Genomic DNA, 57,391 nt, shown 5'->3' with positions numbered 1-57,391 from the left:
CACGCGCCTATATCCAGAAAAGCAGTTCCAACAACTATGTCGAAGGCTTCCTCATGAATGAGGAAATGAAGGGCATCGACGGCGTATATCTTCCCGAAATGGCCTTTGATGCGCAAAAGGAAGCGGCTCGTTTGAGGGAAGTCATGGACAAGCGCGGCTTTGCGACGGTCTTTGTTTCCGAGGGCGCCTGTTTGGACGCAATCGTTGCCGAACGCGAGGCTGCCGGCGAAAATGTTGCCCGTGATGCGTTCGGTCACGTCAAACTGGATACGATCAATGTCGGAGGCTGGTTCCAGAAGCAGTTTGCGGCCCGGATCGATGCGGAACGATCATTGGTGCAGAAGTCCGGCTATTTCGCCAGGTCTGCAGCTGCAAACGGCGATGATCTTCGACTGATCCAGGGAATGGTCGATCTCGCTGTTGAAAGTGCATTAAACCGGGTCTCCGGCGTGACCGGACATGACGAAGACCAGAATGGGAAGCTTAGAACGATCGAATTTCCGCGCATCAAGGGTGGTAAACCTTTTGATATGACGGCAAGATGGTTCGGCGATGTAATGGAGTCCATTGGGCAGTCTTTCGAGCCCGCCTGATGGAAAAATGACGGATGCTGTGGCATCCGGGAGGGTGATGATGACCATAGAAACATGGCTCGCTTTTGCGGCAACGACGGTTGCTATCCTTCTTATGCCGCATCCCATTGCATCGCTCACTGCAGCGTTCTCCGCTTCATGGGGAAGAACAAGCGCATTCGTGACGATCCCGGCCTTCGTTCTATCCTTTGTTCTTGGAGGCGTTCTGGTCGTCGCCGGCGTTTTTCTGATCACTTTCCTTTGGCCAGCAGCAATCGGCGCTCTTTCATGGATAGGGCTGTCCTACCTGATGCTGCATGTCCTCTACGCCTACCAGGATCCTCGGCTCCGCTATGGGACCGCCGACAACGACAACCTTCCCGAAACGCGTCCCATGCGCATATTCGGTTATTTCGTTCTGACAACGTTCAGGAGCACGCGTTACTTTGCGCTCACGGCAGCAATTGCCGTCCAGTTTTTTGATCCCGCGCGCGCGCCACAGGAACAGTGTATAAACATGATTTCTGCACTGGCTGTTTCGGCGATGATAGGGGCGCTTGCCCATGCCACACTTCCCGCCAGTTTCACTCGGAAACGCCGCGTTTCCAAGGCCCGCAGCAAGGTTCCCTACAAGCCCGGAACACGTTTCATAGCCCGTCGTGCGGTCACTGCCGGATATCGGCGCATCGCCGCATGATCATCTGCGACCGGCTGGTGGCTTGTCGATCTCTTTCGAATGAGTTAATTGAGGTCGAGTTTCACTGGTCTTGTTAACGTTCTGGGCAACGATTTTTAATGAAAGCGACCCGATGGCAATGATGCGATTTGTGGGCCGTAAGGCAGCCGTGGTTATTGCCATGTCTTCCGCATTGGCTGCATGTTCCAGCGTTGACCACAGCAACAACGTGGCGTCGAACGAGACGCAGGACCAATCCGTTCAGCAGACTGCCGATGCATCTTCGGCGATCGCAGAAGGAGGTCCTGACAGCACAGTTACGCTCGTCAAGACAAGCCGCCTCCCGGTTCCCGTACCGACTGTGTCGGACGCAGCCAACGTTCAGACCGCAGCCATGTCATCTCCGACCATGGCGCCGTTCGTTGCCATGCAAACGAGCTCGACTGCCGCATCGATGCCTGTCGTCGTCGCCTCTGCTCAGCCAGTAGCGCACAGCACCGCCAAGGGTGCCCGCCTTGTTTCCCCTCCGCTCGCTCCGGCAGTCCAGTCGGGACAGATCCAACCGGCAGCAGCTCAGGCCATCGCGCTTGACGAACCAGAACTGACGCCGGACATGGTCGCGCTGCAATCGGTCATTCCGATCCCGCGCCCGCAGGTGCCGACGACTACGCTTGCTTACGCATCGCAGCCGAAAGCAGTCGCCGCAGTTTCGGCGATCGACAACCGGATGGAGTTCCCCCCGGCTCCCGGCGAGCCGATGCCGGAAACCGCGACGGACGCCCCTTCGAACTTGAAAAAGCTTATCCACCGTTATGCCGGCCTGTATGGTGTGCCGGAATCGCTGGTGCACCGCGTCGTGCACCGCGAAAGCAAATATGACCCCAAGGCTTATCACAAGAACGGTTATTGGGGCCTCATGCAGATCAAGTATTCGACGGCCAAATCGATGGGTTACGAGGGACCACCAGAAGGCCTTCTCGACGCCGAAACCAACTTGAAATACGCGATCAAATATCTCCGCGGCGCTTGGCTTGTCGCCGATAACCAGAACGACAACGCAATCCGGCTTTATGCGCGCGGCTATTATTACGATGCCAAGCGCAAGGACATGCTCCACGTCCTGCAGAAATAACGGCTAATCGGCGTTTATCCGTTTCACCACTTCCGATGCCAGCACACTCGCATCGTAGCCCTGCGATCTCGGCGTCAGGCCCAACTTCACGATCACCAGATCCAGTGACGGAATGACAAAGACATTTTGCCCGTCATGCCCGCTGATGACGAATGCATCCGATGGCAGACCGGCCCCGGGCTTCGGCAGCCACGTTTGCATTTTCGAATAGCGGCCGCCCGAACTTCTATTGGCCTCATGCATCTGCGCCACGAAGCCTTCCGGCAACAGGCGCGCCCCCTCCCACACACCGTCGCGCGCCAGAAACAGCCCGAACCGTGCCCAATCGCGGGCAGTCGCATACATGTACGAACTGCCGACAAACGTGCCCGCCGCATCGGTTTCCATGATTGCCGACGTCATGCCCAACGGCTCGAAGATCGCCCGCGAGGGATAGGCGAGCGCCTCATCACGATTACCGATGCGATTCATCCAGATCCTGGAAAGCAGCACGGACGTCCCGGACGAATAGGTGAAGCGCGAGCCGATCTCGTCCTCGAGCGTTATACTTTCGACGAAACGCGCCATATCCGGCTCAAGAAACAGCATGCGCGTTACATCGGCCACCGTCCCGTAATTCTCGTTGAAAGCCAGTCCGCTCTCCATGCCCATGAGATCGGAAATACGGATCAATGCGCGCCGATCATCCCTCCACTCCGTAAACAGGTTCTTCTCGTCGAGCGACAAGCGCCCTTCCTTCATCAGTCGCCCGATGATCGCGGCATTTACGGTCTTAGTCATCGACCAACCGAGAAGCGGCATATCTTTCGAAAAACCTTCACCATAGGCTTCGGCAACGATTTTGCCATGACTGACGATCACCACCGCCCGCATGCCTGGTCCGGTTAAAGCAGCGTCTGAAAATATTGAGACAAGCGTTTCTTCCGAATCGGCTTTATCCCCTTCAGGCCACAGCGCCTCGGGATCACTCTCTGGAACTGGCCTAGTGGCATTGGCCGCCGACTGAACACTTCCAACCGGCCCGACGGTGCATCCCGTTCCCTCGCGGTAAACTGCCTCGCTCGGCGCAATCGATCCCAGCAGGGCAGCATTGACGCGTTTACCGTCACGGTCGACTGCAATGCCCATCAACCGCAAGAGCGGATGGCCCGGCGCTTGAACATCCTGCTCCAGAATCACATCGGGATCACGCCCCGCAATGAAGACGTTGGAGCATACGATCTTCGCCGCATAGCCGCTGCCCACGCGCAGCAGATTGGGCGGAATGAAATAGATCCACAGACCGATGCCGATCGCCACGATGAGCAGGAACACCGCAAGACGACGAAAAATTACCTTCAGCACCAGCGCCTCCATTCTGTCTGCGGCATGCAAGCAAAATCCGTGACCGAGGGGAAGGCTCATTGTTGCGGAACGCGTTCACGATGAAGCAAGTCACAATGCGCGTCACGAAGCTGTTGCACGAAGCGGCTAAACGCCTCGAAACTCATGATGAGGCAGGATTTGGTCATGGCAGATATCGTCGAAGAACGTGGCTTGCAGCGCAACCGCAAGCTCAAGGACGCCCTCCTCCAGCACAAGGCCCTGTCGCCGCACGGCCTTTCCGAGCGCCTGTTCGGCCTGCTCTTCTCCGGCCTCGTATATCCCCAGATCTGGGAGGACCCGGCGGTCGACATGGACGCGATGGAACTGTCGGAAGGGCATTCGATCGTCACCATCGGCTCTGGCGGCTGCAACATGCTGGCTTATCTGTCCCGCTCGCCGAAGAGCATCGACGTTGTCGATCTCAATCGTCACCACATCGCTCTCAACCGACTGAAGCTTGCAGCCTTCAAACATCTGCCGGCGCATGCCGACGTTGTTCGTTACCTCGGAATGGACGGCCTGAAGTCCAACAGTTCGGCGTTTGATGCCCATATCGGCCGCAACCTGGACGAACAGACGCGAGCCTACTGGCAGAAGCGCTCACTGACCGGTCGTCGGCGCGTCGAGGTGTTCAACAGAAACATCTATCGCACTGGCCTGCTTGGCCGCTTCATCGCCATTGGCCACGTAATCGCCCGTCTCCATGGCGTCGATCTGAAGGAATTTGCCGAGGCACGCTCGCTGCGCGAACAGCGCCAGTTCTTCGACGCCAACATTGCTCCGCTCTTCGACCGCCCGCTGATCCGCTTCATTACCAGCCGCAAAAGCTCGCTCTTCGGCCTCGGCATCCCGCCCCAGCAATATGACGAGCTCGCGAGCCTCGCACCGAATGGCTCGATTGCACCGGTCTTGCGCGAGCGGCTTGAAAAGCTCGCCTGCCACTTCCCGATGAATGACAATTATTTCGCCTGGCAGGCCTTCGCACGCCGTTATCCGCGCCCGGAAGAAGGCAGCCTGCCCGATTATCTGCGTGCGGAAAATTACAAGGCGATCCGGCAGAATACCGATCGCGTCACGGTCCACCATGAGAGCGTCACCGTCCTTCTGGCGCGCAAGCCGGCCGGCTCGGTCGATCGCTTCGTGCTGCTCGACGCCCAGGACTGGATGACCGACGATCAGCTGAATGCGCTCTGGAGCGAAATCAACCGCACCGCAGCTCCTGGCGCCCGGGTCATCTTCCGCACTGCCGCCGAAAAGAGCGTCATCGAAGGCCGCATCTCCGATACGCTTAGGCAGGAATGGACCTATCTTGGCGAACGCTCCGCCGAACTGAACCTGCAGGACCGCTCCGCCATCTATGGCGGCTTCCACATTTACGTGAAGGCCGGCCAGTGAGCGCCGGCGCAACGACGGAAGCTCACGCCGCCCACATGGACCGCATGTACCGCTACCAGCGGCACATCTACGACCTCACGCGGAAATATTACCTTTTCGGCCGGGACAGAACGATTGCAGGCCTGAACGCGACCGACGGGACAAGCATTCTGGAAGTCGGCTGCGGCACCGGCCGCAATCTGGTCCTGACCCGCCGCCATTACCCGACGGCGAAGCTCTATGGCCTCGACATATCCGCCGAGATGCTGCAAACCGCACGCGCCAATCTGGCCGGCGACGCACAGCAACCTACCCTGATCGTCGCCGACGCCACGACCTTCCGCCCGCAGGACTTCGGTGTCAGCGGCTTCGACCGCATCATGATTTCCTACGCCGTCTCGATGATCCCGGCCTGGGAGGAGGCAATCACCACGGCACTGGCTGCCCTCAATCCGAAAGGCTCGCTGCACATCGTCGATTTCGGCCAGCAGGAGCGCCTGCCCGGCTGGTTCCGCGGCATGCTTCAAACCTGGCTGCGCCGCTTTCACGTCACCCCGCGGGCCAATCTTCACGAAGTCCTTCAGGCCAGGCTCGACGCAGCCAATGCCGCCATGACTTTCGAGGATATCGGGCGCGGTTACGCCTGGCACGCAGTGATCCGCAAGCGAGGCTGACGCACTCGTTATCCGGCCGATCATTTCGCCTTACGCAATCCCGGCGGCACTATGGTAAACGGAACGCTCGAATGCCGCGCGGCCTGATTCCGGCCGATAGCGGCTTAGCTGCAGCACAGACCGGATTCCTTATGCCGCGCACGCTTCTCGCCCTTCTTCTGACCGCCGTGCTGGCCAGTTCCTGCACGTCCACCAGCGACCTCATGGACACGGCCTCGATCAGCGGCACGAAGTTCAAGGACAATGACCCGCAGAATTTCGGCCGCGATCACCCCGGTCGGCACGAAGTCCACGGCATCGACCTGTCGAAATGGAACGGCACGGACATCGACTGGCAGACAGTCAGGAAATCCGACGTCGCCTTCGTCTTCATCAAGGGAACCGAAGGCAAGGACCGCATCGATCCGGCGTTCAGAACCCATTGGCAAGGTGCTGCACGCGCCGGCATCCCGCATTCCGCCTATCATTTCTACTATTTCTGTTCGACACCGGAAGATCAGGCCGACTGGTTCATTGCCAATGTACCAAAGGAAGCCAACATGCTTCCGCCGGTTCTGGACATGGAATGGAACCCCGCCTCACCGACCTGCAAGCTGAGGCCGGATGCAGCAACGGTGCGTGACGTGATGCGGCGCTTCATGGCCCGTATCGAAGCCCATTATGGCCGCAAGCCGATCATCTACACATCGGTCGATTTCCACCGCGACAACCTCGTCGGCGCATTCAACGACTATCACTTCTGGGTCCGCTCGGTGGCAGCGCATCCAGGCGAAATCTATACCGGTCGCAAATGGGCCTTCTGGCAATATACCGCTACCGGCGTCGTACCGGGCATAAGGGGTGAAACGGACATCAACGTCTTTTCCGGCAGCGCAAGAAACTGGAACACCTGGGTCGCCGCTGCAAACGACTGACTGTCAGTCCCGGTGAGATCGTAGCGCTGTCTCCATACCTATCACTGGCAATGTGAATGCGACTGCGCTAAATAGCCGGCTGCCGCCGCGCTCACGGGTACGTGCGGCACATATTTCTACATTGATCATCCCCGTACACGCCACAGATCGCCAGGATCGCCCTATGTCATTTCTCGACAGCCGTAGCTTTGTTCTTGCAGCCCTTATTGCCGGAGGGCTGACCGTCCCCGCATTCGCCCAGACGTCTTCCACGTCACCCGCCCCTGCCTGCGGTGGCGACCTGACCGCGTTTCTCGCGGGCGTGAAGCAGGAAGCAATCTCCAAGGGCATTCCGGCCTCGGCGGTGGACGAAGCCCTCGCTGGCGCGCAGATCGACCAGAAGGTTCTGAGCCGTGACCGCGCTCAGGGCGTTTTCCGTCAGACTTTTCTTGAGTTTTCTCAGCGCACGGTCAGCCAGGCTCGCCTCGATATCGGCCGCCAGAAACTCAAGCAGCTCGCCGATGTTTTCTCTCGTGCGGAAAACGAGTTCGGCGTGCCCGCAGGCGTGATCACCGCCTTCTGGGCGATGGAAACCGACTTCGGCGCCGTCCAGGGCGATTTCAACACCCGCAACGCGCTCGTCACGCTCTCCCATGACTGCCGCCGCCCGGAACTCTTCCGCCCGCAGCTGATCGCCCTGATCGAGATGGTGCAGCACGGCGACCTCAACCCGTCGACCAATACCGGTGCATGGGCCGGCGAAATCGGCCAGGTCCAGATGCTGCCGGAAGACATCATCGCTCAAGGCGTCGATGGCGACAACAGCGGCCATATCGACGTTAAGGGCAGCGCACCGGATGCGGTTCTGACGGCCGCGAAATTCATCCAGAGTATGGGATGGAAGAAGGGCGAGCCCTGGATCCAGGAAGTAACGTTGCCGGAGAATCTGCCCTTCGAGAAATCCGGCCTCGGCAACGAAATCCCGGCCAGCGAGTGGTTCTCCTACGGTGTCACCCCGCGTGATGGCGACACGAAATTCGGCAACCTGCCGGCAGCTCTCATACTGCCCCAGGGCCGCAAGGGACCGGCCTTCCTTACTTACCCGAATTTCGGCATCTACCTGCAGTGGAACCAGTCGTTCATCTACACGACCTCCGCCGCCTATTTCGCCACTCGTCTGACCGGCGCACCGCCCTACCAGAAGACAACTCCGGAACAGGGCCTCGATGTAGAGGCCATGAAGCAGCTGCAGACCAAGCTTGATGCTCACGGCCACGATGTCGGCAAGATCGATGGCATTCTCGGCTCCGGCACGCGCCAGGCTGTCCAGAAGGAACAGGCGCGCCTCGGCATGCCTGCCGATGGCTGGCCGACGGAGGCGCTGCTTCAGGCGCTTTAAGGTAGGAAATTGACCCCATGACACGAAACGGGTGGCGATCTGATCGCCGCCCGTTTTATCTTCTGCATCTCAATCAGCGCGAGAAGAGCATCCGGATGACATCAGCGACACCTCGATTGACCCCACTCGCCTGGGCCCTGCTCTTCCTTCTCGGTCTTCTCTGGGGTGGTTCCTTCTTCTTTGCCCGCATCGCGGTCCATGAAGTGCCGCCCTTCACGCTGGTTCTGCTGCGCCTCGGCATCGCTGCTCTCGCGCTGCATATCTATTTACATGGACGCTTCGGCACTTATTCGATCCTGAAACAGCACTGGCGCTCGTTCCTTATCCTCGGCTTGATCAACAACGCCCTGCCCCATACGCTGATCTTCTTCGGCCAGACCGAGATCGGCGCGGGACTCGCCTCCATCCTCAACGCCACCACGCCGATCTGGACGGTGATCATTGCCAATCAGTGGACCTCGGACGAAAAGCTGACCGGCGCCAAGCTTGCCGGCTGCGCCGCAGGCCTTGCCGGCACCTGCATCCTGATCGGCCCGAGTGCGATGACAGCCAGCGCCGCCCCGCTCTGGGCACTCATCCTTCCAGTCATGGCGGCGATCTCCTATGGCCTAGCCGGGACCTACGGCAAGCGTTTTCGCGGCATTCCAGCCCCGGTGACGGCAGCAGGCCAGCTGACCGCCTCCAGCTTCATCATGCTGCCGATCTCGCTGATTGCCGACCAGCCCTGGACGCTGACAACACCTTCGACGCACGCGATCGCGGCAATCATCGCCTTGGCTCTTCTATCGACGGCGCTCGGCTACCTGATCTTCTTCAGGATCCTCTCGATCGCGGGGGCAACCAATACCTCGCTTGTCACTCTGCTGGTGCCGCCGAGCGCTATTCTGCTGGGAGCCATATTCCTCGGAGAACGCCTCGCGATGACTGACTTGGCTGGAATGGCCGTCATCGGTTTCGGCCTGGTTCTGCTCGACGGACGAATCCTTCGCATGCGCAAAAAGACTGTTTGAAGCAGTGCAAAAGAGCCTTTCCACTCACGGAAAATAACGCTCATTAACAGACAAATAGATGAATTTAACGCATACGAAAGCTTCGTTAATTCACATTATTTCATTTATTATCAAAAAGATAGATTGACAACAAAATCCTAACGCGGCTTGGTCACTGCGTTGCAGCACAAAATTCCGCTTTCCATTTGACACGGAACCGACATAAAATCGGACCGTCAACGCAAGGAGGCAGACATGGGACGTACATACCCCCTCAATCTCCTGGTAGTCGGTGCTGCATTCGCATTCATAGCCTCGATGCTCTTCATCTAGGCCAAAAGACTACCGGTCGTATCTTGCATCCATGAACGTTTGATATGGACCTGAATTTCGAAAGGCGCATGTTCCCCGGAACATGCGCCTTTCATTTAAGACAGCCTTCGGTCAAGCCGCAGCCTTACGCATTCCCGGCTTGTAGCCGATATTGTCCAGCACGGCGGAAACGAGCGGCGAACGGTTCATCGTGTAGAGATGAATATGGTTGAAACCGTTGCGACCGAGTTCTTCGATCTGCTCCGCAGCGACTTCGGCGGCGACCTTGGCCCGATCATCCGGGTTGTCGTCCAGCCCCTCGAACCGCTCATCGAGAAACCCGGGAATGGTCGCGCCGCAGCGTTTCGAAAAGCGCTTGAGCTGCGTCAGGTTCTGGATGGGCATGATGCCGGGAATGACCGGAATGGTAACACCGGCTGCAGCAACCTCATCCATGTAGCGGAAGAAGACCTCATTATCGAAGAAGAATTGGGTTAGCGCACGGTGAGCGCCGGCATCGGCCTTCTGCTTCAAGACCGAGATATCCGCAGCCATATTGCGGCTTTCGGGATGCTTTTCCGGATAGGCTGAAACGGAAATGTCGAAATCGCCGTATTCCGCCAACGCCTGCACCAGATCCGCCGTCCGCTGAAAACCGTCTGCATGCGGCAGATAGGTCGTACCGATGCCAGCGGTCGGATCACCTCTGAGCGCAACGATCCTGCGCACTCCTGCAGCGCGATACTCCTCGACGACCGAGCGTACTTCATCCTTGGAAGCATCAACGCAGGTCAGGTGTGCGGCAGTCGCTAGGTTGGTCTTGTCGATGATCCCGGTGACAGCCGAGAGCGTCGGCTCTTTTGTGGATCCACCTGCCCCATAGGTCACGGTGACGAATTCCGGCTGAAAGAGCGCCAGACGATCGACTGTCTCGAACAACTGCGCCTCCATCTCCTCGGATTTCGGCGGGAAGAATTCGAAAGAAATATCGAATCGCGGGCGTGTCGTGGTCTCGTTCATCATATTCTTCCTAAAATACCGAAATTGCTTCCGCTGGCTCAGCATCGGCCATCAGGAGACGGCGATCCTTTGCCAGCCATATCGTGACAGTGAGACCGTCATCTTGTTCGGGCGCAATATCGATGGCTTTTTCGATATCGAGCCCGGTCTTTTCCAACCAGTCGCCAATAGCCTCATGTGAGAAGCCAAGGCGTACATGGGCATGCTCTTCGCGCAAATGTTCAAGCTTGTGTGGTGCAAGGTCAACGATCAGCAACCTGCCGCCTGGCCGCAGGATACGGGCTGCCTCTGCGATCGCAAGTTCAGGCTGGTCGAGGAAATGCAGTACCTGGTGAATCGTGACGAGGTCGAAATCCTGTCCATCAAGCGATAGGTTGAGAATATCCGCATGACGCACGGACGCTTTCAGGATGCCGGCCTTGTCCAGATTGGCGCGCGCGACCGCCAACATATCGCGGCTTGCATCGACGCCAATCGCACGGCGGTAATGCGGAGCAAGCAGTTTCAGTATCCACCCCGTGCCCGTTCCAAGATCGAGCAGGGAATCGATAGGGGAAGGACCGACCAGCCGTAAAAGCGCCTGCTCTACAGCCGAATCGCTTGCATGGAGACGGCGAAGTTCATCCCATTCAGAAGCGTTGCGGCTGAAATAGGCCTGGGCACGTTCAGCCCGTTGATGCTTGACGGCAGAAAGCCGTTCGCCATCGCGAACCAGAACAGGGTCATCATTGGCCGAAGCAGCAAGCAACGTCTTGACCAGCGCAGCAGCCGGACCGTCCTGCGTCAAGCGGAAGTAAGCCCAGGCTCCTTCCTGATAGCGGTCGATCAACGCGTCTTCGTTGAGAAGCTTCAAGTGGCGGGAGATACGCGGTTGCGACTGCCCGAGAATTTCGGTCAGGTCGGTTACCGTCAGGTCGCCCTTTGCCAACAGGGCGAGCAGCCGGAAGCGTGTCGGCTCCCCGACCGTCTTCAAAACGTCAACCAAAGTATCGAGTGCTAGCGACATACGGGCTTCCCGGCAATCAAGATATAAAGATATCTTTATATCGAATGCAGAGAGGATGCAAGCTGCCGTCTGGCGTTTGCAAAAAGGGCGGCAAAGCCGCCCTTTGAATTCACGGGAGTGACTGAAGCGCCTTAGCGCGTCAGGCGCTTGTAGGCCTGGCTGCCCGGGTTCAGCGCATCCGGACCAAGTCGACGAACCTTGTCCTGTTCGTAGTCTTCGAAATTGCCTTCGAACCACTCGACATGACCGTCACCTTCGAAGGCAAGGATATGCGTGGCCAGACGGTCGAGGAACATGCGATCGTGGCTGATGATGATAGCGCAGCCGGCAAAGGCTTCCAGCGCACTTTCGAGAGCGCCGAGCGTTTCCGTATCGAGGTCGTTGGTCGGTTCGTCGAGGAGGAGAACGTTACCGCCGGCCTTCAGCATCTTGGCAAGGTGAACGCGGTTGCGCTGACCACCCGAAAGATTGCCGACCTTCTGCTGCTGGTCGCCACCCTTGAAGTTGAACGCGCCGCAATAGGCGCGGGAGTTCATGTCGAACTTGCCGAGCTTGATGACTTCCGCACCACCGGAAATTTCTTCCCACACGGTCTTGTTGCCGTCGAGAGCATCGCGGCTCTGGTCGACATAACCGAGATGCACGGTCTCACCGATGCGAATCGAGCCCTCGTCCGGCGTTTCCTGGCCTGTGATCATCTTGAACAGCGTCGACTTGCCGGCGCCGTTCGGGCCGATAATGCCGACGATACCGCCCGGCGGCAGCTTCAGCGACAGATCGTTGATCAGAGTGCGGCCGTCAAAGCCCTTTTTGATGCCTTCCAGTTCAATGACCACGTTGCCGAGACGCTCGGAGACCGGGATGATGATCTGCGCATCGGTCGGCCGAATGTTTTCAGCCGCATCGACCAGCTGTTCGTAAGACTTGATACGAGCCTTCGACTTGGCCTGACGAGCCTTCGGGCTGGATGCGATCCATTCCTGTTCGCGCGACAACGCCTTCTGGCGACCAGCCTCTTCGCGAGCTTCCTGCTGCATGCGCTTGGCCTTGGCGGTCAGGTAGGCGGAATAGTTGCCTTCGTACGGAATGCCACGGCCGCGGTCGAGCTCAAGGATCCAGCCGGTGACATTGTCGAGGAAGTAGCGGTCGTGGGTAATCATCATCACGGCGCCCGGATAATCGCGGAGGTGCTTTTCAAGCCATGCGATCGTTTCGGCGTCGAGATGGTTGGTCGGTTCGTCGAGCAGCAGCAGGTCCGGCTGCGACAACAGCAGGCGGCAGAGCGCGATACGGCGGCGTTCACCACCCGACAGGTTGTCGACGGCAGCGTCCTTCGGCGGGCAGCGAAGCGCTTCCATCGCCATCTCGACCTGCTGTTCGAGGTCCCAGAGATTCTGGCTGTCGATGATGTCCTGGAGCTTGGCACCCTCGTCCGCCGTCTCGTCGGAATAGTTCATCATCAGTTCGTTGTAGCGGTCCAGCACGGCCTGCTTGTCGGCCACGCCTTCCATGACGTTTTCGAACGCGGTCTTGTTGGGATCGAGCTTCGGCTCCTGCTCCAGGTAACCGACGGTCGCACCTTCGGCGAGCCAGGCTTCACCAGTATATTCCTTGTCCTGACCGGCAATGATGCGCAGAACCGTCGACTTACCGGCACCGTTCGGGCCGAGAATACCGATCTTGGCGTCGGGATAGAAGGACAGGTTGACGTTCTCAAGGATCTTCTTGGCGCCATAGGACTTGTTCAGTCCCGACATGTGATAGATGAACTGACGTGCCATCGATAATTAAGCTCCGGGGGAAAGAGGTTTTGCCGCTATGTAGGCGAAGACGCGCCTCGGGGCAATGCGAAGAGCGGGAGAGGTTTTGAAATGAGCTTGGATTTTGGGTGGGAAACGCGAACTTTCCCCAGCCCGACAGGTGCTGAGATCGCCTATCGCCATGCCACCGCCCAAGGCGACGCAAAGGCGATACTGCTGATCTCCCATGGTTTGGCGGAGCATTCGACACGCTATCATCCCTTTGCCGAGGCGATGGCACGTAACGGTTTTCACGTTTACGCTTGGGACCATCGCGGTCATGGCAGGACGGTTGCGCCTGACGCACCGATCGGTCGTTTCGCATCGAAGGATGGCATACGCCTCGTCATTGACGACCTGATGGCCGTGCGCACCCGAGCCCTCGCCGATCACCCCGACCTGCCCGTCATCCTGTTCGGCCACTCCATGGGTGGCCTGATCGCGCTCAACGCCGCAGTCGATCACCCTCGCGATTTCGCCGGTATCGCCATCTGGAATTCCAACTTCAATCCGGGCATGGCCGGCCGCGCTGCTCAAGGGCTGCTCCTTGCAGAACGTGCGCTGAAAGGGTCGGACACGCCGAGCGGCATGCTCCCTCGCCTCACCTTCGGCGCATGGGGTGAAAGTATCCCCGGCCACCGCACCGCCTTCGACTGGCTGAGCCACGATCCGGCGGAAGTCGACGCCTATGTCGCCGATCCGCTCTGCGGTTTCGACGCCAGCGTCTCGCTCTGGCTCGATCTTTTCGAGATGACCTTCCGGGCTCCAAAACTCGTCGATCGGCTGCCAAAAGACCTGCCCATTCATCTGCTCGGCGGCGGAGAAGATCCCGCAACAGATAAAGGCCGGGCCATCCTTTGGCTTTCAGGCCATCTGCGCAAACATGGCTTCAACAATATCATGACGCGCTTCTGGCCCAATGCCCGCCACGAAACTCTCAACGACACGATGCGCATCGAAGCCACGGCCGAATTTGCCGATTGGGCTACACGTATAATCCAGCCAATCAGAATAGCTGCGGAATGAGTTCATGACTTTTCTTCATGTGCGCAGAATGTCGCAGTCCATTATATCGAAATCATGAGTGCATCACCTGCCATGTCACGCCCAATAGCGCACACTGCCAGCATCACCACCGGCCTCGGCCTGATGATCCTGGCCATGCTGGTCGCACCGTTGATCGACGTGTTTTCCAAGCTTGCGACCACCACCGCCTCCCCGACCATGATCACCGCGGCCCGCTTCGTCTTTCAGGGCCTGTGCATGCTGCCATTCGTGCTCTGGGCAGGGTCGTGGCGCTCCTTTTCCTGGCGCATGAGTTTTTATCACGCGATCCGGGCCGGAGTGATCACCATATCCATGGTCTGCTTCGTCGCCACGCTGGCAGTCATGCCGGTCGCAGACGCGATCGCGATCTTCTTTGTCGAGCCGATCATTCTCACCATCCTGTCGAGCATCTTCCTGAAAGAAACCGTGGGTTGGCGCCGTTACACTGCCTGTGGCGTCGGGTTCATAGGCGCAATGATCGTCATTCGCCCGAGCTTTCAGGAGATTGGTTATGTCGCACTCCTGCCGGTCGTCACCGCCTTCTGCGTCGCCATCTTTGCCATGATGACACGTGCATTGGCGCATCGGGAGGAACCCTTCGCGATGCAGTTCCAGATGGCGCTCTGGGGTATCCCGATCTGCGCCGTCCTGCTTTTCGTCGGAGACGCTGGCGATATCGGCTTCCTTGCACCCTCGCTGCCCGGCATCACCACCTTCATGTGGATGGCTGGCGTTGGCGTTTTCGCCGCCCTTTCGGGTCTGCTGAGCGTTTACGCCTATCGGGCCGCCCCCGCCTCCGTGCTCGCCCCGATCCAGTATTTCGAGATTGTCTCTGCCACACTTTTCGGCTGGCTGGTCTTCGGTGATTTTCCGGATCCGATCAAATGGCTCGGTATCTCGATCATCATCGGCTCCGGCCTCTACATCATCTGGCGCGAACGCCGCGTCGCCTCGATCAAACCCGTCACCACAAGCGAAACGACATCGGTAGCCCCCTAACCATGGACATCGCCTCCAAAAAGCCGCCGCTTGCCGGCATCCGCGTCCTCGAACTCGCCCGCGTCCTTGCCGGCCCCTGGGCAGGCCAGATGCTCGCGGATATGGGGGCGGACATCATCAAGGTCGAAAACCCGGAAGGCGGCGACGATACCCGCGCCTGGGGGCCTCCATTCGTCGAAAGCGCCGATGGCGAAAACCTGTCAGCCGCCTATTACCATTCCACCAATCGCGGCAAGCGCTCGATCGCCGTCGACCTGAAGACCGAGGAAGGACAGGCGATCGTCCGCCGCCTCGCCGCGCAGTCCGATGTCCTGATCGAAAACTTCAAGCTCGGCGGATTGAAGAAATACGGCCTTGATTACGAGAGCCTGAAGAAGGTCAATCCGAAACTCGTCTACTGCTCGATTACCGGCTTCGGTCAGGACGGCCCCTATGCCAGCCTCGCCGGCTACGATTACATCGTTCAGGGCATGTCCGGTTTCATGTCGATTACCGGTGAACCGGATGGTCAGCCAATGAAGGCTGGCGTCGCAATCGCCGACATTTTTACGGGCATCTATGCCGTCACCGCCATTCAGGGCGCGCTGATCCATGCGATGAAAACAGGCGAAGGCCAGCAGGTCGACATGGCCTTGCTCGACGTCATGTCCTCGGTTCTCGCCAACCAGAACATGAACTACCTGATTTCCGGCATCTCGCCCGTGAAACTCGGCAATGCCCACCCGAACATATCGCCCTACGAGGTAATCCCGGTCCACGACGGCCATATCATCCTAGCTGTCGGCAATGACGGCCAGTTCCGCCGCTTCTGCCGTATTCTCGGCATCGAGCATGTGGCCGATGACGAGCGCTACGCAACCAACAAGGCTCGTGTCGCCCACCGTATCGAGGTTCGCAGCCTGCTTACCGCCGAAACGACGAAATGGCCCAAGGCCGATCTTCTGGCCGCCTGCGGTGAAAATGCCGTGCCGGTCGGTCCGATCAATTCGATCGGAGAAATGTTCGAGGACCCGCAGGTCAAGGCACGCGGTCTGCGCATCGATCTTGAAGCGGCCGATGGCACGATCATTCCGGGCGTTAGGAGCCCGATCGTGCTGTCCGAGACACCGCTTGCCTATCACCGTCCGAGCCCCAAGGTTGGCGAGCATACGGATGAAATTCTGGCAGAACTGAATGCAATCGAGGAGGAGAGCAATCGATGGAAAGAACCGGGGAAACCACAAAAAGGACCGGCGGCCAGCTGATCGTCGAGGCGCTGAAGGCGAACGGCGTCAAACGGGTTTCCTGTGTACCGGGTGAAAGCTACCTCGCCGTGCTTGATGCGCTTTATGAAAGCGGCATCGACGTCCTCGTCTGCCGTCAGGAAGGTGGCGCAGCGATGATGGCCGACACTTGGGGCAGGCTTTCGGGCGAACCGGGCATCTGCATGGTGACGAGAGGCCCCGGCGCCACCAACGCCTCCGCTGGCCTGCATGTCGCCAAGCAAGATTCGATCCCCGTGATCCTCTTCGTCGGCCAGATCGGCCGCGACATGAAGGAGCGCGAAGCCTTCCAGGAAGTTGAATATCGACGTGCCTTCACCGAATTCGCCAAATGGGTCGGCGAGATCGATGATGCCCGCCGCATTCCGGAATTCGTCACCCGCGCTTTTTCCGTCGCGACGTCCGGCCGCCCCGGCCCGGTGGTGCTGACGCTGCCGGAAGACATGCTGGTCGAAGAGGTCGAGGCACCGCAGGCTCGCTCCTATACGCGTGTCGAAAGCCATCCCGGAAAACAGCAGATCGACGAGTTCGAGAAACTGTTGAAAGCATCCCAGCGCCCGATGGTCATCCTCGGCGGTACACGCTGGAATGAGCAGGCAGTGGCGGATTTCCAGGAATTCGCCAGCCGCTTCAAACTGCCGGTCGGCTGCTCCTTCCGCCGCCAGATGCTGTTCGACCACCTTCATCCCTCCTATGCGGGCGACGTCGGCATCGGCATCAATCCGTCCCTGGCCAAGGAGGTCAAGGACAGCGACCTTCTGATCCTGATCGGCAGCCGCATGTCGGAAATGCCGTCATCCAGCTACACGCTGATCGACATCCCCTACCCGAGCCAAAAACTCGTCCATGTCTTCCCTGATCCGGAAGAGATTGGCCGCATGTATCGCCCGGACCTTGCGATCTGCGCCGGCCCGGCAGAATTTGTCTCGGCGATCAAGGACCTCGAACCTCCGGCCCTGCCGCTTTGGGCCGAGCGAAAGTCGACCATGCACGACGCCTATCTCAAATGGTCGACGCCGCCGGAGACCGGTCCCGGCGAGGTCCATATGGGGCCGATCATGTCCTGGATTGAAGATAACGTCCCCGACGATGCGATCTTCACAAATGGCGCAGGAAACTATGCCACCTGGCTGCACCGCTTCCATCGCTTCCAGAAATACAACACCCAGTCCGCTCCGACCTCCGGCTCCATGGGCTATGGCCTACCGGCAGCGGTCGCCGCCAAACAGCTGTTTCCCGAGCGCGAAGTCGTCTGCTTTGCCGGTGATGGCTGCTTCATGATGCATGGGCAGGAGTTCATCACCGCCGTCCGCTATGGACTGCCGATCATCACCGTACTGGTCAACAACGGCATATACGGCACCATCCGCATGCATCAGGAGCGGGAATATCCGGGTCGCGTCAGCGGCACCGACCTCGTCAATCCGGATTTCGTCGCCTACGCCAAAGCCTTCGGCGGCCATGGTGAAATGGTGGAAAAAACCGAGGATTTCGGACCGGCCTATCTGCGCGCCCGTGAAAGCGGCAAAGCGGCAATCATCGAGGTCCGGCTCGATCCGGAAGCAATTACGCCAGCGAAAACACTGACTCAGATCCGCAACAAAGCCTAAGGCCCAGATTTGAGCATTTGCTCAAAAAGTCAGGAACCAAAGTCTGTTCATGTCGTTGATGCGGCATGGCAAATGAAACAAAACGAAAAGCACTGGGAGGCATGTCGACCTTCGTGGCCGTCATCTTCCTCATCGCAATCGCTCTTGCAGCCTTTTATCTTTTCGGCATGACGCCGGGCGAAGCGTGATCAACAGATACACAAAAAGGGGCTGGATCTTCCGGCCCCTTTTTACATTTTCTGGGATAAAGAGAGCTTGCTTGATTACCGAGCGGTCGGCAATCACAGGCCGAGTTCGCGCTTGAAGACGGCGGACAACCGCGCACAAAAATCGACAGTGATCTGCTTGTCGGACAATGCATAGGCCCGCGTTGCCGTTCGCTGGGCAGCCTTGAAGGCTTTCTCCGTTTCCGCCTGCGGATTAGATGATGTCCCGCGAGCATATTTCAGAAACAGCGACTTCGAATCCCACACCATCGACGGACGCTTGTAGCGAATATCGCAAGCCCGCGCATAAATCATGGCTTGAGCGGCAACATCCAGTTCCGAACCCTGGGGCACGGAAGGCAGAGTTTGAGAGTGCGCCACGGATGCCAGCAGGCTACTGGCGATGCAAATCGTAAGCAGAGGTACTTTCAGCATCCGTGGCGCTCTTTATCAGATTGCGGCGGTTACGATGAACTCGACCTTGTACTTCGGAGCGGCCAGAGCAGCTTCGCTCGTGGCGCGGGCCGGCGGGTTGGCCGGATCAATCCAGGCTTCCCAGACGGCATTCATTTCGCCGAAGGTCGACATGTCGGAGAGATAGATGATCGTCTGCAGGATCTTCGACTTGTCGGAGCCGCTCGCGGCCAGCAGACGATCGACTTCAGCCAGCGCGTCCTTGCACTGGTCGGTAACGGTTTCGCCTTCGCCAACCTGGCCGGCGAGATAAACGGTGTTGCCGTGTACGACCGCGCCGCTCATGCGGGCGCCGGGCTCGATGCGCTTGATGCTCATGGGAATGCTCCTGAATGCTGAGCTTGGAAAAAGCGCGGAGTGAAGGTCACACCGCGCGCGAAAAACGGGTCAGCCCTTGAAACGCTGGGCCTGTTCGTAGATGGCGGTCGAGCGCGCGCCGGACCGGCAAAAGCCGAGCATCGGCTTTTGAAAATCTTCCAGCGCATCGGCCATCTCGGTCACGCCCTCCGGCGTCAGGCCCATGCGGCCAACCGGAATGTGACGGATTTCGAGGCCGAGTTCCTTCGCGCGAGCTTCGATTTCCGCATAATGCGGCTGACCGGGCTCTTCCTCGTCAGGCCGATTGCAGACGAGAGACTTGAAGCCGAGCGCCTTTACCTCGTCCAGTTCCTCAACGGTGATCTGACCGGAGACGGAATACTCGTCGTTGATCTGGCGGATATCCATGGGCAACCTCCATTTTTGTGGCGCCAGCATTACGCGGTGGCTTGACGAGCGTCAACGGCACATAGTCGCATCTCAGACGAAGGCGAAGCGCAGCGCATAGTCTGCGCTCTCGCCTGGCTGAAGCCATTGCAACTCGCCTGTCTTGGCCAGTTCCTCGCGGCCCGCCATTCGATGCGATACCGGTTCAATTCCAAGCACATGCGCCGGAGACTTCTGGTTTCTCCACACCTGCAGAAAAGGCAGGCCATCGGTCTTGAAGCGCACCTTCAATGTCGAGCCGCCGAGCGACGCGATCGGGCCGAGTGCGATTTCCGCCCATTCCTCACCCGTACGGCTTGCCGGAACACAGAACACGCTGCCCGGCTCCGGCCCGAAATCCCAGCGCATCTGGCCACCGTCCAGCATGGCCCCCGTCAGATGCACGCCATCGTCGAACAACCATGCGCCGATATTCATGTGGTACATATGCACTCGCGCCATCGGCCTGGTTCCGGTATTGGTCACCTTGTCCTGCAGGCAGACCTCGCCGGTTGCGCCATCGATCCTCCAATGACGTTCGAGCAGCGCCTCGCCGCCATCCGCCGTTTTAACGGCCACACGGGCACGACATTCGGCCTCCTCCCCCTGCATATCCCAGAACAAAATCTCGGCCGGGTGGGAAGAATAAGAGCCATGCAGCGGATATTTCCGGCCATCCGCGTCGCCGGCAATCGCTTCCGGATGGCGGATATGGTCCGGCCCGCACGTAAACAGAAATCCTTCCAGCGAATGGTCGATACGCGAATCACCATCGTCGGGAATCGCACGGCCGGGAGCGATATCAGTGTCGTGAACAAAGCATTTTCCGATATCCAGAACAGAGCTCTCGTCGAGCTCAAGCTTCGGTCCGAGGGCCGCCGTAAAGGTTTTCATCCACATTTCCTCCTGATGCTCACAACGCGTTTACCCAAGGTGAGCGGAATTTAATGATTCATTCATTGCAAACTGGGATTTTTCCATACAAGCGTCAAAATTAGCTTGTCAGTCAATGCACATAGCAAACGGGAACCAAGCACCCACATTCCCGATTACATAAATGTGCAACAGTATAATCGGTGAGAACGTGAAGCGCTCCGTCCTTTTCAGCATCAGCCTTGCGGCTCTGGCGATCTCGGTCGTTCCTGCAGCAGCGCAGTCGCGTTACGCGCAATATTCCGACCGACCCGTTCTGGTCGCACCAGACGGCGCGATCCTCGACTACATGCCCAACCAGCGGGACATGTATCTCAGTCGCGACGGCGCAGGCCGGCGGGTCTATCTCGACCGATACGGCAATATCATCGCCACGGAAATGCGTCAGGGTGGCAATCGGCAGCGTTATGAGGAGTATCCGCCTGCACCGCGAGGCTATGACAACCGCCGTCAGGCAGGAGCCAATACCTCGCGTTACGACAATCAGGGCGGATACCAGGATTATCGTCAATATCGCCCGGAAGAGCCGGGATCGGTAACCGGCTCCATCGGCGGCTCCGTCACCCGCATGCCGCTCGAGCAGCAGGAACTACCGGGCGTCGATCAGGGCTATTCGGAAGAAGCATCGCTTGAGCCGAACCAGAGCATGCCACCGGCAGATAATCTGCACCCGAACAAGCCGGTCATCACGGTCACGAAAAAACCGCAGGCCGAGATCGCGGCGCTGCAGGTATTTCTCGACCGCGAAGGCATTTCGCCGGGCGTTATCGACGGCCACCTTGGCGATAACGTCAACAAGGCGATTGCAGCCTGGCAGGAAATGACGGGCGAAACGCTCGATCCGAACAATTCCGAGGATATCATGCAGCGCCTCACCTATTCGGGTGGACTGCCGATCGTCGACTATACGATCACCGCATCGGACGCTGCAGGTCCATACGTTGCCGCCATTCCGGAAGACTACGCCCATAAGGCCGCGCTGCCAGCCATGTCATTTACCTCGGTTACGGAAAAGCTGGCTGAACAGTTTCATATGGACGAAGGGTATCTGAAGGCCCTCAACCCGAACGCCGACTTCACCATCCCGGGCACGATCGTCAAGGTCATCAATCCTGGCCAGCCGAAGACAGGTCAGGTGACGCGCATCATCGCCGACAAGGGGCGCAAGCAGGTCTTCGCTTATGGTGCCGACGGCAATCTGATCGCCGCCTATCCGGCAACTATCGGATCTTCGGACACGCCGTCGCCATCAGGCGACCATACGGTGCAGCGTATCGCGCTTGATCCGGGATATACCTACAATCCGAAGATCAACTTCACCCAGGGCAACAACACTCAGATCCTGCAGATCCCGCCGGGTCCGAATGGTCCGGTCGGTACGGTCTGGATTGCACTTTCCAAGCCCACTTACGGCATTCACGGCACGCCGGAACCGTCGAAGATCGGCAAGACCAACAGCCACGGCTGCGTGCGCCTCACCAATTGGGATGCGACCGAGCTCGCAAAGATGGTCAAGCCGGGAACGACAGTGCAATTCGTCGAATAAACAGAACAAGGCATACAAACGTCACAAACGGCAATGGCCGGCTTTCGCCGGCCATATTCATATCAGAGAGTGTATGGAGATGTATCAGGCGACGCCCCGGCCGAGCCCGATCAGCCGAGCGACTGCAGTGCGGGTCATTCTGGTCGGCATCAGCCGCAGAACTTCAGATGCATAGGCGCGAACGTTATCCTTCGCCTTTTCGACATTGCTGACCTTCGACGGATCCATGCTGTAAAGCGTACCGCCGCTCTCAAACAACTCCTTGAAAGCGGTCCGCTCGCCGATCGGCGTTGTAAGCACATTCACACCCTTGGCCGCCAGCAAGCCTTTGATGGCAAGCAGCGCCTTGGTCGTGACCATCGACGTTACTCGCGTCAATACGACCGAATGCGCAATATCCAGCCTGCCCTTCTCCTTCATCATCGCCAGAAGGTCGAGGATTTGCGCAGCCCCCTTGGCATCCATCGCCGAACCCTGCACCGGGATAAACACATGGTCAGAAAGCCCGAGCGCCGTTGTCACCAACGCATCGCGCGCGCCTGCAAGGTCGATGATGAAATAGTCGGTAGCGGAGGCCATTTCCCGCAAGTGGCAGTGAAGTGACGCAACGGTAACCTCCGAGATCACCTCGATATTGCGGACCTCACCGGAGGTCTCCTGCCACTGGCTGATCCAGCGCTGCGGATCGGCATCTATGATCGTGATACGAAATCCCTGATGGGCAAGCTCGGTCGCCAGCAGCAGCGCTGCGGTCGTTTTCCCGGCTCCGCCCTTGGCATTGGCGAAAGATATGACTGGCATTTTCCATTCCTTGGAGGTGACGAGCCGCATCGCTCTGCTGGCATCCCCGAAGCATGGGGCCTTCTCAGCTACATCTTTTCCAAAGATGGTTAATCAGCGGTTAATTCGCAGCCTGGCGCGGCTGCATCACCGTAAACTGATGCATTCGGGTATCAACGGGGCGACACCAAACAGCGATCGCCCCGTTTTCTTGCCCTTCCTGATCAGGCGAGCGACGCCGCCTCCTTGTGCCCCATGGCAAACTCTTCCTCCGGGGAGAGAATCAGCCGATGGCGACCGACGATGGCGAAATAGGCGATCGCCACGGCGAACCACATGACGACCCAGACCACACCCTTGAAGAAATTCGGATCCTGGACCTGATAGATCAGCGTGACGACGGCAATCCCGATTGTCAGAGCAGCACCGGGGATGCCAAGCGGCGAGCGGAACGGCCGCTCGATATTTGGCAGCTTCTTGCGCAGGATGATGAAGGAGATCGCCTGCATGATATAGGAGAACATCGCTCCGAAAACGGCCATGTTCAGGAGCACTGCGCCGATCACCGTCCCGCCCTGCTCCGCGCCGAGCGCGAACCAGATGACCAACATGACTGCAAGACCAACGGCAGCACCGGCCATCATCGCAACATAAGGCGTTTTGTAGACTGGATGAGTAACTGAGAGCGCAGTCGGGAAATAACCGGCACGCGAAAGCGAATAGATTTGCCGGCCTTGCGCGTAGAGGATCGTGTGGAAGCTGGCGATCAGTCCGGTCAGCGCCACGAGCCCGAGGATGACGACACCGCTGTCACCATAAACGGCCTTGAAGCCATCAAGCAGCGGCTCGAGCGCCGAACCCAAATGGAAGGCCCCGACACCCGGCAATGACGGATTGAGAAGCACGATCATGAAGGCCGAGACCATCAGGGTAATAATGCCGAGAATGATCCCCTTGGGCATGTCACGCTTCGGATCGACGGACTCTTCCGCCGCCAGCGGCAGTTGCTCGATGGCAAGAAACAGCCACACGGCAAAGGGCAGCGTCGCAAGAACACCCGAAAAACCGAATGGGAACCAGTCGCCGTTACCTTCGGGCAATTCGATCGCCGAGCCATCCGGTCCAACACCGATATTCAGCGCCCAACGGGAGAAATCCATGTTCGGGATGGCGCTAATCCAGAAGAACACCAGCACCGCCAGAGAAATCAGCGTGATAACCAATGTTACCTTGAACGAAAGTTCCAGGCCGAAAACATTCAGCGCCAGGAATACGCCATAGAACAATATCCACAGAAGCGGCGAATAGGCTGGATCGAGACCAAGGATCGAGTTCACATAAGCCGTGATGAAGGTGACAATGACCGCCGGCGTCAGCACATATTCAACGTTTTCACAAAGACCGGTGAGAAATCCGCCCCACGGCCCCATCGCAGTGCGGGCAAAGGAGTAGGCCGCCCCGGTATGCGGCAGCGCCGGGCTCATTTCCGCGATCGAAAATGTCAGGCCGAGATACATGACCGCGATGATCATGCCTGCCACCAGCATGCCACCCCAGCCGCCGGTCGCAAAACCGAAGTTCCAGCCCGAGAAATGCCCGGAAATAACGGCACCGACCCCGAGCGCCCAAAGCGACCAGACACCGGCATAACGCGACAGACCGCGCTTATCGAAATAGGATGCATCAGCCTTCTTGTAGCTGACGCCAGCAGATGAACTTTCCATTCCCCTTCTCCTGCTCAAAGCAAAGGGCTCCTGCCCCAGCGGCCGGATATGCCCATAGACCGTCAAGACCCGATATTTCGGTGTCCGGACCGCACAGCTTTGACGACTCCCAGGAGGATCTTGTTCGGTTGTTGCCAGATGGCCCTACCGTGTTTCAGACCAGTCGCGATCCCTCGACCGATCTGTTGAAATGCATCATCCTCCGAAATCACGAGGCAGACGCGGCCATTCAGAAGACGACCGGACACCGTAAACGAAAGATTGATGCAAGCATTCTTCACTTTCAAGTTGTCGTCAAATGGAACTTCATCCTGCATCTGGCCAAATTGCGCCTTACGTGTTCCATCCACGACGTCCCGACCCGGTTATCCACAGCCGCAGCCCCGCCGTTTTTGACGATCGCGAAAAAAATGCTTTGAAAGCTGGAGCTTATGGCCTGATGATCCGGCAATCGACTGTCACATACAGTTCACGATACCGCACTACGAGTTGCCGCCGACACGATCAAACCTCAGGAGGACATCCGTGCTCAAGAACGCTCATCGCCTGCTTTCGCTGACGACCGCCGCAGTCGTCGCATCCACAAGCTTCGCTTTTGCCGAGCCGAGCGCCGAACTGATCGCAGCCGCCAAGAAGGAAGGTTCGCTGACGACCATTGCGCTACCCCACAGCTGGTGCGGTTACGGTGACATCATTGCCGGCTTCAAGAAGAAGTACGGCATTGAAGTCAACGAACTGAACCCGGACGCAAGCTCTGGTGACGAAATCGAAGCGATCAAGGCCAACAAGGGCAATACCGGTCCGCAGGCGCCTGACGTCATCGACGTCGGCCTCTCCTTCGGCCCCTCTTCCAAGGCCGAAGGCCTGATCCAGCCCTACAAGGTCTCCACCTGGGATTCGATCCCGGCTGACGCAAAGGATGCCGACGGCCACTGGTATGGCGACTATTACGGCGTTCTCTCCTTCGTCGTGAACACCGACATCGTCAAGGAAGTCCCGAAGGACTGGAAGGACCTCACCAAGTCCGACTATGCCAATTCGGTTGCGCTCGCAGGTGACCCGCGCGGCTCCAACCAGGCCGTACAGGCCGTCTACGCAGCCGGTCTTGCCGGCGGCGAAACCGATGCCACCAAGGCTGGCGAAGCCGGCCTGAAGCTGTTCTCGGAGATCAACAAGGCTGGCAATTTCGTGCCTGTCATCGGCAAGTCCGCCTCGCTCGCTCAGGGCTCCACCCCGATCGTCATCGCCTGGGACTATAACGGCCTCTCCTGGCGCGACACGCTGAAGGGCAACCCGCCGCTCGAAGTCGTCGTTCCGGAGACCGGTGTTGTCGCCGGCGTATATGTCCAGGCAATCTCGGCCTTCGCACCGCACCCGAACGCAGCCAAGCTGTGGATGGAATATATCTATTCCGACGAAGGCCAGCTCGGTTATCTGAAGGGATATTGCCACCCGATCCGCTTCAACGATCTTGCGAAGAACAACAAGATCCCGAAGGAAATGCTCGACGCACTGCCGCCGGCAGCAGCTTACGAGAAGGCCAAGTTCCCGACTCTCGACGAACAGGCCGCAGGCAAGACCGCCATCACCACCAAGTGGGATTCGGTCGTCGGCGCCAACGTTCAGTAATGCATCTCGCCTCCCCGTCTGTCGGCGGGGAGGCTTTCTTTCGTCTCCCACAGAAGCGCTATTTCATGACAACGGCATCATCGTCCTTCATCGACAGACGCACCGTCATCGATTGGCTCGGCATCGCGCCGTTCATGATTTTCGCGCTGATGTTTCTGATCGTTCCGACGCTTTATCTCGTGATGGGAGCTTTTTTCACGCCGGACGGTCAGTTCACCTTCAAGAATATCGCTGACCTTTTCACACCGACAATCCTCTCGGCCTACTGGATTTCGATCAAGGTCTCGTTTGCCTCTTCGCTCGGCGGCGCGCTGATCGGCTTTTTCCTCGCCTGGGCAATCGTGCTCGGCGGCCTGCCCTCCTGGATTCGCTCCGGCCTTTTGACATTTTCCGGCGTCGCCTCGAATTTTGCCGGCGTGCCGCTTGCTTTTGCCTTCATTGCCACGCTCGGCCGCACCGGCCTCGTCACGGTATTCCTGCGCGACTGGTTCGGCTTCAATCTATATTCGACCGGTTTCAATCTCCTGTCCTTCGTCGGTTTGACCGTCACCTACATGTTCTTCCAGATCCCGCTGATGGTTCTGATCCTGACCCCGGCTCTCGACGGCCTGAAGAAGGAGTGGCGCGAGGCCTCGGAAATCCTCGGCGCCTCGACTTGGCAATATTGGCGGATGGTCGCCTTCCCGATCCTCTGGCCAAGCCTGCTCGGCACCAGCCTGCTTCTCTTCGCCAATGCTTTCGGTGCCATTGCCACCGCCTATGCATTGACCGGCTCCTCTCTCAATATCGTGCCGATCCTTCTTTATGCGCAGATCCGCGGCGACGTGTTGCATAACCCGAACCTGGGTTATGCGCTGGCGCTTGGCATGATCGTCATCACCGGCCTGTCGAACATTCTCTATATCTGGCTGCGCATGCGCGCCGAACGCTGGCAGAAGTGAGGGCGACAGAGATGAAGATGACGAAATTCTTCGCCTGGCTCGCTATCGCTATCGGGCTGATCTACTTTTTCGTTCCGCTGCTCGGTACATTTGAATTCTCGTTGCGCATGCGTCGCGGTGAATATTCCTTCGACGCCTATGGATCGGTCTTTTCCGATGTCCAGTTTCAGCAGACCTTCGGCTTTTCCATTCTGATGGCGCTGTTCACCATCGCCTTCGGTATGCTGCTTGTTGTACCGACGGCCTACTGGGTCCGTCTTCGCTTGCCGCAGATGCGCCCGGTGGTCGAGTTTGTCACCCTTATGCCTCTCGTCATTCCGGCGATCGTCATCGTCTTCGGTTACTTGCGCCTCTACAATTCCTCGTCCTACATCCCGTTCACCGGGTCGACATTCGGCACCAACGTGCTTCTTGTAATGTCCTACATCACCCTGTCGCTGCCCTACATGTATCGTTCGGTCGACACCGCGATGCGCACGATCGACGTTCGCACCCTGACCGAGGCCGCCGAAATCCTCGGCGCAAAGTGGCCAACCATATTGTTTCGCTGCATTTTCCCGAATGTCATGTCGGGTGTCCTGTCGGGCGCGTTCATCACGTTTGCGATCGTCATGGGCGAGTTCACAATGGCAGCTCTCCTCAATCGCCCGGCCTTTGGTCCGTATCTGCAGCTTGTCGGCGCCAACAAGGCCTATGAGCCGTCCGCTCTCGCTGTCATCGCCTTCGCCATGACCTGGCTTTCCATGGGCCTCATTCAGCTCGTCTCTCGTCTCAGCAAGATGGCGCCGACCCGCCGCGCCTAAGGAATTCCGCCCATGTCCTTCCTCGTCCTCGACAGTCTCAAGAAGAGTTTCGGCCAGACCCAGGTCGTCAAGGATTTCAACATGTCGATCGACAAGGGAGAATTCATCTCCTTTCTCGGCCCGTCCGGCTGCGGCAAAACGACGATCCTCAGAATGATCGCCGGTTTCGAAACCCCGAGCGACGGCACGATAACCATCAACGGCAAGAACCAGTCGGGCCTGAAAACCAGCCAGCGCAATATCGGCATGGTTTTCCAGGCCTACGCGCTCTTCCCCAACATGAATGTTTTCGACAACGTCGCCTTCGGCCTCAAGGTCGCAGGCCAGCCGAAGGCTGAGATAGAGGCGCGGGTGAAGGAGATGTTGAAGCTCATCCATCTTGAGCACCTTGCCGACCGCTACCCCTATCAGATGTCTGGAGGCCAGCAGCAACGCGTGGCCCTTGCGCGGGCGCTGGCTCCCAAACCCCAGGTTTTGCTGCTCGACGAACCGCTTTCTGCGCTTGACGCAAAAATCCGCGTATCGCTGCGCGAAGAAATCCGCCAGATTCAGCGCCAGCTTGGCATCACCACCGTTTTCGTCACGCACGATCAGGAAGAGGCATTGTCCATATCCGATCGTATCGTCGTCATGAATGCCGGCCGTGCCGATCAGATCGGTACGCCATCGGATATCTACAATCGCCCCTCAACACGTTTCGTCGCCTCATTCGTCGGCACGCTCAATATCATCGACGCGGCAGTAGCCGACCCGGCCGCCAATACGATCCGTATCGGCGAAAACGTCATCACTCTACGCGAGCCTATCGGCGCTCTGAAATCTGGAGAAAAAGTCTCCGTCGCCCTGCGGCCGGAAGCGGGTTCGTTGGCAGAAAGCGCCAAAGGCGATACCGCCCTCACAGGAACAGTCGTCTCGTCTCACTTCCTCGGTTCGGTCGTTCGCACGAAATTCGGCGTCGGCGGCAACAAGATTTCCTTCGACATGTTCAACGCCCCGGACAAGGTCCTTCCGCAGCCGGGCGAAACCGTCACCCTGCGCTTTGCGGCAAGCGACCTGTTATTGATCAAGGATTGATCAACGGCGCTCGTTGGCAGCATCAGTCCTGTTGCCAAACTGCATCGCCATACCAGTGGAATGACCGGAAAAACGGCCTTTGAACCTTGATATGCGGCCTCCCATGCCGCATTCCGGTTGGCGCTATCTCCCTGAGCGGGAGCCCACCCCGTACCTTCAGTTGAATACAATGTCTTCGATTACCTCATCGGCTCCTTCGAGAGCCGCACCGCGCCGTCTTACCTCTCAGGATTTCAGAACCCTCGGCCTCGCGGCGCTCGGCGGCGCCCTGGAATTCTATGATTTCATCATCTTCGTCTTTTTCGCGACGGTGATCGGCAAACTGTTCTTTCCGCCGGACATGCCGGAATGGCTGGTGCTGATCCAGACCTTCGGTATTTTCGCAGCCGGTTATCTCGTTCGCCCGCTCGGCGGCATCGTGCTTGCCCATTTCGGCGACATGTTCGGCCGCAAAAAGGTCTTTGCCTTTTCGATCCTCTTGATGGCGCTGTCGACGCTCGGCATGGCTGTCATGCCGACCTATGCGACGATCGGCGTCCTCGCCCCCATCCTTCTCGTATTGATGCGCATCCTGCAGGGGGCAGCCATCGGCGGCGAGGTTCCAGGTGCATGGACCTTCGTGGCCGAACACGTCCCTTTCCGCCGTGTCGGCTTTGCCTGCGGCTTTCTGACATCAGGTCTCTCATTCGGCATTCTGCTTGGCTCGTCCATTGCAACCGTAATCAACACGGTCTTCACGCCGGAAGCGATCGCCGATGGCGCATGGCGCATTCCGTTTTTCATCGGCGGCATTTTCGGCCTCCTCTCTGTCTGGATGCGTCGCTGGCTGCAGGAAACGCCGATCTTCGTCGAGATGAAGGCCAGCCGTGCGCTTGCTCCGGAACTGCCGCTGAAGACGGTCCTGCGCGACCATCTGCGCGGCGTCGTCATCTCCATGCTGCTCACCTGGATCCTGTCGGCAGCAATCGTCGTCACGACCCTGATGACAGCAACCTTGCTGCAGAAAATCTACGGCTACACCGCCCAGCAATCGCTTGCTGCCACAAGCTTCGGCACCCTCTTCTTGATCTTCGCCACATCAGCGGCCGGCAGCATTGTCGATCGCGTTGGTTCGGGGCGTTTCTTCACGATCGCCGGTGTCGTCTTTGGAGCAGCCACGTGGGCCTTCTACAGCTTCGCTGCAACGTCGATCACCCTCATGTTCGCGCTTTATGCGGTCATGGGTCTGGCGGTAGGCCTGGTTGGCGCAGTGCCCTATGTTATGGTTCGTGCTTTCCCGGCCCGCGTCCGTTTCACAGGCCTGTCCTTCTCCTACAACGTCTCCTACGCCATATTCGGCGGTCTCACCCCGATTGGCGTTACCACCGCGCTTGCCATCAACCCTATGGCGCATGCCTGGTATCTGCTGTTCATCGCGGCATTGACGGTCGGCATCGGCATCTACCTGATGCTGCACGGCGACAAGGTCGAGTCCGAAGCCGGCATCGAGGAACTGACAGCGCGGTTGGCTAAAGCCTGACCGCAAAACTGAATGCGATATGAAAAGGAAAAGCCGGAAAATAAAACTTTCCGGCTTTTCTATGTGATCATCGGAAACCAAGCCTGGCAGAAAAGACCGCTGCACCGCCATCCTCAAGAGAGGCCGCGGCTGGACTATGACTGGCTCAGATAACGTCCAGCTTCATTGGAAGATACGAAGTTCTGATCGCTCATCCTGCAGTGAGTATTATCAACAGAAAAAATTCAAAATATAATTCATCTAAATTGACCGCGAAAATAATATAGAAATATAAAATAAAAATACAAAAGCACCACCGCAAGACGCGAGAATTCCATGAGAAATCATTATGAAGTCTTGGATGCATTGCGTTTCATTGCCGCCACTGGCGTTCTTTTATTTCATTTAGCACATTGGCTGAACATACCCTGGCTACTTCCCAATGCCGGTATAGCCGTCGATTTCTTCTTCTGCCTCAGCGGCTTTGTGATGGTCGTGGCATATCAGCACAAAATAGGTTCCTCCTCCGACTTGTTGCCATTTCTGCGAGTGAGGGTGCTGCGACTTTGGCCAATGATCATGCTCGCGACATTCATGAGTGCCAGCTATCTCGTCGCAAAGGGATTTTTGTCATCTGACGCCCCAACCATCCCCATGGTCCTGGAAGCAGCCAGTTTGTCGTTGATTTCCGTGCCCTATATGGATGCGCCCGTCTCTATCGGCGGCCCTCAGGTATTCCCTTTGAATGGACCACAATTCTCGCTGTTTTTCGAGATTTTCGTGAATATAGTCTGGGCGGCACTCCTGATCACCCTCCCTCGAAGGTTCTATCTGATCACCTGCGCCATCCTAATTCCTCTTTCTGGCGCCTGCCTTTATTATGGCTTTGGTGGTGATACGACTGCGAATTTCTGGTTGGGTTTCCCGCGGGTAATATGCTCGTTCTTCGTCGGCATTCTGGCCGCCAATCTGTTGATCAAAGATTGGGACCCTGGCGTTTTGGGTCGCAGACTATTCGTCGCGCTTCTTTTGATGACTGCACTTTTAGTCATCCTGCCGATACCAATGGGTCGGTACGCGACGATCTGGACGATTATCGTATCACCGATACTTGTCGTCCTCGGCGCCAAACAGCAGCTGCCGTCAAGACTGAAAGCAGCCGCCACGTTCAGCGGAACACTTTCGTATCCGATCTACACTCTGCACTACCCACTCTTCTGCTGGTTGAACGGTATTTTCGTCATGATAACAAAATCGCAGGGAGGCCTGTTGGAAGCGGCCATCCTGGCCCCCATCATAATAGCGATCTGCTATCTGGTCACAATCAGGATCGAATTGCCCGTCATGGCCGCGCTCAAGCGCGCAAACGCGCCAATAGTAAAAAGCCCTGCCTGAAAGCTTATGAGCCGCGCGCAGAAAGCCACAACGGCAGACGTGCCCACGATATCCCACACCAGCACCAACCATGCCAGCTATGGCTGACGGAACATATTTGGCCGATAAATCAACATGAGATGTCGGAAGGCTCATCGAGCCCTCCGACAAATCGCTTTTTTGTTCAACCGTTAAGCGGCGTCCTCAACAGCTTCCGCAGCCGCACCGCCGGGTACATAGTTCAAGACCGGCCCCAGCCAGCGCTCGACCTCTTCAATCGCCATCCCCTTGCGCGACGCATAATCTTCCACCTGATCGCGCTCGACCTTTGCGACACCAAAATAGTAGCTGGCAGGATGGCCGATATAGATACCCGAGACCGACGAACCCGGCCACATGGCATAGCTTTCAGTGAGCTCAACACCAGTCGCATTCGTCGCATCGAGCAACGAGAACAAGGTAGCCTTTTCAGTGTGATCCGGCTGGGCCGGATAACCGGGTGCGGGACGAATGCCCGCATATTCCTCGTGAATCAGCTCGTCGTTACTGAATGCCTCGTCTGAGGCATAACCCCAGAATTCCTTGCGGACGCGTTGGTGCATGCGTTCGGCGAACGCCTCCGCGAAACGGTCTGCCAGCGCCTTGACCAGGATCGAGGAATAATCGTCATTTGCCCGCTCGAACCGCTCGGCGATCGCCACTTCCTCTATACCCGCCGTGACGACGAACCCGCCGACATAATCTGCCTTTCCGCTATCGACCGGCGCCACGAAATCCGACAGCGCCACATTCGGCCGCCCGTCGCGTTTCGAAAGCTGCTGGCGCAGGGTAAAGAAAGTACCAAGGTCCTCGGAGCGTTTTTCGTCGGTAAACAGGCGAATATCGTCGCCGATCGAATTTGCCGGCCAGAAGCCGATAACCGCCCGCGGACGGAACCACTTTTCCGCGATGATCTTCTTCAGCATCGCTTGGGCATCGCTCCACAGCTGACGCGCTGCCTCGCCCTGCTTCTCGTCCTCGAGGATCGCCGGATAACGACCCTTCAGCTCCCATGTCTGGAAGAATGGCGTCCAATCGATATATTGGGCCAGTTCCTCAAGATCATAGGTCTCGAACACTTTCTTGCCGGTGAACTGCGGCTTAACAGGCTCATAGGCGGCCCAATCCACCTTCTCCGCATTGGCACGGGCACGGGCAATCGGCAGGCGCAATTTCTCGCGTTCATTGCGGGCATGCGCCTCGGCAACTTTCGCATATTCGCCACGGATGCCCTCGACATAGGCCGGCTTCTGCTCTTCCGACAGCAATGCCGATACAACACCCACCGCACGGCTGGCATCGGTCACATAGATCGCCTGCCCCTTTTCGTAACGCGGATGGATCTTTACCGCCGTATGCACACGGCTGGTCGTAGCCCCGCCGATCAAGAGCGGAACGTCAAAACCCTGGCGTTCCATTTCGGCCGCCACATGCACCATCTCGTCGAGCGACGGCGTGATCAGACCGGAAAGCCCGATGATATCGACCTTCTCGGCCACGGCCGTTTCGAGGATTTTCGTCGCCGGCACCATCACCCCGAGATCGATGATCTCGTAATTATTGCAGGCAAGCACGACGCCGACGATGTTCTTGCCGATGTCATGTACGTCACCCTTGACGGTCGCCATCAGCACCTTGCCGGCCGACTTGCGCTCGTCGCCGCCATTAAGCCGTTTCTCTTCTTCCATGTACGGGAGCAGCACGGCCACCGCCTGCTTCATGACGCGGGCTGATTTCACCACCTGCGGCAGGAACATTTTGCCCGAACCGAACAGGTCGCCGACCACGTTCATACCGGCCATCAATGGGCCTTCGATAACATGCAGCGGACGCTCTGCCTTTTGCCGAGCCTCTTCCGTATCTGCCTCGATATAGTCGGTGATGCCGTTCACCAGAGCATGCGACAGACGCTCTTCGACCGGCTTTTCGCGCCATGCCAGGTCCTGAACCTTGGCTTCCTTGCCCGGTCCGCCACGGAACCGCTCTGCGACCTCAAGCAGCCGCTCGGTGCCGTCGGCACGGCGGTTCAGTACGACGTCCTCGCAGGCCTCGCGCAGTTCCGGATCGATATTCTCGTAAATCGCCAACTGGCCGGCATTGACGATGCCCATGTCCATCCCTGCCTGAATGGCATGGTAGAGGAACACGGCATGCATCGCCTCACGTACCGGCTCGTTGCCGCGGAAGGAGAAGGACAGGTTGGAGACACCGCCCGAAATATGCACGAGCGGCATTCTTTCGCGGATAGTCCGCGTCGCCTCGATAAAGTCGACGCCGTAATTGTTGTGCTCCTCGATACCGGTCGCGACGGCAAACACGTTCGGGTCGAAAATGATGTCTTCCGGCGGGAAACCCGCCTGTTCGGTCAGGATCTTGTAGGCGCGAGTGCAGATCTCGACCTTGCGCTCATAGCTGTCGGCCTGCCCCGTCTCGTCGAACGCCATGACGACGACGGCGGCACCGTAGTTGCGCACGATTTTGGCATGCGCCAGAAACTTCTCCTCGCCTTCCTTCAGCGAGATCGAGTTGACGATCGCCTTGCCCTGCACGCATTTAAGGCCAGCCTCGATGATCTCGAATTTAGACGAGTCGATCATCACCGGCACACGGGCGATATCCGGCTCTGCGGCGATCAGGTTGATGAATTCGACCATCGCCTTTTCCGAGTCGATCAGGCCTTCATCCATATTGATGTCGATGACCTGCGCACCGTTTTCCACCTGGTCGCGCGCGACAGCCAATGCCGCCGTATAATCGGCATTGGTGATCAACTTGCGGAATTTCGCCGAGCCGGTGACGTTGGTGCGCTCGCCCACGTTGACGAAGGGAATGTCCTTGGTCAGCACGAAAGGCTCGAGCCCCGACAGCGACATGAACGGCACATGTTCGGGAAGCGCCCGCGGCGGATATTTGGCCACGGCTTCCGCAATTGCGCGAATATGGTCCGGCGTCGAGCCGCAGCAGCCGCCGACCACATTGACGAGACCTTCGCGGGCAAAACCCTCCACCTGGCGCGCCATCATCTCCGGCGTTTCGTCATATTGTCCGAATTCGTTCGGAAGGCCGGCATTCGGGTAGGCGCAGATGAACGTGTCGGAAACGGCAGATAGTTCCTGCAGATGCGGCCGCATCGCGTCGGCGCCGAGCGCGCAGTTCAGACCGATGGTGAATGGATTGGCATGGTTGACCGAGTTCCAGAAGGCGGAAGGCGTCTGCCCCGACAGCGTGCGGCCGGAAAGGTCGGTGATCGTGCCGGAGATCATCACCGGCAGATGCACGCCCTTCGCCTCGAAACGCTCTTCGCAGGCAAAGATCGCAGCCTTGGCGTTCAGCGTATCGAAGATCGTCTCGATCAGGATGATGTCGGCACCACCATCGATCAGTCCGTCGATCTGCTCGCCATAAGCGATACGCAAATCATCGAAGGACACGGCGCGATAACCGGGATTGTTGACGTCGGGCGAAATAGAAGCGGTGCGGTTGGTCGGGCCTATAGCGCCTGCGACGAAACGGCGACGGCCGTCTTCTTTTTCGGCGCGGATTGCAGCACGGCGGGCGAGTCGAGCACCGTCGCGGTTCATGTCATAAACCGCGCCTTCCATCTCGTAATCCGCCTGCGCAATACGTGTAGACGAAAACGTGTTGGTTTCGAGAATATCGGCACCAGCCATAGCATAACGATAATGGATGTCCTCAATCGCCTGCGGCTGCGTCAGGATCAGAAGGTCGTTATTGCCCTGCTGATGGCAGGCGCAGCCGATAAAGCGCTCACCACGAAAATGATCCTCGTTGTAACCCAGCCCCTGGATCTGCGTACCCATGGCACCGTCGATCACGAGAATGCGCTCACTGGCGGCTTTTTTGAGAGCTTCCAGAATTTCTGCGCCATTACGGCGAGCACCTTCGGGACCGAACAGTTCATCGAACAAGGCAGACACTCCTGATAGAGATCAAGGCAATATCCATAATCATATAAAGATACCTTTATGTGAAGTCCAGCACATACGTCGCAATCGCTGTCGGATTTGTCGCAACGGCCAACGGTCCGATTTATGCCAGATTCGCCGATGACAGCTATGGCCGCAATGACTATAGCCTTTAAGTAAAGTGTTGAGGCACAAGGGAGAAGAAGCATGAGCGATACAGGTCAGACGTCGAAATTCTGGAGCGATCTAACCTATCATCGCCGCTGGCTGCTCGATCAGGCAGAGGGCCTGATGGACTTCTTCCAGTATCGTGCCATCAACCCCAAGGGCGGCTTCTACGATCTGGACGACGAAGGCCGCCCGCTTCCAAACGCCAATGCAATCCGCGGCATCCACGCTTCGGCGCGCATGGTCCACTGCTATTCGATCGCCTACATGCTCGGGCGCCCGGGTGCCGGCGACCTGATCGACCACGGCATGAATTTTCTCTGGAACGGCCACCGGGATCAGAAAAACGGTGGTTACGTCTGGTCCATGAACGATGACGGCCCCGCCGACACCAACAAGCAAGGCTACGGCCACGCTTTCGTTTTGCTCGCCGCCTCTTCCGCCAAGGTCGTCGGACATCCTCTTGCCGACAAGATGCTGGCCGATATCACCGAAGTGCTCGAAACCCGGTTCTGGGAGAAGCAGCACGGCGCGATCGCCGAGGAATTTACTGCAGACTGGGGACCGATCGACGGCGGCACCTATCGCGGCCAGAATTCCAACATGCACCTCACCGAAGCGCTGATGGCAGCCTATGAGGCAACCGGCGAACAGCATTATCTCGACAAGGCGGAGAGTATCGCCGACCTCATCATCCGCCGCCTTGCCGGTGCGACCGGCTTCCGCGTCGGTGAACATTTCGACACGAACTGGACACTCAACAAGGATTATTATCACCCGGACGAAATGTTCCGCCCCGCCGGCACCACGCCCGGCCACGCGCTGGAATGGGCACGCCTTACGCTGCAGCTCTGGGCCCTCGGAGATAAAAAACACGCATGGATGCCTGATGCAGCCAAGAACCTCTTCATTCAGGCAATGTCGCTGGGATGGGACAAGCAGAAGGGCGGCTTCTTCTACACACTCGACTGGGATAACAAGCCAGCCAAGACGAACAAGCTTTGGTGGCCGATGTGCGAGGCTGCAGCTGCCGCTCACTTCATCAACCAGCACCTGCCGCACGATCCCTTCTTCGAGGACAGCTATCGCCTGATCTGGAGCACCATTGCAAACCGCTTCATCGACCACAAAAACGGCGGCTGGCACGAGGAACTGACGGAAGATCTCATCCCGGCTCATACACTCTTCCCCGGCAAGGGCGATATCTACCACGCCTTCCAGGCCTGCCTCATCCCGCTCTATCCGGCAGACGGCAGCCTGACGAAGATGATCGGCAAAACGAGCGGCGGTATTTCTGTTTAAACAGTTTCTGGCGGCGCGCGCTCAAAGCGCCGCCAGCGTCTCGCGCATCTCTCTCACCACCACCGAGCTGGTCCGGTATTGCTGCCGGGCCACAAAACCGAAGCCGACAAGCGCCTCATCGACAAAAGTCACCGGCAGGCGACACGAAGCGTGAACCTCAGCAACACCGGTTCCAGCAACGATATGCGCCACATTGGCAGGCGTAATCCCGCTCCCGGCCATGATCGCAATTCGCCCGGCCGACTGATCGGCAAGCTGGCGAAGCACACCCATCCCATCCGCCGCCTTGACCGCTAACCCTGAAGTTAGAATGCGCTCGAAGCCGAGGCCGATTACCTGCTCCAGCGCCTCATCCGCATCCGGCACCAGATCGAAGGCACGATGCAGCGTCCGGCCCATGCCGCGCGACCGCTCCGAAAGCAAAGTCAGCAGATCCACATCCAGCCGACCATCGGAAAGGCTTGCTCCAAGCACGACGCCCGTGAGCTCGCTATTCCGCGCAGTATCGATATCCGCCAGCATCACATCCCGCGAGGCGGCATCGAAGATGAAATCCCCCGCCCTCGGCCGGATCATCGCATAGACCGGCACCGGCATTTTCGCAGCAAGCGCCATCAATCCTCTCGACGGCGTAAGTCCGCCGACATCTAGTGCCGAGCAGAGTTCGATCCGCTGCGCGCCGCCGGCAACGGCGGCTTCCAGCCCTTCAGCACTGTCGACACAGACTTCAAGCAGCACGGGCATCGGCCACTCCCTGGCGTGCCAGCACGGCTGCACCGATAAGCCCGCCATCCTCGCGGCGGATCGCCGGCACCAGCAGTGGCCGATCCAACCGGTTCAGGATGCGGGCCCGAACAGCCTCGTCCAGCGCCGCAATCAATGCCCCGGCCGAGGCAAGCCCGCCGCCAACCGGCACGATCGACGGCCCGACCGTATTGATTGCGACCGCCAGCGGATCGGCGACAAGCTGCAGATAGGCCTCGATCGTTTCGCCGGCCTTTTCTTCTCCTGACTGCCAGTCCTCGATGATCCGATGGCTGCTACGCTCTTCTGCATGAAACAGCGTGTGTAATTTCTCGATCCCGCGCGCCCCGCCGATCGTATCGACGCAACCGGATTGTCCGCAGCCGCAGGAAAACCGCGGAACGTGAACCAGCCGAGCGCCGATCTCGACGCTCGTATTCAGTGCCGGGCCGTGCCCCCATTCGCCGGTCACGCCGCCGGCGCCGCGCAACATGCGGCCATCGACGGCAATCCCGCCGCCGATCCCCGTGCCGATGATGATGCAGAAAACGATCGAATGACCGCTCCCGACACCGTCATTCGCCTCAGCCAGCGTCAGGCAATCCGCATCGTTTGCAGCAAAGACCGAACGCCCCGTCGCTTGAGAAATCGCCTCAGCAATCGGCAGGCCCGTCAGGCACGGGATATTGGCGGAAAGCCCCTTGCCGCTCACCGGATCGACAAGCCCTGCAGTTGACAAACCGATAGGCAGGACGCCGCTTGCATCCGCATCATTCGCCAGACTTCGCAGGGCCTCGGCAAGCTCGCGCCAATCGGATTTCGGCACAGGCACGCGCGCAAGCTCCTCCACCTCTCCCGATTTGCGGGAGAGGCCGAACTTGATGAACGATCCGCCGATATCGGCACAGAGCACCGCTGCACCCTGCATCACGCAGTCCGTTCCTGCAGCCAGTCGCGAACAATCACCTCGTCTTCCGCCCCAAGCCCATGGTTGGCATCCAGCACCTTCGCCGTCAGCTGCGCACCCGCAACCTTCAGCCTGTCCTCCAGTTCACCCGCAAGCGGACCGTAAAAATCATCAATGGCGCTGAGCGAGAGAACCTGTGTCGCGGACAGATCGACCACCGGCCGCTCTTCCAGCACATTCATCGAGCGCAACAACACCGCCTTGCGGATCGCGTCCGGCCGAAGCTGCATCGTCGCCCCCAGCATATTGCCGCCATTGGAGTAACCGAGGAAAGCCAGCCGCTCCGGATCGACGCCATAGGCAGGCCCGATATCCTCGATGAAGGCGACAAAAGCCTCGACCTCGGATGCGATCTCCTTCTGGTCGAATGTCGTCTGGCTGAAACGGCGGAAGAAACGCGGAGACCCTTCATCCGTCGAACGACCGCGCAGGCCGATCAGCATGGCATTCGGCGCGACCTTGCGGCCGAGCGGCAGCATCGCCGCCTCGTTCGCCCCACTGCCGTGAAGCAGAACCAGTGTCGAGCCATCCCAATCTTCCGGCATATGGATGCGATGCACGAAAGGCAGGTCGCGATAGATCACCCGCTCCTCGCCCGGCAGGCCGAATTGCGGCAGCATCACCTTCAACGCCTCGTGATCCGCCTTGTAATGTTTGGGGATGAAAAATCCCGTCCCGAGCGCCTCGACCGTCTCATCCGCCGTAAAGCCCGGATCGTCTGTCGCAACCTCGATCAGCGTGCCGCCCGGCTCGCGCACATAGAGGGAGTAGAAATAATGCCGGTCATGCACATTTATATCACCTGCATTCTCGGCTTGCAGCGCCTCGTGCAGATCGTCGACGGCCTGCTGGCTTTTCGCCCTCACCGCCACATGATCGATCGTCCCGGTTCCAGGTGCTGCCGTCCAGAACCCGCCGGCATTGCGCACATCGATGATCTGCCCGCTTTCGGACACCAGCCGCTGGATCGCGCTCTCCACCGCTCCGGACACAAAGCCCGTATGTCGCTCGAGAAACGCAGCGGTTTCATCCGCCTTTTCAGACAGGATGGTCGCCCCGCGAATGCCACGGATGGCATCCGCTCTCGCAATGCCGCCGTCCTTCCACCAGACCCAGTCGCCATAGTCATCGACACCGACAAGCTTGACGATAATCCCGTCCGGATCGGTCAGCCTTAGAACCGGTTCGCCGAACTCCTGTGTCGGCCCGGTCATCTTGACATTGCATTGCAGCGCCCGTGTCAGCCAGAAGCCGATCGCCTCGCGATCGATGGCGAAGCTGATCTCGCTCGGCGCGCCATGCCCCACGCGCCCGAGCGAACCGTCTTCCCAGGCCAGAAATGTGACCAGCGAACCTGGCGTTGCAGCACCGTCTCCATAAAAAAGGTGAAGCTGCTGCGCATCCTCGAAACCGGCCGTACGCTTGACGAGGCGCAGGCCGAGGAAACCGACGTAGAAATCCACATTGTCCTGGATTTTCCGGGTAATGGCCGTCAGGTGATGAATACCGCTGGTCATGATCTTTTAGCCTTGGGTGTCCGGGCTTTTGCCCGATCGTGTTTCGATTGTGGCCTCCGGCGCGATTGCACCTAAGCAGCTCACTTGGGTTCGAGCGACATCATCAGGTTGGCAAGCAGCGCGGTGCGCGGCGCAAGGCTGCTAACGAAAATATGCTCGTCGAATGTATGCGCCCCCGCCCCGTCCGCACCGAGACCGTCCAGTGTCGGCACGCCGAGCGCAGCGGTAAAATTGCCGTCCGAGCCGCCGCCCGTCACCACGCCTTCCAGCGTAATCCCGAGCTTTGCGGCAATCTCGGCCGCGGTATCAAACAGCTTCACGCCGTCTGCGGATTGCGCAAAGGGCGGCCGGTTCATCTGGCCGGTGATCTCGAATGTGATATCCGGATCGACCGGCTTCATGGCCTCAATTCTGGCAGTGATCTCGGCAGCGGCCTTGTCGTCCGGCACGCGCACATCGACCTGCATCCGGCATTCCGCCGGAATGGTATTGCGGCCCGTGCCGCCCTGGATCGTCCCTACCGACACGGTAATACCGCGCTGGGCATCATTCAGTGCCTCGAGCTCAAGGACAAGCCGCGCCGCCGCACGGATCGCGCTACGCCCGTCCTGCGGCCGCGTACCGGCATGCGAAGCCCGTCCCCGGATGGTGATATCGTACATCGCGACACCCTTGCGGGCGATGACGATCTTGCCGCCATCACGCGCCGGCTCGACAACCAGCGTATAACCGGCGCTTGCTGCCAGCCTTTCCATATAGGCGCGCGACGACAGGCTGCCGATCTCCTCGTCCGGCACGAAAACCAGATCGACCGGCATGCGGCTGCCCCTGGCAACCGCAATCTTCAACGCCTCCAGCGCCATCAGAGCCCCGGATTTCATATCATAGATGCCGGGACCATAAAGCTTGTCGCCGTCCCGCTTCAAAGGCAATTGTTTGGCGATCACCCCATGCGCATGCACGGTGTCGAAATGTGCTAGTACCAGCACACTCTTTTCATTGCTGCCTTCAGCCCGCAGCGAGCGCACCGTCAGAATATCGCCAAGTCCCAGCGTTCCAGGCAAGCGCTCCACATCCAGCAAAGCGGATTTCGCCAATTCTTCCACCCGATCGACCAGCCGGTTTACGGCATTCGCATCATGAGATGGTGTTTCGATCTCCACCCATGCCACGAGTTCCTGCAATAGAGCCTTGTCGTCAATATCGGCGGCTGAAACGGAATTGGTCATTGAAATCCCCTGCTATGTTCTGCGAGCGTGGGGACTATAACCACGATCCCGTCACGGGCAACGCCCCATGATGACGATCGGACTGTTCACCATTTAGGTAACAATGAATTCTATTCGTTCACCAGTTTAAGAATGAGTTGATGGACGTTGCCGCCATTGTTCATCTCCAGTTTGTCATAGTCCCGGTGCCGCTCGCGATTGCGTTTCGAAATCTCGCCGAGCCTTGCGGTAAGGTCCTGCCTTATCTTCTGGCATTTCGGATCATCCGCAGCAGTAAGCCCGACGCTCACCACCTCGATCTCCCTGACCATCTCCACGATCATGTCGCCATGCACCCGCTCATGGCGGCGCACGCCTTCGGCAAATGTATCCCATTTCGTCTTCAGGGCGCCCGGCATCTTGCCGGCCTTCGGCAGGGTGTAGATCAGCGTCAAGCTTGGCCGTGCCGAAACCAGCTTGCATGAACCATCCGGCTGGGGCTGGTAATTGCGGGACCAGAGCAGCTTGAAATCCGTATGCGCAATCGTCCGCATCTGGCCGCCGACAAGCGGCCCCTTCTCGCCGATCTGGGAATAAAGCTCGATACCGGTGGAGCCGCTGACCGTATACGTCTTCACCTGCTCGACCGGTGCCCATTGAGCAGCAGCCAAAGACGGCGCAACGAACAGGAAACTCCCGGCCCAAAAACTTACGAGCATTCTTCTCACGGCAAACTCCAGCATCTGTTCCCTGCCGTGGTAGAGCGACGCGCCACCGTTTTCAACACACCACACGTCATTGGAAGCCATGTCCGCGAACCGCGTCATTCCGGCTTATGTCGCCCCGTTGCGGCCTATGCGATAAATCAGCCCTGAACCGCGCCCCGTCGAATGGGTGACAAACAGACAAACTTGTCATACATGTTAAAGTAAGAAGCTAATAAGCGATCGAACCCGGAAAACTCCGGGAACTATAATCTCCCAGGAAGGAAACGCATCCATGAGCGAAGAACTCAACACGGATCTGATCGCCTCCCCGAAGACGCGCGCAACGCAATTGAGCGACACGCTGCGCCAGGCGATCGCCGAGGGACAATTCCCGCCAGGCTCCAAACTTCCAAGCGAGGCGCAACTGACACTGGCGCATGGGGTCAGCCGGACAGTGGTGCGTGAAGCCCTTGCCGCCTTGCGGTCCGATCGCCTTGTGGAGGCTCGCCAGGGTGCCGGCGTCTTCGTTCTCCAGGCGACCCCGACACCGCCGCCATTCAACCTGTCCCTCGGCCATATCGATCTCGCGCGCGTTTCCTCGATGATCGAGCTGCTTGAATTGAGGACCGCCGTTGAGGTCGAATCAGCTGGAATGGCGGCTCTGCGGCGCTCGCCTGCGCAGGAAGAGGTGATATTCGAGCGTCATTATGCCGTGCGCTCCTGTCTGGAGGCGCATCAGCCGACAAGCGAGGCCGACTTCGCTCTTCACCTCTCCATCGCCGACGCGACAAACAATCCGCGCTTCCGCGAATTTCTGACGATGATCGGCAAGAACGTCATCCCTCGCGCCGCCCTGCGCGGCGACGAAACGGCGGAAGAGCAGATGGATTATATCAACCTGCTTGTCGACGAACACCATGCGATCGTCACCGCCATTTCCGAAGGAGATGAGGAAAAGGCCCGTGAAGCGATGCGCCGGCATCTGCGCGGAAGCCAGTTGCGCTACAGGAACCTTCTTCGCGCGCAGCGAGAAGATGTCAGATAACTTGTTGACATAAATTCCGCCAACCTGTACGACAATTTCTGTCTGGAGGAGACATTCAAGAGGAAATTCCATTATGACGCCTGAAGAAATCAAGGCGGCGCTCGGCGCCGGCCTATTGTCCTTTCCTGTTACCCATTTCGATGACGAGGGTGAATTTAAACAGGATAGCTACCAGAGCCATATCGAATGGTTGTCCGGTTTCGACGCGCCTGTTCTTTTCGCCGCCGGCGGCACGGGCGAGTTCTTTTCGCTCTCTCCCGATGAAGTTCCGACCATCGTAAAATCCGCCAAGGAAGCGGCCGGCAACAGCAATACTGCGATCGTTTCCGGTTGCGGTTTCGGCACCCGTGTCGGCGTCGATATGGCAAAGGCCGTCGAAAAGGCCGGTGCCGATGGTATTCTTCTTCTGCCGCATTACCTGATCGATGCGCCTCAGGAAGGCCTCTACCAGCACGTCAAGAAAATCTGCCAGTCGGTCGGCATCGGCGTCATGGTCTATAACCGCGACAACTCCGTCCTGCAGGTCGATACGCTGAAGCGCCTTTGCGACGAGTGCCCGAACCTGATCGGCTTCAAGGACGGCACCGGCGATATCGGTCTCGTCCGTCAGGTTACCGCCACGATGGGCGACCGCCTGATGTATCTCGGCGGCATGCCGACTGCGGAGCTGTTTGCCGAAGCCTATCTCGGCGCCGGTTTCACCACCTATTCGTCGGCCGTCTTCAACTTCGTTCCCGGTCTTGCTGTCGAATTCTACAAGGAGCTTCGCGCAGGCAACCGCGCCCGTTGCGAAGAAATCCTGAGGGACTTCTTCTACCCCTTCATGGCTCTTCGTGCCCGCCGCAAGGGTTATGCCGTCGCTGCCATCAAGGCCGGTGTGCGCCTGCAGGGCTTCGATGCCGGCAAGGTCCGCCCGCCGCTCGACGACCTGACGGCGGAAGAGGAGCAGATGCTCCTGAAGCTCATCGGCAGCCACAAGAGGTAAGCCGGATGAAAATAGCGTCGGTTCGCACTCACCTTCTTGAACACCGGCTCGATGTGGCTTTCGAAAGCGCGTCCATGCGCTTCGATCGCCGGGCTCACATATTGGTAGAGATCGAGTGCGACGACGGCACGGTGGGCTGGGGCGAATGCCTCGGCCCTGCCCGTCCCAATGCCGCAGTCGTCCAGGCCTATGCCAACTGGCTGATCGGTGAAAATCCGCTCGAGACCGAGAAGATCTGGGCCAAGCTCTACAATGCGCTTCGGGATCAGGGTCAGCGCGGCCTGACCGTCACCGCCCTTTCCGGCATCGACATGGCGCTCTGGGATATCAAGGGCAAGCATTTCAACGCCCCCATTTCCATCCTTCTCGGCGGGCGTTTCCGCGAGAGCATCAAGGCTTACGCAACAGGCAGCTTCAAGCGTGACGGCGTCGACCGCGTCGAGGACAATGCGACCGACGTTGCCCGCTATAGGGCAGAAGGCTTTCACGCGACCAAGATCAAGATCGGTTTCGGCGTTGAGGAAGACCTGCGCGTCATCCGCGCCGTCCGTGAAGCCGCCGGCCCAGACATGCGGCTCATGATCGACGCCAACCACGGTTACGACGCCGTCGAGGCGATCCGCCTCGGCAATGCCGCTGCGCAATACGGCATAGACTGGTTCGAGGAACCCGTTGTGCCCGAACAGCTTGCGGCCTATCGCGAGGTCCGCGCCAAACAGCCGATCCCGGTTGCCGGCGGCGAGACATGGCATACTCGCTGGGGCATGCGCGAGCCAATCGAAACTCGCGCCATCGATATCGTCCAGCCGGATCTGGCAGGCGTTGGCGGCTTTACCGAAGCCAAGCGCGTTGCGGATCTTGCGGCGCTTCACGGCATCCGCGTCGTTCCCCACGTCTGGGGTACCGCCATCCATATCGCAGCGGCCCTGCAATTCATGGCCGCGATGGTGCCAAGCCCTGTCCGCGTCAATCCGATCGACCCGATCCTCGAATTCGATCGCACTCACAATCCCTTCCGTCAGGCAATCGTCAAGACGCCGATCGAACACAAGGGCGGCGTGGTGCAGATCCCGAACGGCCCCGGCCTGGGCATCGAGATCGACCGCGATGCACTGAAGGAGTTCCGTATGCCCGACGACAAGGGAGCGGCCTGATGCTCGTTCGCACCCTCGCCGGCAAGGTTCCGAAGATCAAGCTGCCGCAGGGTGCGGTCGACACACAGATGCATATGTATCTGCCGGGGTATCCGTCCCTCCCCGGCGGACCGGGCCTTCCGGCCGGCGCCCTGCCCGATCCCGATCAATATCGCCAGCTCATGCAATGGCTCGGCATCGATCGGGTCATCATCACGCAAGGCAATGCGCATCAGCGGGATAACTCCAACCTGGTTGCCTGCCTCGACATCATGGGCGATGTCGCCCGCGGTGTCGGCATCATCGATGGCAATACCAATGATGCCGAGATGGTCCGCCTTTCAGAGGCCGGCATTGTCGGTGCCCGCATCATGGATCTGCCGGGCGGTGCCGTTGATCTCAAGGAACTCGAAACGGTCGATGCGAAAGCAGCCGCCCACGGCTGGATGCTGGCCGTCCAGTTCGACGGCAGCAATATACTTCACCACGAAGCACGCCTGGCAAACCTGAAATCCCGCTGGGTTTTCGACCACCACGGTAAATTCTTTTCCGGCGTCACGCCCGACAGTGAAGAGATCTCAGCCGTCAAACGCCTGATCGACGCAGGAAACTGCTGGTTCAAGTTCGCCGGCGTCTATGAATCATCGAAAACAGGCGGCCCCGATTACGCCGATATCGCAGCCGTTGCGCGCGAGATAGCAAACTACGCCCCGGAACGGATTGTCTGGGGCACGAACTGGCCGCACAATCTGGCCCGCGAACAGGCGGATTACCCGGATGACGCGGCCTTGACCGATACCGTACTTGGCTGGCTGCCGAACGAAAACGCTCGGCATCTAGCCCTGATAGAGAACCCGCAGACCCTTTTCGGTCTGCAGGAATGGAGTGCATCAACGAGTTGATATTTTGAACAACCGGTGCGTGGAGGCACCGGTTTCTTTGGAGGAGGAAAACATGAAAATCACGAAAGCTCTCGGGCTGGCGCTGACGCTCGCACTTGCTGCGACGACTGCCGCACCGCTCGCTTACGCGCAGCAGGTCACGTTGCGCTCGGCCGACATCCATCCGGACGGTTATCCGACCGTCGATGCGGTCAAATATATGGGTGATCTCGTCAAGGAACGCACCGGCGGCCGTATCGCCATCCAGGTGATGAACAACTCGATGCTCGGCGGCGAAAAGGACACGATCGAGCAGACCCGTTTCGGTGTCATCGACATGAACCGCGTCAATGCGGCACCGTTCAACAACCTGATCCCGGAAACGGTCGTCCTCGGCCTGCCCTTCCTGTTCCGCTCGACCGACCATATGCACAAGGTCGTCGACGGTCCGATCGGCGACAAGATCCTGGCTGCCTTCGAACCCCACGGCCTGATCGGCTTGGCCTACTATGACAGTGGCGCCCGCTCATTCTACACCACCAAGAAGCCCGTCGAAAAACTGGCCGACCTCAAGGGCCTGAAGATCCGTGTCCAGCAGTCCGACCTCTGGATCGCCATGATGCAGGCTTTTGGCGCCAACCCGACGCCGATGCCGATGGGCGAAGTCTATTCCTCGCTCGAAACCGGTGTGGTCGACGGCGCGGAAAACAACTGGCCGTCCTACGAGTCTGCCCGTCATTACGAAGTGGCGAAGAACTACACGCTGACCCAGCACTCGATGAACCCGGAAATCCTGGTCATGTCCAAGGTCTCCTGGGACAAGCTGACCCCGGAAGACCAGAAGATCGTCCGTCAGGCAGCCAAGGACTCGGTCGTGAAGATGCGCGAACTCTGGACCGCCCGCGAAAAGACCTCGGAAGAAAAGGTCCGCGCCGGTGGCGTCAACGTCATCAACGTCAACAAGGAAGAGTTCTCCGCCGCGATGAAGCCGGTCTACGACAAGTTCGTCACCGACGCTTCGATGAAGTCTCTGCTGGAAGAAATCCAGGCAGTTCAATAATCGCAAAAATGAAAGCCGGCCTCCTTCGAGGCCGGCTTTTGCATATCCGGCGCAAAGTCCGGAAGGAGGAGGAACGGAACAATGCGAAAATTCATGCAGGCGATAAGACCCGCGCTGGGTGTTGTCAGCCGCTTATCACTCTGGATCGCCGGCATAGGCATGATCGCCATGACGCTGATCGTCGGCTGGCAGATCTTCGGCCGCTACGTACTCAATGACTCCCCGGCATGGTCGGAGCCATTATCGCTCTACCTGATGTCCTGGTTCATCATGCTTGGCGCCGCCGTCGGTGTGCGCGAAAGCGTCCATCTGGGATTGGACATCGTCCGTTACATGATGCCGCCCAACATCCAGAAGGCCATGGACCTTCTGAGCCTGGGCCTTATCGTGCTTTTCGGTATCGGCATGGCCTATTACTCGACCCTTCTGGCAGCCGGCACATGGACTGCCCGAATCCCCGTGCTTGGCTGGCCGGGCGGCACAGATTTCTTCCCGATGATCGCCGGCGGCGCGATGATCGCGATCTTTGCGCTTGAACGTTTCATCGATGTCGCAATCGGCGAGGAAATCGCGGCCGACGTGCTTGTCCAGGAGGCTGCGTAATGGCCTATACGATCCTTTTCGCTTCCTTCACCTTCCTGATGATCATCGGCATGCCGATTGCGTTCTGCCTCGGCATCGCGTCTTTCGCGACGGTGCTCTATCTGGGCCTGCCGCCGATCGTCGTCTTTCAGCAGATGAATTCCGGCATGAACGTCTTTGCCATGATGGCGATCCCGTTCTTCATTTTCGCCGGCGACCTGATGGTGCGCGGCGGCATCGCTGCAAGACTGATCCGCTTTGCGGCCGGTCTGGTCGGGCACATGCGTGGCGGCCTCGGTCAGGTCAATGTCGTCGCCTCGACCCTGTTCGGTGGCATTTCCGGTTCGGCCGTCGCCGATGCCTCGGCCGTCGGCGGCCTGATGATCCCGCAAATGGCCAAGCGCGGCTATGATCGGGATTATGCGGTCAACGTCACCGCCAATGCGGCCATCATCGCCCTGATGATCCCGCCGTCGCACAACATGATCCTCTATTCGATCGCCGCCGGCGGCAATGTCTCGGTCGCCGATCTCTTCACCGCCGGTATCATCCCCGGCCTGCTTCTCGCCGCAGCACTGATGTTCACCGCATGGTGGGTCGCCGTCAGACGGGGTTATCCGGCCGACGCCTTCCCCGGCTTCCGCCGCCTCGGTTATTATCTGGCAGCCTCCCTCCCCGGCATCCTGCTGATCGCCATCATCTTCGGCGGCGTGCGCTCCGGCGTCTTCACCGCAACGGAAAGCTCCTGCATCGCTGTCCTCTACGCCTTCCTGGTTGCCATGCTCGTCTACCGGGAGCTGGATTGGGCAGGCTTCGTCGAGGCCGTCATGGGCGCTGTCCGCACCACGGCCATGGTCCTGCTGGTCATCGGCACCGCTGCCTCCTTCGGCTGGCTGATGGCCTTCCTGCAGGTGCAGACACTGATCATCGCCGCGATCAGCGCCATCTCGGATAATCCGATCATCGTGCTCCTGATGATCAACGTCATCCTTCTGATCCTCGGCACCTTCATGGACATGGCGCCGATGGTCATCATCGCTACCCCGATCCTGCTTCCGGTGGTCAAGGCCTTCGGCATCGATCCGGTCCATTTCGGCGTCGTGATGATCCTCAATGCCGGCATCGGGTTGAACACGCCACCTGTCGGAACCGTGCTCTTCGTCAGTTGTGCCGTCGGCGGCATATCCATCCGCGAGGCGATGCGCACGATCTGGCCCTTCTTCGGCGCCAGCCTCGCAGTTCTCCTTGCGGTGACATACATCCCCGCTTTGTCGCTCTGGCTACCGAGCCTGTTCCGATAGGATGCGACACCATCCGAGACCCAGATCCCGCTTCGGCGGGATCTTTCATTTCGGGCGTCATTCTTATGCAAGAAATTGCGGTTCACGACACGCGCGCCGAGGTCTATGGTCAGCCGCATTATACTCATTTGTCCCATCCGGATTTCATCATGACCGATACCGTTACCAGCCGTTTCCTCCGTTACGTCGTGCTCGACACCCAGTCCGACGCCTCTTCACTCACCCAGCCATCGACAGCCAAGCAGCTCGATCTCGGCCGGCTTCTGGTCGGTGAGTTGCAGACGATCGGTGTGAAGGATGCCGAACTTGATGAACACGGTTACGTCTACGCGACGATCCCCTCGAACACCGGCAAGAACAACGTCCCGGTCATCTGCTTCTGCGCCCACATGGACACCGCACCGGATTTTTCCGGCACCGACGTCAAGCCGCAGGTGATCCGCAATTACCAGGGCGGCGACATCACGCTGCCGGGCGACAAGAGCCGCACCATCAAGACGTCCGAACATCCGGAACTGAAGAACCAGATCGGCAACGACGTCATCACCTCCGACGGCACGACGCTGCTGGGTGCCGACGACAAGGCCGGCCTTGCCGAGATCATGACCGCCGCCGAATATCTGCTCGCCAATCCCGATATCAAGCACGGCACGATCCGCATCCTCTTCACGCCCGACGAGGAAATCGCCCGCGGCGTCGCCAAGGTAGACCTGCAGAAGCTCGGCGCCGATTTCGGCTACACGCTGGACGGCGAGACGGCGGGCACGATCGAGGACGAGACCTTCTCGGCCGATAGCGCCGACATCCTGATCAAGGGCGTCGCGATCCATCCCGGCTTTGCCTATGGCAAAATGGAAAACGCCATCCGCATCGCCGGAAACATCATCGCCAAACTGCCGAAGGACATGACGCCTGAAACGACAAAGGGCCGCGACGGTTTCATCCATCCGACCTCCGTCTCCGGTACGATGGAAGGCGCCAAGATCAGCCTCATTCTGCGCGATTTCAGGACAGAAGGGTTGAAGGAAAAGGCAAAGCTGCTCGAAACCATCATCGCAGAAGTTATGGCCGACTATCCCGGTTCGTCTCATACGCTGAAGATCACCGAGCAGTATCGCAACATGAAGGAAGTGCTCGACCATCACCCCGAGATCGTCGAAAACGCCATCGAGGCGATCCGCCGGGCCGGCATGTCGCCGGTGCGCGGCAGCATTCGCGGCGGCACGGATGGAGCGCGCCTCTCCTTCATGGGCCTTCCCTGCCCCAACATCTTCGCCGGCGGCCACGCCTTCCACTCGCCGATCGAATGGGTCAGCAGCCAGGACATGGAAAAGGCCGTGAAGACGATCGTCGAACTGGCAAAGCTCTGGGAAGAGCGCGCCTGATAAGCCGGCAGGCTTTCTGGATTGCTTTCTGGGCGTCAATTCGGAAACGGATTGGCGCCCTATTGCTGAGTGCCGGAGCTCTTGCGATCAGTTGTAAGGCCCAAGCAGCCGGAAATATTCCCGCTCGCTTTCGCCATAAGCATCGGCGGCGAACTGTTCGAGTGCCGGCCTGTCGCGCACGATGATCATGCCACGTTCGGAATAGATCAGCTTGCGGCCCTCAAGCACATGCAGCGCCGTCGTCACGCTCGGACGCCGAACCGCCAGCATGATCGACAGGAACTCATGCGTCAGGCTGATCTCGTCGCCATCGGTGCGGTCGTGGCACATCAATATCCACCGCGCCAACCGCTCGTCGATATGGTGGACGGCATTGGAGAGCGAGGTAAAGGCCCCCTGCACCGATAGTGCCTGAACATACCGTCCAAGCAGGTTCTTGAGATCAGCGTCCCGATCGAGCAACGACTTCAAAAGCTCGGTAGAGATGCGGAAACCGTCACCCTGAACCTGCATGAAGATCGAAAACGGATCGGACCCCGCATCGAGCACGACTGCCGCCGGCGTCATCCCGTCTCGGCCAAAAATACCGATCTCGGCATGCTGCCCTTGCGGTGAGCGGGCGACGATCGAGGCAATGCCCGTTTCCGGGAAATAGGCATATTCCGCAGCCTCATGCGGTTCCGAGAGCTCAAAACCGCGCGGCAGGTCCACCGGCTTCAGATGGGCGGCAATTGCGGAGAAGCTCGTAGGGCTCGTCAGCCGAAGCAAATTGTTACGGACCGCCGTTTGCCGAATGTCAGCCATCGCTCATCCTTGATAGGAGAACATGGCCTGTTCGGCTTCCTCTGAACGAGAAGTCTCCGCTTGATTTGAACGATTTCCATCTATGGCCATAAAATTCGCGACACAACCCGCCGGCCCCACTCGGTACGGTATCAGACAAAGGGGTACACGCGCGCAAAAACCGTTTAACTAATCAGTATCTTGCAGGGGAAGAGATTCGAATTGGCAGACAAGCTCATATTGTTGCTGGAAGACCAGCCGCTGATCTCCCTCGACGTGGAGGAAGCGCTTGTAGACAAGGGCTTGAGCAATTTTGTCACACTCCGCTCCCAGAGAGAGGCGCTGGAATGGCTTGACGCATCGTCACCCGACTTCGTGCTGCTCGATCTCTACCTCAATGATGGCGACAGCCAGCCGGTGCTTGCCCGCCTGCAGCAAGAAAGTATCCCCTTCATGATCTACACCGGCAGCGAAAAGCCGCCGGAATGGAATGCGGAGCTTTTCGAAGGCAGCGAATGGATGAGCAAGCCGAGCGATCCGGACGCCCTGGCCGACCGGATCAGAACCCGGCTTGCAATCACTTAAGCCGATTTGCGGGTGATATCCTCGATATCGCCGAACATGCGTTCATATTCCCGCTCGGCACCGCCATAGGAATCCGCAGCAAACTGCTCCAGCGCCTTGCGGTCACGAACAATGATCGTGCCGCGATGCGAATAGATCAGTTGCTTGCCTTCCAGCACATGTAGCGCCACCGTCACGCTCGGTCGGCGTACCGACAGCATGATCGCCAGGAATTCGTGCGTCAGGTCGATCGCATCGCCATCCACACGGTCGTGGCACATCAGGATCCAGCGCGCCAGCCGCTCATCGACAGGATGGATGGCATTCGACAGCGCCGTGAAAGCGGCTTGGCTCATCGCCACATGCGCCCAGCGCGTCAAAAGCCGCTTCAAGCCAGGCGAGACTTCCATCATCCTGCGCATCACGGCAATCGGCACGCGCACGCCATGTCCCGGCACCTGCATGACGACGAGATAGGGTGCATCCGCCGCGCCCAGCGCAACGGAAGACGGTGACACGCCCTCGCGGCCCAGAAGCCCGATCTCCGTGCGCTTGCCAGACGGTGATGTCACGACAGTGGAGATCACGCCGGAAAACGGGAAATAGCAGTATTCGAGCGGTTCGCCCGGCGCCGACAGCACAAAGCCTTGCGGAAGATCAATTCGTTCCAAGACAGGTTCGAGGGCGGCATAATCATCGTGAGAGAGAAGCGCCAGGAGCTTGTTCTGGTTTTTCATGTCCATCTTTTCCTTGTCCTCTTTGTTGCGTCCAGTTCACCACCGTTTCGGGCGGTTCGCGCGTCCTCAGTCTGAACCTTCAGAACTGGTCATCGCTGCGTATTCCCCACCCCGGCGGGCGCATTGGTAACGGTAACCCTCCCTTGAAGTTCCCATTTGGAAACACCACCTCATGATTGCCGGTTGCCTGATTGGGACCGGCACGATGAATTCCGCAGCTTCTACCGACCATGTTGCTTGATGAGGATATGGTGCGACGAAGGCATGATCCCCTTTAGTGCCTGCCGGATAAAGCGGAGCGCCGTCCATTACCCTTGTCCGATGACGGATCGGACCGCTGCAAAGCCGCCTGAAACCGTGCCCTCGGCTCCCCGAAACGGCTTTGGTTTCAACTCATGTTTTGCGTCTGGAGGTAGTGATGAGACAGAATCCATATGAAATTTTGGGCGTGAAGCACGATGCGTCGCAGAAGGACATCCAGAGCGCCTTTCGAAAGCTCGCCAAGAAATATCACCCCGATCTGAACCCCGGAGATCAGAAGGCCGAGGACATCTTCAAGGAGATATCCGCCGCCAACGAAATCCTCGGCGATGAGGAAAAGCGCGCCCGCTTCGACCGTGGCGAGATCGACATCAATGGCGTCGAACGCGCTCCATTCCAGCAGCATCGCGAATATGCCGGCGCCAATGGCGGAGAAGCCTTTTTCGACGAAGGCGGCTTTTCGCAATTCGGCGGTTTCGAGGATATTTTCGAAAGCTTCATGTCCCGCCGCGGAGGTCAGACAGGCTCGCAATTCGGCGGCGGGCAGTTTCGCTCGAAGGGGGCAGACGTCCACTACACGATGGAAGTCCCCTTCCTCGACGCCATCAACGGCACGACCGCACCGGTCTCCTTCGGCACCGGTTCATCGCTTGATGTAAAGATCCCCGCAGGCACGCGCGACGGCCAGGTCTTGCGCCTGCGCGGCAAGGGAGGCAAAGGCGCGCCAAAAGGTCAGGATGGCGACGCCCTCATCGAGATCAAGATCAAACCGCACCCGTTCTTTAAGCGCGACGGCGATGATATCCGCGTGGAAATCCCGATCACCATTCGCGAGGCGGTGCTCGGCGGCAAGATCAAGGTACCGACGCCCGGAGGTTACCTGAATGTAACGCTAAAGCCCAACACCAATACCGGCACGACGCTGCGTCTTAAGGGTAAGGGCGCCCCGAAGACCGGTGGCGGATATGGTGATCTGCTGGCGACGGTGAAGATCGTCCTGTCGGAAAAACCGGATCCTGATCTTGCAGCATTGATGGAGAACTTGCCGGAAAAGCCCAACGAAGATCTGCGCAAACATCTTAACCTTTAAGTAAGGTGGAACTTTATAAGTCTGTCAAACGTCGTGTAAGACGAAAGCCACGCTTGAAATATTTGGACCAGGTGTCATCTTGCCCTGGTCCTCATATCACACTGTAAAGGTAAAATGACGGAAGCCGATGATCTGAACGACTATCCGAACATCCTCCTACTGGAGGACGATCTTCTTCTGGCGATGGACATGGAAGACCATCTGCTCCAAACCGGCCACAACATCATAGGCCCTTTCGGCAGGATCGCCGACGCGATGGATGCAATCCCGCGCAATGATTTGGCCGGCGCCATCGTCGATCTCAATCTCCATGGTGAACTGTCAGTTCCGGTCATCGAGATGCTTCGGGAACGGGACGTTCCGGTTATCATCTGCAGCAGCCATGCCGAACTGCCGGAACTCAAGAGCAGGCTCAAAGGCCTGCCCATGCTTCCCAAACCTTGGCATCCCCAAAAGCTCAACCGGTTGGTCGCAGAGACGTTTGGCGCAAGCAGCACTGCTTGATCACAGCATCACGGATATCTCGCTCAAAAATGGCCCAGCAATATGCTTCGCCGTTGAGCATGCACCCATGTCGCCGCTCGGCGACATTCAGATGCCGCTGGAAAACTTCTGCGCCACCCAATAGCCGATGACCGCCGAAAACGAGGTAAGAACCGTCCCCCAGGCCATGTCGACGGCACTGACCATCGGTGACCAGTTCTTCAGAGTAGCAAGGTTCGTCATGTCGTAAGTGCCGTAGGCAATCAGGCCGAGAATGGCACCTGCAATGGCTGCTGTGGTCCAGTTTCCGGACACCAGCGCCGGCTGAACTGCGAAGTAGACGATACCGGCAACATAGAAGAGATAGAAAATACCGGCGACTACGAAGTTAGGTTGGTCAAGCAGAAGGCTGCCGATCCGGCTGCGGTAAAAAACCGTGGCGACCGTGCCGAGCCAGATGAAATCGAGACCGAGGAAGGCGACCACAGTTCCCACATAGGCAAGCAGATAGGTCATCTCGTCCTCTCAGATTTTCAGGATCGGCTGCACCAGCCGCACAATCCAGCTCGAGAATTTGAGCGGCGCTTCGGTCACGGCGAGGCAGATGCAATCCTCTCCCTCTGTCGCCTTGGGTGTATGCAGCAGATCGCCGTCGGCTTCCTCTATATCCCCGCGGGCGAACAGCTCTTCGCCATCGTGAAAACTTCCCGCCAGCACCAGAGTCAGCTCGCGCCCCTCATGGGTGTGCTCCGGCACCGGCTTTCCGGCCGGAATGCGCAGCAGCCTCACCTGCGTGTTCTTATCCTTCGTCTCGATCAGGATCTGATAGGCACCACGCCCGAGCGCTCGCCATTTGAGATCTGCAAGGTCGCCACCGACATAGGATCGAAGTGGCTCCGGAAGCACGACTGTCTGTTTAGTAGCCTTTGGAGCCTCGAGCTTGACTTCCTCGACCTTGATATCAGCCGCCCGTGCCTTGAAGCGGGCCCAGGCCTCGTCTTCGTTGGCGCTTTCGTCTGCCTTATCCAAAAGCGCTCCCGCAGCCCCTTCCATTGCATGAAGGCGCTGGCGACATTCGGGGCAAAGCGCCAGATGGCTCGCCACCGCAAGGCTCCAGCCTTCAGAAAGGCTTCCCGCGGCATACTCGATCAGAAACTCGTCGCTCAAATGATGCTTCACGTTCATAGCCGTCCCTCCAGCGAGGAACGTAGTTTCTCGAACGCCAGCCTGATGCGTGATTTCACGGTTCCGAGCGGAACACCGAGATCGCGCGCGATCGTCGAATGCGAAGCCTCATCGAAGAAGGCCCGTCGCAGCACGTCCAGTTGCTCCTCCGGCAAGGTCGCCATCGCACCGCGCAACAACTGCGCTTCCTGAATCTGCTGGAACTCCTGATCGGCTGGGGCGACGTCGTCAGCAACGAACGCCGGATCATTCATGTCGAATTCCGGGCGTTTGCGCCTGTAGGCATCGATGCGCACATTGCGCGCGATTGTATAGATCCATGCAGACACGTTGCCGCGAGCAGGATCGAATTGGCCGGCCTTGTTCCACACCGCAGTCATGGTTTCCTGCATCAACTCTTCGGCAGCTTGCCTGTCTTTGGTTTTAGCTGCCATGAAGCTGCGGATGCGTGGTGCATAAAACCGGAATATAGCTTCGAACGCATCTGCGCTGCGGTCCCGTCCGACGATGGAAAGGAGCCGCACCATCTCGGCCTTCGCGAGATCCTCGGCTTCCGAGCCACCGGAGTTTTTATTGTTCATCCCGAGCCCACGCGCTGCTAGTCCCGCCAGCCGTATAGGCGACGGTCGGTATATTTGCCATTTATCAAGCGAGATAGGTGAGCTCAAGTTCATGGCAAGCTTTACGAAAGACTTCCAGATGTGGATCACACCCTTTGTGAGTTTTTGCAGAGATCCGATTGCCGCCCTAGTTCGTATTGGATTGCAGACTAGAGCGAGGATGCTGGGATGACGCCTTTGACTGGGAATTTCGGACGGGAAGCGAAAAGGATCGCAGTCATCGGCTCAGGCATCAGCGGCCTGTCCTGCGCATGGCTATTGTCGAAAAGCAATAATGTCACTCTTTACGAAGCCTCTGACCGGCTGGGTGGTCATGCCAATACCGTGAATGTCGAAATAGAGGGCCGCAGCGTCGCAGTCGATACCGGCTTCATCGTCTATAATGAAACCAATTATCCAAACCTGGTGGCCTTGTTCGAACATCTGAACGTGCCGACGATCGCTTCGGACATGTCGTTTGCAGCATCCATGGGTAATGGCGGGTTCGAATATAGCGGCACCGGCCTGAAAGGACTTCTCGGGCAGAAAAGAAACATCGTCCGGCCCCGCTTCTGGTCCATGTTGCGCGACGTTCTCAAATTCTACAAGCAGTCCCCCGCCCTTCTGGATCAGCCGGATATGCAGGAGATCACGCTCGGTGACTATCTCCGTCAGGCAGGCTACTCCGCGACCTTCATCAACGATCACCTGATGCCGATGGGAGCCGCCATCTGGTCGACGACGGCCAGCGAAATGCATGATTACCCCCTGCACGCCTTCCTGCGCTTCTTCGTCAACCACGGTCTGCTGCTTCTCTCCGGCAGGCCGCAATGGCGCACCGTCGAAGGCGGCAGCCGGGAATATGTCACGCGCCTGGCCGCAGA

54 protein-coding genes (2 of these 54 running past the window's edge) are annotated in these 57,391 nt (G+C 58.6%); 33 read left to right on the top strand and 21 right to left on the bottom strand.

All coding sequences use genetic code 11. The annotated features are described in order from the left end of the window. The 3 genes from MRBLMR1_RS05075 to MRBLMR1_RS05065 all read left to right on the top strand — a co-directional run. On the top strand, positions 1-593 hold the end of the coding sequence (locus tag MRBLMR1_RS05075; protein WP_148147602.1) for a pyrophosphate--fructose-6-phosphate 1-phosphotransferase. 619 nt of this gene lie to the left of the window's left edge; the window shows 593 of its 1,212 coding nt (coding positions 620-1,212); its start codon lies beyond the left edge, outside the window; it ends in the stop codon at positions 591-593. Between the two features lie 40 nt (positions 594-633). Then, positions 634-1,269: a LysE family translocator gene (locus tag MRBLMR1_RS05070; protein ID WP_148147601.1), complete on the top strand. Its 636-nt coding sequence runs from the start codon at positions 634-636 to the stop codon at positions 1,267-1,269. A gap of 160 nt (positions 1,270-1,429) precedes the next feature. Beyond that, positions 1,430-2,380 (top strand): transglycosylase SLT domain-containing protein, encoded by a 951-nt coding sequence (locus MRBLMR1_RS05065; RefSeq protein ID WP_500063796.1) that lies wholly within the window; start codon positions 1,430-1,432, stop codon positions 2,378-2,380. A 3-nt stretch (positions 2,381-2,383) separates the two neighbouring features. Here MRBLMR1_RS05065 and MRBLMR1_RS05060 read toward each other — a convergent pair whose 3' ends face one another. Then, on the bottom strand, positions 2,384-3,724 hold the full coding sequence (locus MRBLMR1_RS05060; protein ID WP_500063794.1) for a serine hydrolase domain-containing protein: 1,341 nt from the start codon (positions 3,722-3,724) through the stop codon (positions 2,384-2,386). Between the two features lie 165 nt (positions 3,725-3,889). Between MRBLMR1_RS05060 and MRBLMR1_RS05055 the strand changes: the two genes are divergently transcribed. From MRBLMR1_RS05055 to MRBLMR1_RS05035, 5 genes are all read left to right on the top strand, one after another. After that, a complete protein-coding gene (locus tag MRBLMR1_RS05055) occupies positions 3,890-5,140 on the top strand; it encodes a BtaA family protein (protein WP_148147600.1) in 1,251 nt (416 codons plus the stop codon). A gap of 35 nt (positions 5,141-5,175) precedes the next feature. Further along, complete coding sequence (locus tag MRBLMR1_RS05050; protein ID WP_246435824.1) at positions 5,176-5,793, top strand: class I SAM-dependent methyltransferase; 618 nt, start codon at positions 5,176-5,178, stop codon at positions 5,791-5,793. Between the two features lie 131 nt (positions 5,794-5,924). Next, a complete protein-coding gene (locus MRBLMR1_RS05045) occupies positions 5,925-6,707 on the top strand; it encodes a glycoside hydrolase family 25 protein (RefSeq protein ID WP_148147676.1) in 783 nt (260 codons plus the stop codon). A 163-nt stretch (positions 6,708-6,870) separates the two neighbouring features. Then, positions 6,871-8,085 (top strand): lytic murein transglycosylase, encoded by a 1,215-nt coding sequence (locus MRBLMR1_RS05040; RefSeq protein WP_148147598.1) that lies wholly within the window; start codon positions 6,871-6,873, stop codon positions 8,083-8,085. Between the two features lie 95 nt (positions 8,086-8,180). Further along, positions 8,181-9,095, top strand: a complete 915-nt coding sequence (locus tag MRBLMR1_RS05035; RefSeq protein WP_148147597.1) for a DMT family transporter — start codon at positions 8,181-8,183, stop codon at positions 9,093-9,095. A gap of 423 nt (positions 9,096-9,518) precedes the next feature. Here the strand turns inward: MRBLMR1_RS05035 and metF are convergent, their stop codons facing one another. The 3 genes from metF to ettA all read right to left on the bottom strand — a co-directional run bounded on the left by metF (position 9,519) and on the right by ettA (position 13,193). Beyond that, complete coding sequence (gene metF / locus MRBLMR1_RS05030) at positions 9,519-10,409, bottom strand: methylenetetrahydrofolate reductase [NAD(P)H] (RefSeq protein ID WP_148147596.1); 891 nt, start codon at positions 10,407-10,409, stop codon at positions 9,519-9,521. A 7-nt stretch (positions 10,410-10,416) separates the two neighbouring features. Continuing rightward, complete coding sequence (locus tag MRBLMR1_RS05025; RefSeq protein ID WP_148147595.1) at positions 10,417-11,412, bottom strand: ArsR/SmtB family transcription factor; 996 nt, start codon at positions 11,410-11,412, stop codon at positions 10,417-10,419. A gap of 131 nt (positions 11,413-11,543) precedes the next feature. Continuing rightward, entirely contained in the window at positions 11,544-13,193 is a 1,650-nt protein-coding gene (ettA, locus tag MRBLMR1_RS05020; RefSeq protein WP_148147594.1) for an energy-dependent translational throttle protein EttA, read from the bottom strand. A gap of 90 nt (positions 13,194-13,283) precedes the next feature. On the opposite strand from ettA, the gene MRBLMR1_RS05015 reads away from it, so the two are divergent. The 5 genes from MRBLMR1_RS05015 (at position 13,284) to MRBLMR1_RS04995 (ending at position 18,317) form a co-directional block, all read left to right on the top strand. Further along, positions 13,284-14,237: an alpha/beta hydrolase gene (locus tag MRBLMR1_RS05015; RefSeq protein ID WP_183685864.1), complete on the top strand. Its 954-nt coding sequence runs from the start codon at positions 13,284-13,286 to the stop codon at positions 14,235-14,237. Positions 14,238-14,309: 72 nt separating this feature from the next. Continuing rightward, complete coding sequence (locus MRBLMR1_RS05010; protein WP_500063790.1) at positions 14,310-15,257, top strand: DMT family transporter; 948 nt, start codon at positions 14,310-14,312, stop codon at positions 15,255-15,257. A gap of 2 nt (positions 15,258-15,259) precedes the next feature. Then, positions 15,260-16,501 carry a succinate--glutarate CoA-transferase gene (caiB, locus tag MRBLMR1_RS05005; RefSeq protein WP_148147591.1) on the top strand — a complete coding sequence of 414 codons (1,242 nt, stop codon included), beginning with the start codon at positions 15,260-15,262 and terminating at the stop codon, positions 16,499-16,501. Next, positions 16,456-18,129, top strand: coding sequence for a thiamine pyrophosphate-binding protein (locus MRBLMR1_RS05000; protein ID WP_148147590.1), 1,674 nt, complete (start codon positions 16,456-16,458; stop codon positions 18,127-18,129). The genes caiB and MRBLMR1_RS05000 overlap by 46 nt, the downstream gene beginning before the upstream one ends. Before the next feature lie 65 nt (positions 18,130-18,194). Continuing rightward, the gene (locus MRBLMR1_RS04995; RefSeq protein WP_280518259.1) at positions 18,195-18,317 is read left to right on the top strand and encodes a hypothetical protein; all 123 of its coding nucleotides are present in this window, start codon (positions 18,195-18,197) and stop codon (positions 18,315-18,317) included. 93 nt (positions 18,318-18,410) lie between these two features. Here the strand turns inward: MRBLMR1_RS04995 and MRBLMR1_RS04990 are convergent, their stop codons facing one another. The 4 genes from MRBLMR1_RS04990 to MRBLMR1_RS04975 all read right to left on the bottom strand — a co-directional run bounded on the left by MRBLMR1_RS04990 (position 18,411) and on the right by MRBLMR1_RS04975 (position 20,447). Beyond that, positions 18,411-18,770, bottom strand: coding sequence for a hypothetical protein (locus MRBLMR1_RS04990; RefSeq protein WP_148147589.1), 360 nt, complete (start codon positions 18,768-18,770; stop codon positions 18,411-18,413). A 15-nt stretch (positions 18,771-18,785) separates the two neighbouring features. Further along, the gene (locus MRBLMR1_RS04985) at positions 18,786-19,127 is read right to left on the bottom strand and encodes a RidA family protein (protein WP_112457847.1); all 342 of its coding nucleotides are present in this window, start codon (positions 19,125-19,127) and stop codon (positions 18,786-18,788) included. 69 nt (positions 19,128-19,196) lie between these two features. After that, entirely contained in the window at positions 19,197-19,535 is a 339-nt protein-coding gene (locus MRBLMR1_RS04980; RefSeq protein WP_148147588.1) for a protein tyrosine phosphatase family protein, read from the bottom strand. Positions 19,536-19,607: 72 nt separating this feature from the next. Beyond that, entirely contained in the window at positions 19,608-20,447 is an 840-nt protein-coding gene (locus MRBLMR1_RS04975) for a DUF4432 family protein (protein WP_148147587.1), read from the bottom strand. Positions 20,448-20,610: 163 nt separating this feature from the next. On the opposite strand from MRBLMR1_RS04975, the gene MRBLMR1_RS04970 reads away from it, so the two are divergent. Beyond that, positions 20,611-22,032: a L,D-transpeptidase gene (locus tag MRBLMR1_RS04970; RefSeq protein ID WP_148147586.1), complete on the top strand. Its 1,422-nt coding sequence runs from the start codon at positions 20,611-20,613 to the stop codon at positions 22,030-22,032. An 84-nt stretch (positions 22,033-22,116) separates the two neighbouring features. On the opposite strand, the gene MRBLMR1_RS04965 is transcribed toward MRBLMR1_RS04970, so the two are convergent. Then, a complete protein-coding gene (locus tag MRBLMR1_RS04965; protein ID WP_148147585.1) occupies positions 22,117-22,833 on the bottom strand; it encodes an AAA family ATPase in 717 nt (238 codons plus the stop codon). 203 nt (positions 22,834-23,036) lie between these two features. Further along, positions 23,037-24,536, bottom strand: coding sequence for an amino acid permease (locus tag MRBLMR1_RS04960; RefSeq protein WP_183685862.1), 1,500 nt, complete (start codon positions 24,534-24,536; stop codon positions 23,037-23,039). Between the two features lie 525 nt (positions 24,537-25,061). Between MRBLMR1_RS04960 and MRBLMR1_RS04955 the strand changes: the two genes are divergently transcribed. From MRBLMR1_RS04955 to MRBLMR1_RS04930, 6 genes are all read left to right on the top strand, one after another. Then, entirely contained in the window at positions 25,062-26,165 is a 1,104-nt protein-coding gene (locus MRBLMR1_RS04955; protein ID WP_148147583.1) for an extracellular solute-binding protein, read from the top strand. A 65-nt stretch (positions 26,166-26,230) separates the two neighbouring features. Beyond that, positions 26,231-27,106, top strand: a complete 876-nt coding sequence (locus MRBLMR1_RS04950; protein ID WP_148147582.1) for an ABC transporter permease — start codon at positions 26,231-26,233, stop codon at positions 27,104-27,106. Positions 27,107-27,117: 11 nt separating this feature from the next. Beyond that, positions 27,118-27,909: an ABC transporter permease gene (locus MRBLMR1_RS04945; RefSeq protein WP_148147581.1), complete on the top strand. Its 792-nt coding sequence runs from the start codon at positions 27,118-27,120 to the stop codon at positions 27,907-27,909. A 12-nt stretch (positions 27,910-27,921) separates the two neighbouring features. Then, positions 27,922-28,983 carry an ABC transporter ATP-binding protein gene (locus MRBLMR1_RS04940; protein ID WP_148147580.1) on the top strand — a complete coding sequence of 354 codons (1,062 nt, stop codon included), beginning with the start codon at positions 27,922-27,924 and terminating at the stop codon, positions 28,981-28,983. Positions 28,984-29,152: 169 nt separating this feature from the next. Further along, complete coding sequence (locus MRBLMR1_RS04935) at positions 29,153-30,502, top strand: MFS transporter (protein ID WP_183685861.1); 1,350 nt, start codon at positions 29,153-29,155, stop codon at positions 30,500-30,502. Positions 30,503-30,817: 315 nt separating this feature from the next. Then, positions 30,818-31,876: an acyltransferase family protein gene (locus MRBLMR1_RS04930; RefSeq protein ID WP_148147578.1), complete on the top strand. Its 1,059-nt coding sequence runs from the start codon at positions 30,818-30,820 to the stop codon at positions 31,874-31,876. A 170-nt stretch (positions 31,877-32,046) separates the two neighbouring features. Here the strand turns inward: MRBLMR1_RS04930 and metH are convergent, their stop codons facing one another. Beyond that, the gene (gene metH / locus MRBLMR1_RS04925; RefSeq protein ID WP_148147577.1) at positions 32,047-35,823 is read right to left on the bottom strand and encodes a methionine synthase; all 3,777 of its coding nucleotides are present in this window, start codon (positions 35,821-35,823) and stop codon (positions 32,047-32,049) included. A gap of 204 nt (positions 35,824-36,027) precedes the next feature. On the opposite strand from metH, the gene MRBLMR1_RS04920 reads away from it, so the two are divergent. After that, positions 36,028-37,290 (top strand): AGE family epimerase/isomerase, encoded by a 1,263-nt coding sequence (locus MRBLMR1_RS04920; protein WP_148147576.1) that lies wholly within the window; start codon positions 36,028-36,030, stop codon positions 37,288-37,290. A gap of 21 nt (positions 37,291-37,311) precedes the next feature. On the opposite strand, the gene MRBLMR1_RS04915 is transcribed toward MRBLMR1_RS04920, so the two are convergent. The 5 genes from MRBLMR1_RS04915 to MRBLMR1_RS04895 form a co-directional block, all read right to left on the bottom strand. After that, positions 37,312-38,034 carry a copper homeostasis protein CutC gene (locus tag MRBLMR1_RS04915; RefSeq protein ID WP_148147575.1) on the bottom strand — a complete coding sequence of 241 codons (723 nt, stop codon included), beginning with the start codon at positions 38,032-38,034 and terminating at the stop codon, positions 37,312-37,314. Further along, entirely contained in the window at positions 38,018-38,962 is a 945-nt protein-coding gene (locus tag MRBLMR1_RS04910; protein ID WP_148147675.1) for an ROK family protein, read from the bottom strand. The genes MRBLMR1_RS04915 and MRBLMR1_RS04910 overlap by 17 nt, the downstream gene beginning before the upstream one ends. After that, a complete protein-coding gene (locus MRBLMR1_RS04905; protein ID WP_148147574.1) occupies positions 38,962-40,518 on the bottom strand; it encodes a VOC family protein in 1,557 nt (518 codons plus the stop codon). The genes MRBLMR1_RS04910 and MRBLMR1_RS04905 overlap by 1 nt, the downstream gene beginning before the upstream one ends. Positions 40,519-40,598: 80 nt before the next feature. Further along, complete coding sequence (locus MRBLMR1_RS04900; protein WP_148147573.1) at positions 40,599-41,747, bottom strand: M20 family metallopeptidase; 1,149 nt, start codon at positions 41,745-41,747, stop codon at positions 40,599-40,601. Positions 41,748-41,857: 110 nt separating this feature from the next. Continuing rightward, the gene (locus tag MRBLMR1_RS04895) at positions 41,858-42,445 is read right to left on the bottom strand and encodes a DUF922 domain-containing protein (RefSeq protein ID WP_148147674.1); all 588 of its coding nucleotides are present in this window, start codon (positions 42,443-42,445) and stop codon (positions 41,858-41,860) included. A 280-nt stretch (positions 42,446-42,725) separates the two neighbouring features. Between MRBLMR1_RS04895 and MRBLMR1_RS04890 the strand changes: the two genes are divergently transcribed. The 8 genes from MRBLMR1_RS04890 to pepT all read left to right on the top strand — a co-directional run bounded on the left by MRBLMR1_RS04890 (position 42,726) and on the right by pepT (position 50,805). Next, positions 42,726-43,478, top strand: coding sequence for a FadR/GntR family transcriptional regulator (locus MRBLMR1_RS04890; protein WP_148147572.1), 753 nt, complete (start codon positions 42,726-42,728; stop codon positions 43,476-43,478). 73 nt (positions 43,479-43,551) lie between these two features. Then, the gene (kdgD, locus tag MRBLMR1_RS04885) at positions 43,552-44,463 is read left to right on the top strand and encodes a 5-dehydro-4-deoxyglucarate dehydratase (protein WP_500063782.1); all 912 of its coding nucleotides are present in this window, start codon (positions 43,552-43,554) and stop codon (positions 44,461-44,463) included. Between the two features lie 5 nt (positions 44,464-44,468). Next, on the top strand, positions 44,469-45,617 hold the full coding sequence (locus tag MRBLMR1_RS04880; RefSeq protein WP_148147570.1) for a mandelate racemase/muconate lactonizing enzyme family protein: 1,149 nt from the start codon (positions 44,469-44,471) through the stop codon (positions 45,615-45,617). After that, complete coding sequence (locus MRBLMR1_RS04875) at positions 45,617-46,498, top strand: amidohydrolase family protein (protein ID WP_148147569.1); 882 nt, start codon at positions 45,617-45,619, stop codon at positions 46,496-46,498. Before MRBLMR1_RS04880 ends, MRBLMR1_RS04875 begins: the two co-directional genes overlap by 1 nt. Positions 46,499-46,550: 52 nt before the next feature. Next, complete coding sequence (locus tag MRBLMR1_RS04870) at positions 46,551-47,537, top strand: TRAP transporter substrate-binding protein (protein WP_148147568.1); 987 nt, start codon at positions 46,551-46,553, stop codon at positions 47,535-47,537. Positions 47,538-47,618: 81 nt separating this feature from the next. After that, positions 47,619-48,140, top strand: coding sequence for a TRAP transporter small permease (locus tag MRBLMR1_RS04865; RefSeq protein ID WP_148147567.1), 522 nt, complete (start codon positions 47,619-47,621; stop codon positions 48,138-48,140). Then, positions 48,140-49,420 carry a TRAP transporter large permease gene (locus tag MRBLMR1_RS04860; protein ID WP_148147566.1) on the top strand — a complete coding sequence of 427 codons (1,281 nt, stop codon included), beginning with the start codon at positions 48,140-48,142 and terminating at the stop codon, positions 49,418-49,420. The genes MRBLMR1_RS04865 and MRBLMR1_RS04860 overlap by 1 nt, the downstream gene beginning before the upstream one ends. Positions 49,421-49,569: 149 nt before the next feature. Then, positions 49,570-50,805 carry a peptidase T gene (gene pepT / locus MRBLMR1_RS04855; protein WP_148147565.1) on the top strand — a complete coding sequence of 412 codons (1,236 nt, stop codon included), beginning with the start codon at positions 49,570-49,572 and terminating at the stop codon, positions 50,803-50,805. A gap of 87 nt (positions 50,806-50,892) precedes the next feature. Here the strand turns inward: pepT and MRBLMR1_RS04850 are convergent, their stop codons facing one another. Next, entirely contained in the window at positions 50,893-51,609 is a 717-nt protein-coding gene (locus MRBLMR1_RS04850; protein ID WP_148147564.1) for a Crp/Fnr family transcriptional regulator, read from the bottom strand. A gap of 201 nt (positions 51,610-51,810) precedes the next feature. Here MRBLMR1_RS04850 and MRBLMR1_RS04845 point away from each other — a divergent pair, with 201 nt between their 5' ends. Further along, positions 51,811-52,173: a response regulator gene (locus tag MRBLMR1_RS04845; protein ID WP_183685855.1), complete on the top strand. Its 363-nt coding sequence runs from the start codon at positions 51,811-51,813 to the stop codon at positions 52,171-52,173. Here MRBLMR1_RS04845 and MRBLMR1_RS04840 read toward each other — a convergent pair. After that, positions 52,170-52,889: a Crp/Fnr family transcriptional regulator gene (locus MRBLMR1_RS04840; protein WP_148147562.1), complete on the bottom strand. Its 720-nt coding sequence runs from the start codon at positions 52,887-52,889 to the stop codon at positions 52,170-52,172. The two genes, MRBLMR1_RS04845 and MRBLMR1_RS04840, sit on opposite strands and share 4 nt — an antisense overlap. A 418-nt stretch (positions 52,890-53,307) precedes the next feature. On the opposite strand from MRBLMR1_RS04840, the gene MRBLMR1_RS04835 reads away from it, so the two are divergent. Together MRBLMR1_RS04835 and MRBLMR1_RS04830 are read left to right on the top strand one after the other, a co-directional pair. Next, complete coding sequence (locus MRBLMR1_RS04835) at positions 53,308-54,240, top strand: J domain-containing protein (protein WP_148147561.1); 933 nt, start codon at positions 53,308-53,310, stop codon at positions 54,238-54,240. A 114-nt stretch (positions 54,241-54,354) separates the two neighbouring features. Further along, positions 54,355-54,744 (top strand): response regulator, encoded by a 390-nt coding sequence (locus tag MRBLMR1_RS04830; RefSeq protein ID WP_148147560.1) that lies wholly within the window; start codon positions 54,355-54,357, stop codon positions 54,742-54,744. An 87-nt stretch (positions 54,745-54,831) separates the two neighbouring features. Here the strand turns inward: MRBLMR1_RS04830 and MRBLMR1_RS04825 are convergent, their stop codons facing one another. The 3 genes from MRBLMR1_RS04825 to MRBLMR1_RS04815 are packed head-to-tail and all read right to left on the bottom strand — an operon-like array spanning position 54,832 to position 56,618. Then, a complete protein-coding gene (locus MRBLMR1_RS04825) occupies positions 54,832-55,239 on the bottom strand; it encodes a DUF2177 family protein (protein WP_148147559.1) in 408 nt (135 codons plus the stop codon). A 9-nt stretch (positions 55,240-55,248) separates the two neighbouring features. Then, positions 55,249-55,908, bottom strand: a complete 660-nt coding sequence (locus MRBLMR1_RS04820) for a ChrR family anti-sigma-E factor (RefSeq protein ID WP_148147558.1) — start codon at positions 55,906-55,908, stop codon at positions 55,249-55,251. Beyond that, positions 55,905-56,618, bottom strand: a complete 714-nt coding sequence (locus MRBLMR1_RS04815) for a sigma-70 family RNA polymerase sigma factor (protein WP_500063777.1) — start codon at positions 56,616-56,618, stop codon at positions 55,905-55,907. The genes MRBLMR1_RS04820 and MRBLMR1_RS04815 overlap by 4 nt, the downstream gene beginning before the upstream one ends. A 78-nt stretch (positions 56,619-56,696) precedes the next feature. On the opposite strand from MRBLMR1_RS04815, the gene MRBLMR1_RS04810 reads away from it, so the two are divergent. After that, positions 56,697-57,391, top strand: partial view of an FAD-dependent oxidoreductase gene (locus MRBLMR1_RS04810; protein ID WP_148147557.1) — the 5' portion only. The gene runs 661 nt beyond the window's last position; only the first 695 of its 1,356 coding nucleotides appear in the window; it begins with the start codon at positions 56,697-56,699; its stop codon lies off the right edge, out of view.

Source organism: Neorhizobium sp. LMR1-1-1.1 (assembly GCF_040675795.1).
GTDB classification, from domain to species: Bacteria; Pseudomonadota; Alphaproteobacteria; order Rhizobiales; family Rhizobiaceae; genus Neorhizobium; species Neorhizobium cellulosilyticum.
Note: the sequence above shows the minus strand (reverse complement) of the source record. Positions and strands in the feature narration are given on the sequence as shown.

Coding starts and splice junctions, on each gene's coding strand:
- MRBLMR1_RS04900 (WP_148147573.1), bottom strand. CDS start 41,747: ATGACCAATTCCGTTTCAGCCGCCGATATTGACGACAAGGCTCTATTG.
- MRBLMR1_RS05000 (WP_148147590.1), top strand. CDS start 16,456: ATGGAAAGAACCGGGGAAACCACAAAAAGGACCGGCGGCCAGCTGATC.
- kdgD (WP_500063782.1), top strand. CDS start 43,552: ATGACGCCTGAAGAAATCAAGGCGGCGCTCGGCGCCGGCCTATTGTCC.
- MRBLMR1_RS04905 (WP_148147574.1), bottom strand. CDS start 40,518: ATGACCAGCGGTATTCATCACCTGACGGCCATTACCCGGAAAATCCAG.
- MRBLMR1_RS04980 (WP_148147588.1), bottom strand. CDS start 19,535: ATGGATATCCGCCAGATCAACGACGAGTATTCCGTCTCCGGTCAGATC.
- MRBLMR1_RS05040 (WP_148147598.1), top strand. CDS start 6,871: ATGTCATTTCTCGACAGCCGTAGCTTTGTTCTTGCAGCCCTTATTGCC.
- MRBLMR1_RS04890 (WP_148147572.1), top strand. CDS start 42,726: ATGAGCGAAGAACTCAACACGGATCTGATCGCCTCCCCGAAGACGCGC.
- MRBLMR1_RS04920 (WP_148147576.1), top strand. CDS start 36,028: ATGAGCGATACAGGTCAGACGTCGAAATTCTGGAGCGATCTAACCTAT.
- pepT (WP_148147565.1), top strand. CDS start 49,570: ATGACCGATACCGTTACCAGCCGTTTCCTCCGTTACGTCGTGCTCGAC.
- MRBLMR1_RS04820 (WP_148147558.1), bottom strand. CDS start 55,908: ATGAACGTGAAGCATCATTTGAGCGACGAGTTTCTGATCGAGTATGCC.
- MRBLMR1_RS04850 (WP_148147564.1), bottom strand. CDS start 51,609: ATGGCTGACATTCGGCAAACGGCGGTCCGTAACAATTTGCTTCGGCTG.
- MRBLMR1_RS04940 (WP_148147580.1), top strand. CDS start 27,922: ATGTCCTTCCTCGTCCTCGACAGTCTCAAGAAGAGTTTCGGCCAGACC.
- MRBLMR1_RS05065 (WP_500063796.1), top strand. CDS start 1,430: ATGTCTTCCGCATTGGCTGCATGTTCCAGCGTTGACCACAGCAACAAC.
- MRBLMR1_RS04875 (WP_148147569.1), top strand. CDS start 45,617: ATGCTCGTTCGCACCCTCGCCGGCAAGGTTCCGAAGATCAAGCTGCCG.
- MRBLMR1_RS04865 (WP_148147567.1), top strand. CDS start 47,619: ATGCGAAAATTCATGCAGGCGATAAGACCCGCGCTGGGTGTTGTCAGC.
- MRBLMR1_RS04965 (WP_148147585.1), bottom strand. CDS start 22,833: ATGCCAGTCATATCTTTCGCCAATGCCAAGGGCGGAGCCGGGAAAACG.
- MRBLMR1_RS04830 (WP_148147560.1), top strand. CDS start 54,355: ATGACGGAAGCCGATGATCTGAACGACTATCCGAACATCCTCCTACTG.
- MRBLMR1_RS05010 (WP_500063790.1), top strand. CDS start 14,310: ATGTCACGCCCAATAGCGCACACTGCCAGCATCACCACCGGCCTCGGC.
- MRBLMR1_RS04915 (WP_148147575.1), bottom strand. CDS start 38,034: ATGCCCGTGCTGCTTGAAGTCTGTGTCGACAGTGCTGAAGGGCTGGAA.
- MRBLMR1_RS04970 (WP_148147586.1), top strand. CDS start 20,611: ATGTGCAACAGTATAATCGGTGAGAACGTGAAGCGCTCCGTCCTTTTC.
- MRBLMR1_RS04985 (WP_112457847.1), bottom strand. CDS start 19,127: ATGAGCATCAAGCGCATCGAGCCCGGCGCCCGCATGAGCGGCGCGGTC.
- MRBLMR1_RS04950 (WP_148147582.1), top strand. CDS start 26,231: ATGACAACGGCATCATCGTCCTTCATCGACAGACGCACCGTCATCGAT.
- MRBLMR1_RS04870 (WP_148147568.1), top strand. CDS start 46,551: ATGAAAATCACGAAAGCTCTCGGGCTGGCGCTGACGCTCGCACTTGCT.
- MRBLMR1_RS05050 (WP_246435824.1), top strand. CDS start 5,176: ATGGACCGCATGTACCGCTACCAGCGGCACATCTACGACCTCACGCGG.
- MRBLMR1_RS05070 (WP_148147601.1), top strand. CDS start 634: ATGACCATAGAAACATGGCTCGCTTTTGCGGCAACGACGGTTGCTATC.
- caiB (WP_148147591.1), top strand. CDS start 15,260: ATGGACATCGCCTCCAAAAAGCCGCCGCTTGCCGGCATCCGCGTCCTC.
- MRBLMR1_RS05015 (WP_183685864.1), top strand. CDS start 13,284: ATGAGCTTGGATTTTGGGTGGGAAACGCGAACTTTCCCCAGCCCGACA.
- MRBLMR1_RS04895 (WP_148147674.1), bottom strand. CDS start 42,445: ATGCTCGTAAGTTTTTGGGCCGGGAGTTTCCTGTTCGTTGCGCCGTCT.
- MRBLMR1_RS04960 (WP_183685862.1), bottom strand. CDS start 24,536: ATGGAAAGTTCATCTGCTGGCGTCAGCTACAAGAAGGCTGATGCATCC.
- MRBLMR1_RS04975 (WP_148147587.1), bottom strand. CDS start 20,447: ATGAAAACCTTTACGGCGGCCCTCGGACCGAAGCTTGAGCTCGACGAG.
- metF (WP_148147596.1), bottom strand. CDS start 10,409: ATGATGAACGAGACCACGACACGCCCGCGATTCGATATTTCTTTCGAA.
- MRBLMR1_RS04930 (WP_148147578.1), top strand. CDS start 30,818: ATGAGAAATCATTATGAAGTCTTGGATGCATTGCGTTTCATTGCCGCC.
- MRBLMR1_RS05055 (WP_148147600.1), top strand. CDS start 3,890: ATGGCAGATATCGTCGAAGAACGTGGCTTGCAGCGCAACCGCAAGCTC.
- MRBLMR1_RS04910 (WP_148147675.1), bottom strand. CDS start 38,962: ATGCAGGGTGCAGCGGTGCTCTGTGCCGATATCGGCGGATCGTTCATC.
- MRBLMR1_RS04835 (WP_148147561.1), top strand. CDS start 53,308: ATGAGACAGAATCCATATGAAATTTTGGGCGTGAAGCACGATGCGTCG.
- MRBLMR1_RS04840 (WP_148147562.1), bottom strand. CDS start 52,889: ATGAAAAACCAGAACAAGCTCCTGGCGCTTCTCTCTCACGATGATTAT.
- MRBLMR1_RS05045 (WP_148147676.1), top strand. CDS start 5,925: ATGCCGCGCACGCTTCTCGCCCTTCTTCTGACCGCCGTGCTGGCCAGT.
- MRBLMR1_RS04825 (WP_148147559.1), bottom strand. CDS start 55,239: ATGACCTATCTGCTTGCCTATGTGGGAACTGTGGTCGCCTTCCTCGGT.
- MRBLMR1_RS04990 (WP_148147589.1), bottom strand. CDS start 18,770: ATGCTGAAAGTACCTCTGCTTACGATTTGCATCGCCAGTAGCCTGCTG.
- MRBLMR1_RS04995 (WP_280518259.1), top strand. CDS start 18,195: ATGGCAAATGAAACAAAACGAAAAGCACTGGGAGGCATGTCGACCTTC.
- MRBLMR1_RS05035 (WP_148147597.1), top strand. CDS start 8,181: ATGACATCAGCGACACCTCGATTGACCCCACTCGCCTGGGCCCTGCTC.
- MRBLMR1_RS04945 (WP_148147581.1), top strand. CDS start 27,118: ATGAAGATGACGAAATTCTTCGCCTGGCTCGCTATCGCTATCGGGCTG.
- MRBLMR1_RS04880 (WP_148147570.1), top strand. CDS start 44,469: ATGAAAATAGCGTCGGTTCGCACTCACCTTCTTGAACACCGGCTCGAT.
- ettA (WP_148147594.1), bottom strand. CDS start 13,193: ATGGCACGTCAGTTCATCTATCACATGTCGGGACTGAACAAGTCCTAT.
- MRBLMR1_RS05025 (WP_148147595.1), bottom strand. CDS start 11,412: ATGTCGCTAGCACTCGATACTTTGGTTGACGTTTTGAAGACGGTCGGG.
- MRBLMR1_RS04935 (WP_183685861.1), top strand. CDS start 29,153: ATGTCTTCGATTACCTCATCGGCTCCTTCGAGAGCCGCACCGCGCCGT.
- MRBLMR1_RS04860 (WP_148147566.1), top strand. CDS start 48,140: ATGGCCTATACGATCCTTTTCGCTTCCTTCACCTTCCTGATGATCATC.